General features: G+C 71.8%; 51 protein-coding genes, 1 tRNA gene and 1 pseudogene (1 of these 53 only partly in view). 19 read left to right on the top strand and 34 right to left on the bottom strand.

Annotation, left to right across the window (positions count from 1 at the left end; translation table 11 throughout):
* On the bottom strand, positions 1 to 364 hold the 5' portion of the coding sequence (locus FLV34_RS29795; protein ID WP_142649264.1) for a response regulator transcription factor. 299 nt of this gene lie to the left of the window's left edge; 364 of the gene's 663 nt are visible here — the first part of the coding sequence; its start codon is at positions 362 to 364; its stop codon lies off the left edge, out of view.
* Positions 361 to 1,512 (bottom strand): sensor histidine kinase, encoded by a 1,152-nt coding sequence (locus FLV34_RS29790; protein WP_260617368.1) that lies wholly within the window; start codon positions 1,510 to 1,512, stop codon positions 361 to 363. Before FLV34_RS29790 ends, FLV34_RS29795 begins: the two co-directional genes overlap by 4 nt.
* A gap of 218 nt (positions 1,513 to 1,730) precedes the next feature.
* Here FLV34_RS29790 and ggt point away from each other — a divergent pair, with 218 nt between their 5' ends.
* Entirely contained in the window at positions 1,731 to 3,497 is a 1,767-nt protein-coding gene (gene ggt, locus FLV34_RS29785) for a gamma-glutamyltransferase (RefSeq protein ID WP_147944671.1), read from the top strand.
* Positions 3,498 to 3,608: 111 nt separating this feature from the next.
* Here the strand turns inward: ggt and FLV34_RS29780 are convergent, their stop codons facing one another.
* Complete coding sequence (locus tag FLV34_RS29780; protein WP_142649266.1) at positions 3,609 to 5,072, bottom strand: NAD(P)/FAD-dependent oxidoreductase; 1,464 nt, start codon at positions 5,070 to 5,072, stop codon at positions 3,609 to 3,611.
* A gap of 174 nt (positions 5,073 to 5,246) precedes the next feature.
* On the bottom strand, positions 5,247 to 5,420 hold the full coding sequence (locus FLV34_RS40815; protein WP_168066169.1) for a hypothetical protein: 174 nt from the start codon (positions 5,418 to 5,420) through the stop codon (positions 5,247 to 5,249).
* Between the two features lie 447 nt (positions 5,421 to 5,867).
* On the opposite strand from FLV34_RS40815, the gene FLV34_RS29775 reads away from it, so the two are divergent.
* Both FLV34_RS29775 and FLV34_RS29770 read left to right on the top strand, forming a co-directional pair.
* Complete coding sequence (locus FLV34_RS29775; RefSeq protein WP_147944670.1) at positions 5,868 to 6,791, top strand: SURF1 family protein; 924 nt, start codon at positions 5,868 to 5,870, stop codon at positions 6,789 to 6,791.
* Between the two features lie 77 nt (positions 6,792 to 6,868).
* Positions 6,869 to 7,180, top strand: coding sequence for a DUF3817 domain-containing protein (locus tag FLV34_RS29770; RefSeq protein WP_147944669.1), 312 nt, complete (start codon positions 6,869 to 6,871; stop codon positions 7,178 to 7,180).
* Between the two features lie 81 nt (positions 7,181 to 7,261).
* On the opposite strand, the gene FLV34_RS29765 is transcribed toward FLV34_RS29770, so the two are convergent.
* Entirely contained in the window at positions 7,262 to 7,456 is a 195-nt protein-coding gene (locus tag FLV34_RS29765; protein ID WP_142649269.1) for a hypothetical protein, read from the bottom strand.
* A gap of 594 nt (positions 7,457 to 8,050) precedes the next feature.
* Positions 8,051 to 8,644, bottom strand: a complete 594-nt coding sequence (locus tag FLV34_RS29760) for a hemerythrin domain-containing protein (RefSeq protein ID WP_240971675.1) — start codon at positions 8,642 to 8,644, stop codon at positions 8,051 to 8,053.
* A gap of 202 nt (positions 8,645 to 8,846) precedes the next feature.
* Here FLV34_RS29760 and FLV34_RS29755 point away from each other — a divergent pair, with 202 nt between their 5' ends.
* The 3 genes from FLV34_RS29755 to FLV34_RS29740 are packed head-to-tail and all read left to right on the top strand — an operon-like array spanning position 8,847 to position 15,248.
* A complete protein-coding gene (locus tag FLV34_RS29755) occupies positions 8,847 to 9,536 on the top strand; it encodes a response regulator transcription factor (RefSeq protein ID WP_142649270.1) in 690 nt (229 codons plus the stop codon).
* A gap of 25 nt (positions 9,537 to 9,561) precedes the next feature.
* Positions 9,562 to 13,677, top strand: coding sequence for a DUF4153 domain-containing protein (locus FLV34_RS42775; protein ID WP_261985955.1), 4,116 nt, complete (start codon positions 9,562 to 9,564; stop codon positions 13,675 to 13,677).
* Between the two features lie 26 nt (positions 13,678 to 13,703).
* On the top strand, positions 13,704 to 15,248 hold the full coding sequence (locus FLV34_RS29740; protein ID WP_147944668.1) for an amidohydrolase family protein: 1,545 nt from the start codon (positions 13,704 to 13,706) through the stop codon (positions 15,246 to 15,248).
* 125 nt (positions 15,249 to 15,373) lie between these two features.
* Here FLV34_RS29740 and FLV34_RS29735 read toward each other — a convergent pair whose 3' ends face one another.
* On the bottom strand, positions 15,374 to 16,063 hold the full coding sequence (locus FLV34_RS29735; RefSeq protein WP_147944667.1) for a tetratricopeptide repeat protein: 690 nt from the start codon (positions 16,061 to 16,063) through the stop codon (positions 15,374 to 15,376).
* A gap of 104 nt (positions 16,064 to 16,167) precedes the next feature.
* On the opposite strand from FLV34_RS29735, the gene FLV34_RS29730 reads away from it, so the two are divergent.
* The 3 genes from FLV34_RS29730 to FLV34_RS29720 are packed head-to-tail and all read left to right on the top strand — an operon-like array spanning position 16,168 to position 19,008.
* Complete coding sequence (locus FLV34_RS29730) at positions 16,168 to 17,409, top strand: alanine racemase (protein ID WP_147944666.1); 1,242 nt, start codon at positions 16,168 to 16,170, stop codon at positions 17,407 to 17,409.
* Positions 17,410 to 17,422: 13 nt separating this feature from the next.
* Positions 17,423 to 17,809: a Rid family detoxifying hydrolase gene (locus FLV34_RS29725; protein ID WP_142649274.1), complete on the top strand. Its 387-nt coding sequence runs from the start codon at positions 17,423 to 17,425 to the stop codon at positions 17,807 to 17,809.
* 2 nt (positions 17,810 to 17,811) lie between these two features.
* Entirely contained in the window at positions 17,812 to 19,008 is a 1,197-nt protein-coding gene (locus tag FLV34_RS29720) for a hypothetical protein (RefSeq protein ID WP_142649275.1), read from the top strand.
* Positions 19,009 to 19,027: 19 nt separating this feature from the next.
* On the opposite strand, the gene hydA is transcribed toward FLV34_RS29720, so the two are convergent.
* The 14 genes from hydA to FLV34_RS29650 are packed head-to-tail and all read right to left on the bottom strand — an operon-like array spanning position 19,028 to position 35,575.
* Positions 19,028 to 20,494: a dihydropyrimidinase gene (gene hydA, locus FLV34_RS29715; protein ID WP_147944682.1), complete on the bottom strand. Its 1,467-nt coding sequence runs from the start codon at positions 20,492 to 20,494 to the stop codon at positions 19,028 to 19,030.
* A 59-nt stretch (positions 20,495 to 20,553) separates the two neighbouring features.
* The gene (locus tag FLV34_RS29710) at positions 20,554 to 20,943 is read right to left on the bottom strand and encodes a gamma-glutamylcyclotransferase (protein ID WP_147944665.1); all 390 of its coding nucleotides are present in this window, start codon (positions 20,941 to 20,943) and stop codon (positions 20,554 to 20,556) included.
* 47 nt (positions 20,944 to 20,990) lie between these two features.
* Positions 20,991 to 21,827, bottom strand: coding sequence for an ATP-binding cassette domain-containing protein (locus FLV34_RS29705; RefSeq protein ID WP_142649277.1), 837 nt, complete (start codon positions 21,825 to 21,827; stop codon positions 20,991 to 20,993).
* On the bottom strand, positions 21,824 to 22,708 hold the full coding sequence (locus tag FLV34_RS29700) for an ABC transporter ATP-binding protein (protein WP_142649278.1): 885 nt from the start codon (positions 22,706 to 22,708) through the stop codon (positions 21,824 to 21,826). The genes FLV34_RS29705 and FLV34_RS29700 overlap by 4 nt, the downstream gene beginning before the upstream one ends.
* A complete protein-coding gene (locus FLV34_RS29695; protein WP_222709668.1) occupies positions 22,705 to 23,628 on the bottom strand; it encodes an ABC transporter permease in 924 nt (307 codons plus the stop codon). Before FLV34_RS29695 ends, FLV34_RS29700 begins: the two co-directional genes overlap by 4 nt.
* On the bottom strand, positions 23,625 to 24,704 hold the full coding sequence (locus FLV34_RS29690) for an ABC transporter permease (protein WP_142649279.1): 1,080 nt from the start codon (positions 24,702 to 24,704) through the stop codon (positions 23,625 to 23,627). The genes FLV34_RS29695 and FLV34_RS29690 overlap by 4 nt, the downstream gene beginning before the upstream one ends.
* Before the next feature lie 42 nt (positions 24,705 to 24,746).
* Complete coding sequence (locus tag FLV34_RS29685; protein WP_147944664.1) at positions 24,747 to 26,375, bottom strand: ABC transporter substrate-binding protein; 1,629 nt, start codon at positions 26,373 to 26,375, stop codon at positions 24,747 to 24,749.
* Between the two features lie 7 nt (positions 26,376 to 26,382).
* Complete coding sequence (locus FLV34_RS29680; RefSeq protein ID WP_142649281.1) at positions 26,383 to 28,131, bottom strand: hydantoinase B/oxoprolinase family protein; 1,749 nt, start codon at positions 28,129 to 28,131, stop codon at positions 26,383 to 26,385.
* Positions 28,128 to 30,224 (bottom strand): hydantoinase/oxoprolinase family protein, encoded by a 2,097-nt coding sequence (locus FLV34_RS29675; protein ID WP_142649282.1) that lies wholly within the window; start codon positions 30,222 to 30,224, stop codon positions 28,128 to 28,130. The genes FLV34_RS29680 and FLV34_RS29675 overlap by 4 nt, the downstream gene beginning before the upstream one ends.
* 58 nt (positions 30,225 to 30,282) lie before the next feature.
* Complete coding sequence (locus tag FLV34_RS29670; protein ID WP_142649283.1) at positions 30,283 to 31,614, bottom strand: amidohydrolase family protein; 1,332 nt, start codon at positions 31,612 to 31,614, stop codon at positions 30,283 to 30,285.
* On the bottom strand, positions 31,608 to 32,822 hold the full coding sequence (locus FLV34_RS29665) for an FAD-binding oxidoreductase (protein WP_147944663.1): 1,215 nt from the start codon (positions 32,820 to 32,822) through the stop codon (positions 31,608 to 31,610). Before FLV34_RS29665 ends, FLV34_RS29670 begins: the two co-directional genes overlap by 7 nt.
* Positions 32,819 to 34,330 (bottom strand): FAD-dependent oxidoreductase, encoded by a 1,512-nt coding sequence (locus FLV34_RS29660; protein ID WP_142649285.1) that lies wholly within the window; start codon positions 34,328 to 34,330, stop codon positions 32,819 to 32,821. Before FLV34_RS29660 ends, FLV34_RS29665 begins: the two co-directional genes overlap by 4 nt.
* Positions 34,320 to 34,613 (bottom strand): (2Fe-2S)-binding protein, encoded by a 294-nt coding sequence (locus FLV34_RS29655; protein ID WP_147944662.1) that lies wholly within the window; start codon positions 34,611 to 34,613, stop codon positions 34,320 to 34,322. The genes FLV34_RS29660 and FLV34_RS29655 overlap by 11 nt, the downstream gene beginning before the upstream one ends.
* Positions 34,610 to 35,575: a dihydrodipicolinate synthase family protein gene (locus tag FLV34_RS29650; RefSeq protein WP_142649287.1), complete on the bottom strand. Its 966-nt coding sequence runs from the start codon at positions 35,573 to 35,575 to the stop codon at positions 34,610 to 34,612. Before FLV34_RS29650 ends, FLV34_RS29655 begins: the two co-directional genes overlap by 4 nt.
* Positions 35,576 to 35,773: 198 nt before the next feature.
* On the opposite strand from FLV34_RS29650, the gene FLV34_RS29645 reads away from it, so the two are divergent.
* Positions 35,774 to 36,805: a LacI family DNA-binding transcriptional regulator gene (locus FLV34_RS29645; RefSeq protein ID WP_222709667.1), complete on the top strand. Its 1,032-nt coding sequence runs from the start codon at positions 35,774 to 35,776 to the stop codon at positions 36,803 to 36,805.
* An 87-nt stretch (positions 36,806 to 36,892) separates the two neighbouring features.
* On the opposite strand, the gene FLV34_RS29640 is transcribed toward FLV34_RS29645, so the two are convergent.
* The 6 genes from FLV34_RS29640 to FLV34_RS29615 form a co-directional block, all read right to left on the bottom strand.
* Positions 36,893 to 37,888: a LacI family DNA-binding transcriptional regulator gene (locus FLV34_RS29640; protein WP_142649288.1), complete on the bottom strand. Its 996-nt coding sequence runs from the start codon at positions 37,886 to 37,888 to the stop codon at positions 36,893 to 36,895.
* A gap of 79 nt (positions 37,889 to 37,967) precedes the next feature.
* Complete coding sequence (locus FLV34_RS29635) at positions 37,968 to 39,356, bottom strand: GH1 family beta-glucosidase (RefSeq protein WP_261985954.1); 1,389 nt, start codon at positions 39,354 to 39,356, stop codon at positions 37,968 to 37,970.
* The gene (locus FLV34_RS29630) at positions 39,353 to 40,177 is read right to left on the bottom strand and encodes a carbohydrate ABC transporter permease (protein WP_142649289.1); all 825 of its coding nucleotides are present in this window, start codon (positions 40,175 to 40,177) and stop codon (positions 39,353 to 39,355) included. The genes FLV34_RS29635 and FLV34_RS29630 overlap by 4 nt, the downstream gene beginning before the upstream one ends.
* Positions 40,170 to 41,192, bottom strand: coding sequence for a carbohydrate ABC transporter permease (locus FLV34_RS29625; RefSeq protein ID WP_142649290.1), 1,023 nt, complete (start codon positions 41,190 to 41,192; stop codon positions 40,170 to 40,172). The genes FLV34_RS29630 and FLV34_RS29625 overlap by 8 nt, the downstream gene beginning before the upstream one ends.
* 123 nt (positions 41,193 to 41,315) lie before the next feature.
* On the bottom strand, positions 41,316 to 42,617 hold the full coding sequence (locus FLV34_RS29620; RefSeq protein WP_147944660.1) for an ABC transporter substrate-binding protein: 1,302 nt from the start codon (positions 42,615 to 42,617) through the stop codon (positions 41,316 to 41,318).
* 278 nt (positions 42,618 to 42,895) lie between these two features.
* On the bottom strand, positions 42,896 to 43,843 hold the full coding sequence (locus FLV34_RS29615) for an AraC family transcriptional regulator (RefSeq protein WP_142649292.1): 948 nt from the start codon (positions 43,841 to 43,843) through the stop codon (positions 42,896 to 42,898).
* A gap of 152 nt (positions 43,844 to 43,995) precedes the next feature.
* Here FLV34_RS29615 and FLV34_RS29610 point away from each other — a divergent pair, with 152 nt between their 5' ends.
* From FLV34_RS29610 to FLV34_RS29595, 4 genes are all read left to right on the top strand, one after another.
* Positions 43,996 to 44,511 carry an anthrone oxygenase family protein gene (locus tag FLV34_RS29610; protein ID WP_147944659.1) on the top strand — a complete coding sequence of 172 codons (516 nt, stop codon included), beginning with the start codon at positions 43,996 to 43,998 and terminating at the stop codon, positions 44,509 to 44,511.
* A gap of 24 nt (positions 44,512 to 44,535) precedes the next feature.
* Positions 44,536 to 45,072: a PadR family transcriptional regulator gene (locus FLV34_RS29605; RefSeq protein WP_142649294.1), complete on the top strand. Its 537-nt coding sequence runs from the start codon at positions 44,536 to 44,538 to the stop codon at positions 45,070 to 45,072.
* Positions 45,069 to 46,448 carry a DHA2 family efflux MFS transporter permease subunit gene (locus FLV34_RS29600; protein ID WP_142649295.1) on the top strand — a complete coding sequence of 460 codons (1,380 nt, stop codon included), beginning with the start codon at positions 45,069 to 45,071 and terminating at the stop codon, positions 46,446 to 46,448. The genes FLV34_RS29605 and FLV34_RS29600 overlap by 4 nt, the downstream gene beginning before the upstream one ends.
* 307 nt (positions 46,449 to 46,755) lie before the next feature.
* On the top strand, positions 46,756 to 48,150 hold the full coding sequence (locus FLV34_RS29595) for a glycoside hydrolase family 16 protein (protein WP_142649296.1): 1,395 nt from the start codon (positions 46,756 to 46,758) through the stop codon (positions 48,148 to 48,150).
* Positions 48,151 to 48,214: 64 nt separating this feature from the next.
* Here FLV34_RS29595 and FLV34_RS29590 read toward each other — a convergent pair whose 3' ends face one another.
* Positions 48,215 to 48,802, bottom strand: a complete 588-nt coding sequence (locus FLV34_RS29590) for a DUF5666 domain-containing protein (RefSeq protein WP_147944658.1) — start codon at positions 48,800 to 48,802, stop codon at positions 48,215 to 48,217.
* Between the two features lie 250 nt (positions 48,803 to 49,052).
* Positions 49,053 to 49,646 carry a TetR/AcrR family transcriptional regulator gene (locus FLV34_RS29585; protein ID WP_142649298.1) on the bottom strand — a complete coding sequence of 198 codons (594 nt, stop codon included), beginning with the start codon at positions 49,644 to 49,646 and terminating at the stop codon, positions 49,053 to 49,055.
* 83 nt (positions 49,647 to 49,729) lie between these two features.
* Here FLV34_RS29585 and FLV34_RS29580 point away from each other — a divergent pair, with 83 nt between their 5' ends.
* The gene (locus FLV34_RS29580; protein ID WP_142649299.1) at positions 49,730 to 50,437 is read left to right on the top strand and encodes an alpha/beta fold hydrolase; all 708 of its coding nucleotides are present in this window, start codon (positions 49,730 to 49,732) and stop codon (positions 50,435 to 50,437) included.
* Positions 50,438 to 50,466: 29 nt separating this feature from the next.
* Here FLV34_RS29580 and FLV34_RS29575 read toward each other — a convergent pair whose 3' ends face one another.
* A complete protein-coding gene (locus tag FLV34_RS29575) occupies positions 50,467 to 50,856 on the bottom strand; it encodes a response regulator transcription factor (RefSeq protein WP_261985953.1) in 390 nt (129 codons plus the stop codon).
* A 128-nt stretch (positions 50,857 to 50,984) separates the two neighbouring features.
* Here FLV34_RS29575 and FLV34_RS29570 point away from each other — a divergent pair.
* From FLV34_RS29570 to FLV34_RS29560, 3 genes are all read left to right on the top strand, one after another.
* Positions 50,985 to 51,059 (top strand) — tRNA-Arg (locus FLV34_RS29570).
* Between the two features lie 351 nt (positions 51,060 to 51,410).
* Positions 51,411 to 51,722, top strand: a complete 312-nt coding sequence (locus FLV34_RS29565; RefSeq protein ID WP_142649300.1) for a hypothetical protein — start codon at positions 51,411 to 51,413, stop codon at positions 51,720 to 51,722.
* Positions 51,723 to 51,724: 2 nt separating this feature from the next.
* Entirely contained in the window at positions 51,725 to 52,906 is a 1,182-nt protein-coding gene (locus FLV34_RS29560; protein WP_147944657.1) for a hypothetical protein, read from the top strand.
* A 120-nt stretch (positions 52,907 to 53,026) separates the two neighbouring features.
* On the opposite strand, the gene FLV34_RS29555 is transcribed toward FLV34_RS29560, so the two are convergent.
* The 3 genes and pseudogenes from FLV34_RS29555 to FLV34_RS29550 form a co-directional block, all read right to left on the bottom strand.
* On the bottom strand, positions 53,027 to 53,899 hold the full coding sequence (locus FLV34_RS29555; protein ID WP_147944656.1) for a hypothetical protein: 873 nt from the start codon (positions 53,897 to 53,899) through the stop codon (positions 53,027 to 53,029).
* 61 nt (positions 53,900 to 53,960) lie between these two features.
* Complete coding sequence (locus tag FLV34_RS43460; protein WP_328710914.1) at positions 53,961 to 54,626, bottom strand: HEAT repeat domain-containing protein; 666 nt, start codon at positions 54,624 to 54,626, stop codon at positions 53,961 to 53,963.
* A 795-nt stretch (positions 54,627 to 55,421) separates the two neighbouring features.
* Positions 55,422 to 55,730, bottom strand: a pseudogene (locus FLV34_RS29550) (ADP-ribosylation/crystallin J1); the annotation flags it as partial.
* A gap of 168 nt (positions 55,731 to 55,898) precedes the next feature.
* On the opposite strand from FLV34_RS29550, the gene FLV34_RS29545 reads away from it, so the two are divergent.
* A complete protein-coding gene (locus tag FLV34_RS29545; RefSeq protein WP_147944655.1) occupies positions 55,899 to 56,237 on the top strand; it encodes an Imm51 family immunity protein in 339 nt (112 codons plus the stop codon).
* Positions 56,238 to 56,391: 154 nt separating this feature from the next.
* Here the strand turns inward: FLV34_RS29545 and FLV34_RS29540 are convergent.
* Positions 56,392 to 56,625, bottom strand: a 234-nt coding sequence (locus FLV34_RS29540; RefSeq protein WP_147944654.1) for an RICIN domain-containing protein, incomplete at its 5' end; no start/stop codon positions are given.

Below are 56,625 nucleotides of genomic sequence, written 5' to 3'. Positions count from 1 at the left end.
AGGCCACCACCCGCACGGCCTGGATCAGCTCGGCAGGCTCGGTGTCCTTGACCAGGAAGCCGCTCGCGCCGCCGCGCAGGGCCTCGAAGACGTACTCGTCCAGCTCGAACGTGGTGAGCATGACGATCTTCACGTCGGAGAGGGCGGGGTCGTCGCCGATGCGGCGGGTGGCCGTCAGGCCGTCGGTGCCGGGCATGCGGATGTCCATCAGCACCACGTCGGGACGCAGCTCGCGGCTGAGCCGGACGGCCTGCTCGCCGTCGCCCGCCTCGCCGACGACGGTCATGCCCTCCTGGGCGTCGAGCAGGGCCCGGAACCCGGCCCGCACCAGCGCCTGGTCGTCGGCGAGCAGGACGCGTATCACTTCGGCTCCTTCTGGTCGGCGGATGGGGGAAGGGGGAGACGGGCCTCGACGCGGAAGCCGCCGCCGGGCCGGGGGCCCGCCGCGAGCGACCCGCCGAGCGCCGCGGCCCGTTCGCGCATGCCGGGGATGCCGTTGCCGCCGCCGAGGCCCGCCTCGGCCCGCGCCGTCCCCGCGCCGTCGTCCTCGATCACCACGGTCAGCTCCTCCGGCGCGTACGCCACGCGTACGGTCACCCGCGAGCCGGGCGCGTGCCGCGAGACGTTGGTCAACGACTCCTGCACGATCCGGTAGCCGGCCCGGTCGATGCCGGCGGGCAGCGGACGCTCCTGCCCGGTGACCTCCAGATCGACCGGCAGGCCGCTGCGCTCGATGAGGTCGGCCAGGTTGGCCATCCCCGCCGTGGGGGAGCGCGGCGCGCCCTCCCTGAGCAGGCTCAGCACGCCGCGCATCTCGGTCAGCACGTCCTTGGACGCCTGCTTGATCGTGGCCAGGGCGGTGCGGGCCTGCTCGGGGTGGTCGTCCAGGATGTGCAGGGCGGTGGACGCCTGCACGTGGATCAGCGAGATGTTGTGGGCGAGCACGTCGTGCAGCTCCTGGGCCATGGTGAGCCGTTCCTCGCTCGCCTGCCGCCGGGCCGCCTCCCGCGCCATCCGCTGACGTTCGGCGAGGCGCTCGCGGCGCATCCGGTAGAACTCCGCGACGGTGAGCGTGAGCAGCAGGTAGGCCGCGACCGCGGTGTGGTGGAAGAGGCTCGCCCGATGGGGGATGAGCCAGGTGGCGTAGGCGACCACGAACAGGAAGAACGCCCCTGCCGACAGCCACGCCGCGCGGCGGTGCCCCGACACCACCGCGTTGCAGATCACGATGATCGGGCTGAGGAACACCGGTCCGTACGCGAAGTCGGACAGCATGTAGACCGAGGTGGCCGTGAGCGTGACGACCAGCACGGCGACCGGGGCGCGGCGGCGCAGCGCGATCGCGATCGGCCCGACCAGCAGCAGCCCGAAGCCCCACCAGGTCAGCGGCACCCGTCCGAGATCCGGGTTTCGCAACTGCCCATACTGGGCGCCGATCGACAGGAACACCTGAAGGATCCCCACGATGATCGGCAGAACGGGATCGATGCGGTGAAACACGGCGGAGCGCACACCCGCACGCTAGGCCATCACCCCTGGTCACCGCATCCGCCCCGCGCGGCAGTCCGCCGTACGCCGCAAGGAGTAGCGGGCTTCCCTCCGCCGCAGGCCGGGCCGCTCCGGCTGGACCCGCGTCCTGCAGGCGTCCGAAAGCGGACATTCCCGCAGCCTTTTTGACTGTCGTGAGTCATGCTGGAGTGATCGGTCACGTCTGATGGAGGTGCCGGGGCATGAGAAGCGTCGTCGTCGCGTCGCTGGGACTGGTCACGTTCGCGGGCTTCCTCGCGCCGCCCGTCCACGCTTCACCGGCCGCGAAAGAGGTCAAACGGCCGGTCGCGGAGGGGTACGGCGGGGCGGTGGCCACCGTGGACCTCGACGCGAGCAAGGCCGCGCTCTCGGTGCTGCGCCAGGGTGGCAACGCGATGGACGCGGCGGTGGCGGGCGCCGCGGCGCTGGGCGTGACCGAGCCCTACTCTGCGGGGCTGGCCGGGGGCGGCTTCATCGTCTACTACGACGCGCGCAAGCGGAAGGTGACCACGATCGACGGGCGCGAGGCCGCGCCGAGGGCGATGACCTCGACGGCGTTCGAGGGCATCCCGTTCGACGAGGCCGTCACGAGCGGGCTGTCGGTCGGCGTCCCTGGCAGCGTGGCGCAGTGGGACCTGGCGCTGCGCCGTTACGGCACGATGTCGCTGCGCCAGGTGCTGCGCCCCGCGATCGAGATCGCCGAGAAGGGCTTCGTCGTCGACCAGACGTTCCACGACCAGACGGAGCAGAACGCCGCCCGCTTCGCCGACTTCACCTCGACCGCCTCGCTCTACCTGCCGGGCGGGCAGCCGCCGCCGGTCGGCTCGGTCTTCCGCAACCGCGACCTCGCGCGCACCTACCGTGAGCTGGGCGTCCGCGGCCCCGACTGGCTGTACGGCGGCGAGCTCGGCCGCGAGATCGTCGCCACCGTGAAGAAGCCGCCGGTGCGCAAGGGAGCCACCCGGAACGTCAGGACCGGCCTGATGGAGGTCTCCGACCTCAGGGCCTACCGGGCGCTCGAACGGCCGCCCACCAAGGTCACGTACAAGGGCCTCGACGTGTACGGCATGGCGCCGCCGTCGTCCGGCGGATCCACGGTGGGGGAGGCGCTGAAGATCCTTGAGGCACTCCCGAAGGTCGGCCTGCACGAATACCTGGAGGCGTCCCGGCTCGCCTTCGCCGACCGCAACGCCTACGTCGGCGACCCGGCGTACGTGAACGTGCCGCTGGACCGGCTGCTGTCCGACGGCTTCGCCAAGGAGCGCGCCTGCCTGATCGGCCCGCGGGCGATGGCCCACCCCGCCGCGCCCGGTTCGCCCGACGGCTCCTACGGACCATGCCCCTCGGGGGCTGCGGAAGGTTCGGTCCCGGAGGAGAAGAAGGAGGGGCCGGAGACCACCCATCTCGTGGTGACCGACCGCTGGGGCGACGTGGCCGCCTACAACATCACGATCGAGCAGACCGGCGGCAGCGGGATCGTGGTGCCGGGCCGCGGCATCCTGCTCAACAACGAGCTGACCGACTTCACCTTCGGCCCGGCGCCGGGCGACCCCAACCTGCCCGCTCCCGGCAAGCGCCCGAGGTCGTCGATGGCCCCGACCATCGTGCTCAAGAACGGAAAGCCGCTGCTCGCCGTCGGCTCGCCCGGCGGTTCGACGATCATCACGACCGTGCTGCAGATCCTGCTGAACCGGCTCGACTTCGGCATGTCGCTCCCGGAGGCCGTGGCCGCTCCGCGCGCCTCGCAGCGCAACACCGCCGCCACCCAGGCCGAGCCCGCGTTCGCCGACCGGTACGGCGCGGAGCTGACCGCGCTCGGTCACACGCTGACGGACGTCCCCGGCCCGCCGGTGGGTGAGATCGGCGCGGCGACCGGCCTGGAGTTCCTGCGCGACGGCCGCGTCCAGGCGGTCGCCGAGCCGGGCAGGCGCGGCGGAGGCAGCGCCCTCGTGGTCAGCCCGCGGCGCTGAGCCGGGTCAGCGCGGGGCCGGGTCAGCGCGGGGCCGGGTCAGCGCCGGGCCGGGTCAGCACGGTCAGCGCTGGGCCGGGTCGGCACGGGGCCGGGTCGGTACGGGGCCTGGTCAGCACCTTGCGCCGATGAGCTCGTAGGCCTCCGGCTTCACCTTCCGGGTGCGTGCCCAGTATTCGAAGGTGAAGCCTGGCCACAGCGCGCGGTTCCTGCCGTGCTCGTCGAGATACCAGCTCGTGCAGCCGCCCTCGTTCCACACCAGCCGATCGAGCCGCCGCTGGAGGCGGTCGTTGAAGGCCCGCTGCGCCGCCGGCCGTACGTCGAGGGCTCTGGCCTTGGTCTTCGACAGCAGCCGCAGGCAGTCCATGACATAGCGCACCTGTGACTCGATCATGAAGACCACCGAGGAGTGCCCGAGACCGGTGTTGGGGCCGAGCAGGAAGAACAGGTTGGGGAAACCCGTGGTCGTGATCCCGTAGTAGGCCTCGACGCCGTCACTCCACGCGTCCTGGATCTTGACGCCGTTCCTGCCGACGATGTGCTGCTCGTTGAGCGCGTCGACCACCTTGAAGCCGGTGCCCCACACGATCATGTCGACCTCGTGCTCGCGCCCCGCGGCGTCCACGATCGACCGCTGCCTGATCTCGGTGATGCTGTCGGTGACCAGCTCGACGTTGTCCCTGGTCAGCGCGGGATAGTAGTCGTTGGACAGCAGGATCCGCTTGCAGCCGATGGTGTAGTCGGGCGTCAGCTTCGCGCGCAGCCCGGGGTCGGGCACCTGCCGGGCCAGATGGCGCTCGGCCATGGCCTGGTGGACCTTCATCAGCCGAGGGTCGATCGTGAAGCCCACGGCCCGGGTCTCCAGCAGCCAATAGACGGCGTCGCGCAGCAGCCGGGCGCCGCCGGGCGCCTCCATGGCCCGCTTCAGCCGTCCGTCGATCGGCAGGTCGGGCTTGGGCTGGATCCACGGCGGGGTGCGCTGGAAGACGGTGAGCCGGCTCGCCTGCTCCGCGAGGACCGGGACGAACTGGACCGCCGACGCGCCGGTGCCGACGACCGCGACGCGCTTGCCGGCCGGGTCCGCGGAGTGGTCCCACCGGGCGGAGTGGAAGGCCGTGCCGGTGAAGCGCTCACGGCCGGGGATCTCGGGGTACGACGGCACGTGCAGGGCCCCGACGCCGGAGACGACGGCGTTGGTCTCGAAGGTCTCCCCGTCGCCTGTCGACACCCGCCACAGGGCCCGCTCGTCGTCGTACTCCAGCCCGCAGACCTCCTTGCCGAACCGCAGGTGGGGCTCCAGGCCGTACTTCCGGGCGCAGGCCCGCAGGTAGTCCCAGATCTCCTCCTGTGGAGAGAACAGCCGCGACCAGCCGGGGTTGAGCTCGAACGAGAAGGAGTACAGCGGCGAGGGGACGTCGCAGGCGCAGCCGGGATAGCTGTTGTCCCGCCAGGTGCCGCCGAGCTCGCCCGCCTTCTCCAGGATCACGAAGTCGTGATAGCCGGCTTCCTTGAGCTTGATGGCCATGCACAGCCCGGCGAACCCGGAACCGATGATCGTGACGCCCGGACTGGGCATGCGACCTCCCCGTCCTATTAGAAGATTTGTCCAATCTATTCCCGGGGGTGGGCCGGGTCCAGGGTCCGGCGCGTACGGCCCGAGCGGCAGGGGAGCGACGTGTCGTCGTGGACGCGTCGGCGGGCATGACAAAGCCGCCGACGGGCGCGGACGTCGGCGGCTGGTACAGGTATGTCAGCGCACCAGGAGGTACGCCACCACGGCGAGGATCACAACGAGCGCCGCACCGACGGCGATCCAAATCGGCAGGCGCGACGGCTGCTCCTTCGAGGCCTCCACGTCCTGCTGCTGCGCGAACGCCCGGAAAGCCTGCGTGTTTCCGGCCGGGTCGATCTGAGGGTCGGACATGGGCAAGACTCTAGCGACACATGGTGTGTCGTGGCCGCGATTTGTCGGATTTTGCCCTCTCCTGGTGGTCACTTGAGGAAGGGCAGAACTCATGCTCCGGCGGAGGCGGGAAACGGCGGCGTACCGGCCTACGGGCGGGGTGGCACCCGCGCCGCGCCGACTGCCGCCGCGCGAACCCGTGCGGGCCGCCGCGTGGAAGGCGCATGACCCGGTGCCGCCGTGCCGAGACGTCACCGGGCTGACCCATCCGGGCCGCCGGGTGGAACCCGCATGAACCCCTGCCGAGTTCGTCGTGACGTCACCGGGCTGACCCGTGCGGGCCGCCGCGTGGAAGGCGCATGACCCCGTGCTGCGGTGCCGAGACGTCACCGCCCCGGCCGGGCGCCGGCGTCCTTCTGGGCCGGAGCGAATACCGGACCGGTGCGGGCGGCGGATAGCGTTGTATTCATGCTCCGCACCCTCCTGGCTCCCCGGCTGGTGGCCCTGCACCTGCTGGTCATCGGGGTGCTCGTGTCCTTCACCTTCCTCGGCCGCTGGCAGCTCGGCGTCTTCGAGGCGTCGGGCGCCCCGAAGCGGGCCCCCGACCCCGCGCCCGTGGCCGTCACCGAGCTGGCTCAGGTGGGGCAGCACGTGAACGGCACCGCGATCAGCCGCAGGGTGACCGCCACGGGGACCTACGACGCCGCGCACCAGTTGCTGGTGGCCGACCGGGTCGCCGACGTGGCCGCCCCCGGCGGCCGGGCGGCCCAGGGGGACGGTTTCTGGCTGCTCACGCCACTGCGGCTCGCGGACGGCACGGTCGTCCCCGTCGTACGCGGCTGGGTCGCCAGGGCGGACGCCCCCGCCGCGGCCGTGCCCGAGGGCACCGTGACCGTGACCGGGCGGCTACGGCCGGCCGAGCAGACCGACGACGTCATGCGCAGCGGCAACCTGCCGGCCGGTCAGGTCGCGACGGTGTCGACGGCGGAGCTGATCAACCTGTGGCCGGACGCGCAGGTGCGGGACGGTTTCGTCGTCGCGACCGCGCAGGAGCCGCCGACCCGCGTCACGCCGGTGGCCGTGTCGCCGCCGACCCTTGGCAGTGGGTTCAACTGGCGCAACCTGGCCTATGCCCTCCAGTGGTGGATCTTCGCGCTGTTCGCCGTCTACATGTGGTTCCACTTCGTCCGTGACGCCCTGCGCGGGCGGCGGGAACGCGAACAGGAACCAGAGCGGGCGCCGGGTGAACCGGGGCCGTTAGAGCCGCAGCCGTCCGAGTCTCAGTTATCAGAGCCGCAGTCATCCGGGCTCCAGCCGCCCGAGCCCCGGTCGCCCGAGCCCCGGTCGCCCGGGCCCCAGCCGTCCGAGCCCGCCGCGCACGTGGAGGCCTGAGCGGCCCTGGAGCCGGGACCACCGGGTGGCCCGGATATCGTGGTGTGACCGTTTCCCCAGCAGAGGTAATGATCGACGTGGAATCTGCGCTCAATTTCTACCGCGTCATGGCCTACATCGTCGGCGTGATGCTGCTCGTGCTGTGTGCCGCCATGGTCGTCGAGTACGGGTTCGACAGCGACACGATGGTCGCGGTCGTCGGGCCGATCCACGGCTTCCTCTACATGATCTATCTGGTGGCCGCGATCAACCTGGGCCTGATCAAGGCCCGCTGGTCGGTCGGCTATCTGCTGCTGGTGCTCATCGCGGGCACGATCCCGTTCCTGTCCTTCGTGATGGAGCGCAGCGTCACCGAGCGGGCGCGCAGGAGGATCGCCACCGCTTCGTGAGCGAAGTGGAACGGCCGGGTCGCGAAACGCGACCCGGCCGTACCTTTTGTTGTGTCGTGTCTGTGGTTGTGCTCGGGGGCCTCAGCGGCCGATCTGACGGCGGCGGATGCGCCGCAGCCGCGCCCGCTGCGACTCGTCCAGCATGAAGTAGGCGACGACCGGCGCACCCAGCGCGCCGATGGTGATCAGCCAGGCGAGGAGCGACGGCACCGGAAGGATGAAGACCAGCACGGCCACCACCGCCGCGCCCACGTAGTACTTGCCCAGTGGCGACATCGTCAGGCCTTTCGTGTCGGGTCTCGCGCGGGGCGAAGTCCCGCGTCGCCTGGAGAACGTCCGGAGCCCCGGCCGAGTTCCGCGAACGCCCGCGGGAAGCCGGCGCCGATCCCGCCCGATCCCGCTCGATCCGCGTCTGACCCGCCCGACCCCGCGCTGCCCCCGGGGCCTGACCCCGCTCGATCCGCGCCTGACCCCGGGGCCTACCCCCTCCCGATCCCGCGCTGACCCCCCGGGCCTGACCCCGCTCGATCCGCGCCTGACCCCGGCCCGACCCGGGACCTACCCCGCCCGACCCCGGGGCCTACCCCCTCCTGATCCCGCGCTGACCCGGCCCTATACCAGCCTGATCCCCGGCCTGATCCCGGCCTGATTCCGGTTTGGTCCCAGCCGGTGCGCGTCCACGCAGCGGCGCCGCGGTGCCGGGGAGACGAGTGATCGTCTCCCGTCCGGCTCCGCGGCGCCGCGCACACTGCCCGGTCGTCCGGCATGGGCCGCGCTCCCGATTCGACGGGACGGAGTCCGTTCCCGTACTGCGGCCCGGCCGGAGGCCCTTGATCGGGGACTCCCGGCTGGAGACCCCTGACCGGAGACTCAGCCTTCGCCGGACTCCGACTTGCCCATCGCCTTGCGGATCAGGTCACGGGCACGATCCATGATCGCGACCGGTGGACCAAGCAGGACGTTCTCCATCGCCGACTCGACCCCGGGGTGCGGGTGGGTGGGAGCCATCGCCTCGGCCGCCTTGACCCCCACGGCCATCGCCTTGCGCTCGGCCTCGGACGTGCTCGCCTTGAGCTCGGAGAACTCGTAGCGCTCCTCGGCGGCGGCGTGGGCGAACACGGCGGCCCGCAGCCTCTCCAGCTCCTGGGAGAACTCCGCCGTCGTCACGTCCATGTCGTCGAGGCGGCTGAGCATCTCCTTCGCCTCTTCCTCCTCCTGGAGGCGGTTGTCCACGATCGTGTCGCCGTCGACCAGCTTGCGCCGTGCATACGGGTGGACGATCTCCTCCTCCGCCGTCTCGTGGACGGCGAGCAGGCGAACCAGGCGGCTGAACGCCTCCTTGCGCTCCTCCCCCTGGCCTCTGTCGACCTCGTCGAACAGCTCCCGGATGAGGACGTGCTGCTGTGTCAGGAGATCGATCACGTCGTTCTCCCGCATGGTCTCCGGCCTTGACTGGCGGTCCATTAGCGCCTCCTTTCTGGTCATATCCGGGCTACCCGTAACCTGAGGGCGAAACCCCTGACCAGTGGATTCGGCTCATCGAAGCGATGCTGCGGCCCGCAGCCCTTGTTGTGGCGGGCACGGGCGGCCCGTCATGCACGGGATGCGCGGGATCTGCACATTTCCGGACGGAGACTCTGCACAGAGGGCATCTACGCTTCCCTCCATGGCTACCCCTCAGCAACGCCGCATCCTCGTGGTCGAGGACGACGCCACCATCGCGAACGCCGTACGGCTCCGGCTCGTGGCGGAGGGTTTCGACGTACGCGTCGCGAGTGACGGCGAGGGGGCGCTCGCGGCCTATGCGAAGGCGGAGCCGGACCTCGTCGTCCTCGACCGGCTGCTGCCGGGCCTGGACGGGCTCGAAGTGTGCCGCAGGATGCAGGCCGCCCGCCCGGTGCCGGTGCTCATGCTGACCGCGCTCGGCGAGGAGACGGATGTCCTTGTCGGCCTGGGCGTGGGGGCCGACGACTACATCACCAAACCGTTCAGCATGCGGGAGCTCGTCGCGCGGATCCACGCCCTGCTGCGGCGGGTGGAGCGGGCCAGCCTGCTGGCCCACGAGGACGCGGTGATCCGGGTCGGCGACGTCGAGATCAACACGGCCGAGCGCCGCGTGTTCGTCCGCGGGGCCGAGGCCCAGCTCACCCGGACCGAGTTCGACCTGCTGCGGCGTCTCGCCGAGCGGCCCGGTCAGGTCTTCGAACGCGAACGGCTGCTGTCGGACATCTGGGGCTTCTCCGAGGCAGCCGCGACCCGGACCGTGGACAGCCACGTCCGCGCGCTGCGCCGCAAGCTCGGCCCGGAGGTCGTCCGCACCGTCCACGGCGTGGGATACGCGCTCGTCCGTCCATGACGTTTCAGCAGGGAGAGCCAGGCAATTGAGGCCGCTCGACTTCCTCGGCCGGATCAAGGTCAAGCTCGGCATCGTGATCGTGCTCGCCGTGGTCGCGGCGTTCGTCGTCAACGAGGTCGGCATCAACTCCGGCATGTCCCGGGACCTGCGGATCGCGATCGCCGTCGTGCTCGCGATGATCATGGTGCAGCTCCTCGCCCACGGCATGACCCGGCCGCTGCGCGAGATGGCCGCGGCCGCGCAGACGATCGCCAAGGGCCGCTACGGCCTGCGCGTCAGCGCGACCTCCCGCGACGAGGTGGGAGAGCTGGCGCGGGCCTTCAACGCCATGGCGTCCGACCTCGCCGAGGTCGATCGCCAGCGGCGTGAACTGGTGGCCAACGTCAGCCACGAGCTGCGTACGCCGATCACCGGCCTGCAGGCCGTGCTGGAGAACATCGTGGACGGCGTCACGCCGCCCGACCTCGACACCCTGGGTACGGCCCTCGCCCAGACGCAGCGGCTCGGCCGCCTGGTGGCCCAGCTTCTCGACCTGTCGCGGCTCGACTCGGGGGCCCGGCTGATCGAGCCGGAGGAGCTGGACCTGGCGTCGTTGTGCCGTCAGGCCGTCTCTGAGGCGACTCTCGCGCGTGACGACGTCACGGTGGTGAGCGCGGTCAGGCCGGGGACGGTGCTGTCCGCCGACGCGGCCCTGCTCGCTCAGGTGCTGGCCAACCTGCTCGACAACGCCGTACGGCACAGCCCGCCCGGCGGCATGGTCCGGGTGGAGGCGCGGCCGGCCGGGGCGAACCTGGAGATCAGCGTGACCGACGACGGTCCCGGCATCCCGCAGGCGGAGCGGGCCCGGGTGTTCGAGCGCTTCTCGCGGCTCGACGCCGGACGGGCCGCCGACGCGGGCGGGGCGGGGCTGGGGCTCGCCATCGCCAAGGAGATCGTCGAGTTACACGGCGGGTCGATCTCGGTGTCCGACCCGATCCCGGTCACCAGGCGGACCGGGAGGATCGAGGGGACCGAGTTGAGAGGCGGGGGCACGGCCCCTGGGTGCCGGATGGTCGTCGTGCTGCCGCATCGCTCGGAGCCCGCTGCGGCGGAGAGCACGGACGGACTCGTCCGCGCCGGAAGGGGAGACATGGACGTCCGCATGCCGGGCGCGGGCCGCGCCGAAGGCAGGCCCGGCGAGCAGGGCCCATTCGGAGGCGAGACCGATCTGATCGATGGCACTCTCGCCCCCGCAGTGAGCGCGGAGAAGACCGCTGATGAGGTCGTGCGCGTAGCGGAGGCACGGGGCGAGGACGCACTGGTGGGGCGGACGCGGCGAGAGGACGCACTGGTGGGGGAGGCGCGGGGCGAGGATGCGGGGGCGTCCTCGCCCGCGAGCCAGGCCGGGGATGAGCGAGCAGAGGCCGGGCACGGGGAGGGATCGGAGCCCCCCAGCCCGGATTCCCGCACTCTGGAGCCCCACAGCGTGGAGCCTCACAGCCTGGAGCCCCTCCGGCCGGCATTCCTTCACGAGGTCTCGGCTTCATCGCAGACCGAGACTCCGACAGGCGGCCACCCCCAGAGCGGGGACCACGGCGGCTTTCCGGACAGCGCCGGTGCCCTGGGCGACAGCGGGGACCGCAGTGAGTCGTTGCGGTCTGGCTTCGTTCATGCGCGGGCGGGTCAGCCGGGTGCGGCGGCGCAGGACGTGGGTGTGCGCGAGGGGGGTGCGCAGGACGCCGGGGTTCTGGGCGATGGCGAGGAGCGCAGTGAGTCGTTGCGGTCTGGCCTCGTTCATGCGCGGGCGGGTCAGCCGGGTGCGGCGGCGGAGGACATGGGCGCGCACGACGGGGGCGCGCACCCCGAAGGTCCGCAGGGCGTAGGTGTGCAGGGCGTGGGTGTGCAGGGCGTGGGTGCGCAGGATGGGGGTGTAGCCTCACGGCCGCTCGCCGCACACGTACCCGCGTCACCCATGCCCGCGTCACACGCGCCTGTCTCGCACATGCTCGCCTCGGACGTGTCCTCCCCACATGCGCCCGCGTCGCATATGGCCTCGCATATGCCCGCACCGCATGTGCCCGCACCGCATGTGCCCGCCTCGCGGCCTGGCGCCGTCCATGACCCCGCTGGGCAGCTGGCGCGGGCGGCGCTGGGGGCGGGCCTTGGCATGATCGCCGGATTCCTCACCGGGATGGTCGTCTCGGTCATCCTCGGCTTGGGCGTCGTGGTGGTGCTGCTGTTCGCCATCGGCGGTGCGATCGCGGGAGCGACACGCGGGTCGTCATCGGCTCATCGAGCCGCGCCGCCGCCCTGGCAGGGCGCAGCGCCAACACTCGGGCCAACGCTCGGGCCAACGCCCGGGCCAACGCCTGCGCCGCCACCCGGACCGTCATCCGCGTCGTCACCGGTGCTGTCGCCCACGCCATCACCTGGGCCGACACCTGGGCCGACACTTGGGCCGACAGATGCGCCGTCACCTGGGCCGGTCGCTCGTATGAGCGCCGCCCAGGCCGCGGCACGGGGTGTGAGCGCCTCCCCGTCGCCCGCCCCAGGCGCGCAGAACCCGGGCACGCAGAACCCAGGCACGCAGAACCCGGGCACGCTGGGGCTGGGCACGCCCGGACCACAGGGGCCGGGGCGATACCCGCCGCCGCCCGCGTACGTGCCGCCGCCGCTGTTCCCGCGGCCGGAACTGCCGGACGCGCCCCGGTGGCTGCTGCCGGCCGCCGCGGCGACGGGCCTGGTGGCCGCCGTCTCCCTGCCGGACGCGGCGCCCGGGCTGGGCTTCGCGCTGACGGCGGTCGCGATGGGCGCCGCGGCGTTCCCCGCGGTGCTGCCGCTCCGTCGTGGCCGGATCACGCCGTGGACGGTGGCCTTCGGCCTCCTGGCGTACGCGCTGGTCTCCGTGGTGCTCTTCCGCGACGCCGACTGGCTGGTCGGGCCGGTGCTGCTGGCCGCGTTCGGAGTCGGGTCGCTCGCGGTGTCGGGCGGCGGACGGGGCTGGCTCGCGGTGATCAAGGGTGGGGTCTCGGTCGTGTTCGCGCTGCTGCCGCAGCCGTGGTTCCTGAGCGGGCCGATCCGGAGGCTGACCCGGCGCAGGATGCTGCCCACGCTGGTCAGCGCCCTCGTGACCATCGTCCTGCTGGCCGTCTTCGGCCTGCTGTTCGCCTCGGCCGACGCCGTCTTCTCGGCCTTCCTCAGCGACCTGCTGCGTACCCCTGACTGGGTCAGGAGCCTGCCCTACCGGGCCTTCGTGTTCTGCGTGTTCGCGGCGCTGGCCGCGGCGGCGGTGCTGGTGGGCCTGCGGCCGGTGGCCGAGCCCGCCGCGCCCGACCTGCGGATGTCCATCGGCCGCCAGGTGTGGATGATCCCGCTGATCGGGCTGAACCTGCTGTTCGCGGCGTTCGTGACGGTGCAGATCACGGTGTTGTTCGGCGGGAGCCGCAGGGTGCTGACGACTGCGGGGCTCACCTACGCGCAGTATGCGAGGTCGGGCTTCTTCGAACTCGTCACGGTCAGCCTCTTCGTGCTCGGCATCGTGGCGGCCGCGGTCGCCCTGCTGCGCCGCGAGAGCCGGGCCGACCGCTGGCTGCTGGCCGTGCTGCTCGGCCTGCTGTGCGCGTTCACCCTCGTCATCCTCGCCTCGGCGCTGCACCGGCTCGGCCTCTACACCGACGCGTACGGCCTGTCGCGGCTGCGGGCCTCGGTGGAGGCGACGATCTGGTGGCTCGGCGCGGTGTTCGTGCTGGTCCTGGTGGTGGGGGCGGTCCGCCTGGCCGGCGGCGGCACGTCGTGGTTCTTCCGTGCGCTCGTGCTGCTCACCGGGGTGTCGCTGTTCGTGTTCGCGGTGTGGGACCCCGACGCGCGGGTGGCAGAGACCCAGCTGACGGTCCGGGGCGTGGAGCGGCTCGACCACGACTATCTGAGCGAGCTGGGGGCGGAGGCCGTGCCGATCCTCGACCGCCTGCCGGAGCCGGACCGCAGCTGCGTGCTGAGCGAAGTGGTGGCGGCCGACGAGCTGTGGAAGCCGGACCCCTGGAACGGCTGGAACCTCGCCCGCGCCCGCGCCCGCGAGGTGCTGGAGCGCAGGCCCGTCGTGCCGCCCGTCTCGCGGTCGCGCGACTGCCCCGGCCCTTCGCGCATGCCCGGTCCGTACGACTGATCCGTACGGCTGATCTAATCGGAGACGTGAGCTTCGATGTTGTGATCACGGGTGGCCGCGTCGTGGACGGCACCGGAGCCCCCGCGTTCCGCGCCGACGTCGGTGTGCGCGGGGGCCGGGTCGAGGCGGTGGGCCGCCTCGGCCAGGCGGAGGCGGCGGGGCGGATCGACGCGGCGGGCAGGCTCGTGCTGCCGGGCCTGGTCGACTGCCACGCGCACGGCGACGCGGCCGTGTTCTACCCGCTCGTGCAGCAGGCCGCGCTGCGGCAGGGGGTCACGACGTTCGTGCTGGGGCAGGACGGGCTGTCGTTCGCCCCGGCGACCCCCCCGGCCCCCTTCGCGTACGCGAGCCGCTACTTCGCGGCGGTCAACGGTCCCCACCCGCACGTGGACGGGCCGGTGAGCGTCGCCGGTCTGCTCGCCGGATATGACGGCGCGACCCCGCTCAACACCGTCTATCTGCTGCCGCACGCGACGATCCGGTTCGACGCGATGGGCCCGGCGGAGCGCGCCGCGGACGCGGACGAGCTGCGCGCCATGCTCCGCGCGGTCGAGACGGGCCTGGCCGAAGGGGCGGCCGGGCTGTCGTCGGGCCTGGAGTACGCCCCCGGCCGCTACGCCGACGCCGCCGAGCTGGCGGCGCTGTGCGCGCCGCTGGGCGACCTGCCGTACGTGACCCACATGCGCGCGTACGGCGCGTCCGCGGCGGTGGGGATGACGGAGGTCGTGGAGATCGCCCGGCGGTCCGGCGCGGCCGTGCACGTCTCGCATCTCCACGGCCCGGCCTCCACCCTGCTGCCGCTGGTCGAGGACGCCCGGCGGCAGGACGTCGACCTGACCTTCGACACCTACCCCTACCTGCGGGCCAGCACGATCCTGGCGATGGTGACGCTGCCGCCGTGGGTGCCCGCCGCCGACCCCGACCGCGCCGTGGCCATGTTGTCCGCGGAACGCGACCGCCTCGCCCGGGAGTGGGCGGGACGCGACGACCTGTGGCCGCGCATCACGCTCTCGCACGCCCCCGGGTTCGAGTGGGCCGAGGGGATGACCCTGCCCGCCGCCGCGGCGGAGTTCGGCGCCGATCCCGCGGAGTTCTGCCGGATGCTGCTGGTGGAGACCCGGCTGCAGGCGGGTTGCGTGCAGGCCCGCCCCGACGAGGGCCCGGCGGGGGAGGAGTCGGTGCGCGCCGTCATGCGCGACCCCGGCCACACGGGCGGCTCCGACGGCATCTACGTGGGCGGCCATCCGCACCCGCGCGGCTTCGGGGCGTTCGCCCGCTATCTCGGCCGGCACGTACGCGAGCTCGGCGACCTCACCTGGGAACAGGCCGCCGTGCACCTGGCCTCGCACCCGGCGCGCCGCTTCCGGCTGCCCGACCGCGGTCTCGTACGGCGTGGCCAGGCCGCGGATCTGATCGTCGTCGACCCGGCGACGGTGGCCGACACCGCGACCTACGACCAGCCCCGCTCGCTCGCCGTGGGCGTGGACGACGTGCTCGTCGGCGGTGTGCCGGTGCTGCGCGGCGGCGAGCTCACCGGCGCCACCCCCGGCCGGGCGCTGCGCCCCGCCTGAACGAGCGGCCCGGACCTGCTCGGCCGGGACCCGGCGCAGCGTGACGGCGAAGTCGTCCACCGGCCCGCCACCGGGCGCGTCGATCAGCCGCTGCCGGTCGTCGGCGTGCCCAGGTCGGGGGATGATCACAGGTTCGTGCGTGCCTGTTCCACGTGCCGCGCGATGCCCAGGGCTCCGCTCGTCTCCGCCAGGACGGCCGCCTCGTCGAGCAGCCGCAGGGCGTCGTCACGGCGGCCCTCCGCGGCGGCGATGTAGGCCAGCCCGACCAGGTTGGCGGCGACCCCCGGATGGAAGCCGAGCTCCCGGCGCAGCCGGACCGACTCCTCCAGCCGTTCGCGCGCCGCCTCCAGCCGTCCCGCCTTGTGATCGGCGATGCCCAGGTGGCGCAGCGCGTAGGACATGGTCAGCTTGTCACCGGCCCCCGCCGCCAGCTCATGCGACCGCCGCAACGCGGGCCCGGCCGCCTCGTCGTCGTGCCGTACGACCTGGTGGAAGCAGCCGATCCAGAAGAGCGCCTCGCCCTCGCCGCGCGTGTCGCCGAGCCGCCGGAAGAGATCGGCCGCCCGCTCGAAGAGTTCGAGCTCGCGGGGGTCCTCCTCGTGGTGTTCGAGGAACCGCGCGTGGACGATCCGGCCGCGGGCCAGCGCGAGCCCGGCCTCGGCGGCGGCGATGTCCCGTCCCGGTCCCCGCGTGGTCAGGTCGGCCTCCACCGCGTCCAGCTCGCGGTCGGCCTCGGCGAGAGCCGAGGCGTCGCCGCCGAAGACCGCCTGTTCATAGAGGGCAAGGGCCCGCTCGAGTCGCACGTCGCCGCTCATGGCCACCCCATCCCGATCATGGTGTGAGGGCGCGAGTCTACCCCCGAGACGGTGGTCCAGTACGATCCACAAGGTGGTCTGAACCGGACAACAAGGGGGGCGGCGTGGGTTTCACGGACGGCCTCCCGACGCGGCCCGCGGAGCCGGGGCTCCCGGAGATCGTCGTCGACGCGCGCACCCGCGGTTTCCTGTGGCCGGGCGAGCCGATCGGCGGACGGGAGTTCGCCGCGGCCCGGCACTCCCTGTTCGACGGCGCGTTCACCTGGCCGGTGATGACGGCCCGGCGCTCGGCCCTCGACCACAACATCGCGACGCTGGCGCGCTTCGCCGACCATCACGGGCTGGCCTTCGCGCCGCACGCCAAGACCACGATGTCGCCGCAGCTCGTGCGGGCCCAGCTCGACGCCGGGGCGTGGGGGGTCACCACCGCCACGCCGGGCCAGGTGCTCGTCCACCGTTCCTTCGGCGTGCCGCGCGTGCTGCTGGCCAACGAGATCTTCGACCGCGGCGCGCTGCGCTGGCTGGCCGGCGAGATCGGGCGCTTCGACTTCCTCTGCTTCGCCGACTCGATCGAGGGCGTGCGCGTGCTCGACGAGATGGCCGGCGACGTCCCGTTCCGCGTGCTGGTCGAGCTGGGCCACCCGGGCGGCCGCACCGGCTGCCGCGACCACGACGAGCTGCTGGCGGTGGCCCGCGCGGTGCGGGAGGCCCGGGGGACCGAGCTGGCCGGGGTGGCCGGATATGAGGGGACCCACGACGAGGCCGCCGGGGTGCGCGGGTTCCTGCGCGAGCTGGCCCTCGCGGCACGGACGCTCGCGCCGCAGGTGGCAGGGCCCATCGTGGTCTCCGCCGGGGGCAGCTCGTGGTTCGACCTGGTGGCCGAGGAGCTCGCGCCGCTGACCAAGGAGCCGGGCGCGACCGTGGTGCTGCGCAGCGGCGCCTACATCGCCCACGACGACGGCTACTACCGGGAGCACACGCCCTACAACCGGCTGGAGGGCGAGCTGCGGCCCGCGCTGGAGGTCTGGGCCCAGGTGCTGTCCGTGCCCGAGCCGGGTCTCGTGCTGGTCGGCATGGGCAAGCGGGACGTCCCCCACGACATCCACCTGCCGTTCCCCCGGGCCGTACGGCGGGGTGGCCGGGGTCCGGCCGAGCCGTTGACCGGGGTGACGGTCGTCAAGGTGCAGGACCAGCACGCCTATCTCGACGGCGACGCCGGGCTGCGCCCGGGAGACCTGGTGTCGTTCGGGCTGTCGCACCCGTGCACTGCCTTCGACAAATGGCGGGTCATCCCCGTGGTGGACGACGACGACGTCGTGATTGATTTGATCAACACGTGTTTCTGATGGAGCGGTGACAATGGCTGGCAAGCAGGAGATCCGTACGACGGCAGGGGCCGCGCCGGTCGGCGCGTACTCCCAGGGTCTCGTGGTGGGCGACTTCCTCTACACCTCCGGCATGGGGCCGCTCGACCCCGCGACCGGCGAGGTCGTGGGCGAGGACGTGGCCGCCCAGACCCACCGCACCATGCGCAACCTCGGGGCGGTGCTGGAGGCCCACGGCCTGACGTTCGACGACGTGGTGAAGGCGACGGTCCACCTGCAGAACCTCAAGGAGGACTTCGCCGCGTTCAACGAGGTCTACCAGTCCTACTTCACCCGGCCCTACCCGGTGCGCACCACGGTGGGCTCCGATCTCATGGACATCCTCGTCGAGATCGACTTCGTGGCGTACGCGGGCCGCTGACGATGGACAGCGCCCTGTACGTCTTCGTCGAGGACCTGCCCGCCGAGGGCGCGCGGGGGCTGCTCGACCGGGCCTCGGCGTACGGCGTGCGAGGCATCGCGGTGGCCGCGGCCTATCACCAGGCCAGGGACGTGACCCCGCACGGCGCGTCGCGCCTGACGCTGCGCCGCGACGGCGTCCACTTCCCGCCACCGGAGGACCTGTTCGACGGGCTGCGCCTGGCCCCGCCCGTGCAGCCCGGGGCGCAGGACCGGCCGCTCGACGAGCTGCGCCGCGCCTGCGAGGACCGGGGGATGCGGCTGCACGGCTGGACCGTGTTCCTGAACAACGCCACCCTCGGCCTGGCCCACCCCGACATCACGGTGGAGAACTGCTTCGGCGACCACGGCTCCCCGGCCGACCTGTGCCCCTCGCACCCCGACGTCCGGGCGTACGCGGTGGCGCTGGCCCGCGCCGTCGCCCGGCAGGGCGTGGACACGGTCGTCGCGGAGTCGCTGCACTTCGGGCCGTTCGCCTACGAGCGGTGCTTCGTGGCGCTCGGCCCGATGGACGCCTTCCTGTTCGGCCTGTGCTTCTGCGCCCACTGCATGCGCCGGGCCGCCGACCTCGGGGTGAACGCCGAGGTCGCCAGGCAGGAGTGCGCCAGGATCGTCGGGGGCGTGCTGGACGGCGATCCTCCCGCGGAGGGCGAGGTCACGCGGGCCGCGCTGACGGCGTACGCGGGCCCGGAGGCGGTGGCGTACGCACGGGCCCGCTCCGAGAGCGTCACCTCGCTGGTGGGCGAGGTCGCGGCGGCGGTGACGGCCGAGGGCGCGCGGCTGACGTTCCTGGACGGCACGGGCGCGGTCAAGGGCTACGCCCACGGGCTGCCCTCCGCCGGCCTGGCCGCGCACGACTCCTGGCAGCTCGGGATCGACCTGGTGGCGCTCGGCGACCTGGTCCCGTCGTTCGCGGTGCTCGGCTATGCCAGGGACCCGGCCCGGGTGGCCGACGACGTGGCGGCATACCGGCGCTCGGTCGGCAAGAACCCCGAGCTGCGGGTCGTGCTGCGCCCCGGCGCCCCGGACACCGACTCCGCCGACCGGCTCGCCGCCAAGGTGCGCGCGGCCCGTACGGCGGGGGCCGGGGCCGCCGACTTCTACGCCTACGGCCTGGCGCCCTTCGAGGCGCTCGGCCGCATCACCGAGGCGCTCGCCTGAACGCTCCGCACCGGCCCCGTCAGGTGCTCAAGGCGCTCGGCCGTCGAAGGCTCACCGGCGCGACAGGGTCGTGCAGGCGGCGGGCGGGCAGGTGACGTCCATGCGGGGTGGCATCGGTCAACCGGCCGTCATGCACGACGACCCGGCCCCCGACCATCACCGTCTCCGGGCGTCCCGTCACCCGCATGCCCTCGTAGGGGGTGTAGTCGGTGGCCATGTGCAGGTCGCCGGAAGTGATCGTCCACTCTGTCGTGGGGTCCCAGATGGCGATGTCGGCGTCGGCGCCCGGCAGCAGGGTGCCCTTGCGGGGATAGAGGCCGTTGGCGCGGGCGGGGTTGGCGGCGGTCAGTTCCACGAAACGCGTCGCGGGCAGGCCCATGCCGGCGACGTACGCGGAGAACACGACGGGCAGACGCGTCTCCACACCCGGCAGGCCGTTCGGCATCACCCGTACGTCGCCGCTGCGCGACCGCTTCTGCGCCGTGTCGTAACAGCAGTGGTCGCTGCCGATCGTGGTGATCTCTCCGGTGAACAGGTGCCGCCCGAGACGGCTCACGGCGTCGCGGGGCCGGAGCGGCGGGCAGCAGACGAACCGCTCCGGATGCTCCCCCTCGTACATCGTCTCGTCGAGCACGAGGTGGTGCGCCACCGACTCGGTGTAGGCGCGCAGGCCGCGCCGCCGCGCCGCCGCGACCAGCTCGACCGCCTCGGCGGTGGACTGGTGCACGAAGTAGACGGGAGCGCGCTGCGACTCGGCGATGGCGAGGATCTCGGCCACCGACGCCGTCTCGGCCAGTTCGGGGCGCGTGCCGGCCATGTCGGCGGCGCCGATTCGCCCATCGGCCGCGCAGTGGGCCTGGGTGTCCTCGATGATGTGGTTGGCCTCACAGTGGATCACCACCATGCCGCCGAGGTCGCGCAGGGTGGCCATGGTGCGCAGAATCGTGTCCGCGTCGGCCATGGTCTCGTTGCGGTACGTCGTGAACATCTTCACCGTGACGACGCCGTCGGCGACGAGCGCGCCGAGCTGGTCGGGGATGGTGTCGTCCCACTCGGTCACGCACGCGTGCAGGGCGCTGTCGCACAGGCCCTGCTCCGCCTTGGCGCGCTGCGCGTAGGCGGCGTCCGCGGGAGCCTGACCCGGGCGGGGGATCGCGAAGTCCACGATGGTGGTCGTGCCGCCGAAGACGGCCGCGGTCGTGCACTGCAGGTAGTCGTCGAGCGAGGTGAAGTCGCCGGAGGTGAAACCGACGTGGCAGTGGGGGTCGACGCCTCCCGGCATGACCAGACGCCCGGTCGCGTCGATCTCTTCCGGGGTGCCTGGTGCGGGGGCCCCGGGCTCGGCCAGCGCGAGCACCCGGCCCTCCGCCACGAACACGTCGGCCGGGCCGGACCATCCGGCCTCCACCACCGTCCCCCCGCGCACGACCAGGTCGACGGGCGCGTGCCCGCCGTCCGCGCCTGCTCCGGAACGTCCCGGGAACATCGAGGTCACCGTCTCATCTCCCTGATCATCTCGCCGTCGTCCTCGCGGCTCCGGCCTGGTCACGCGGTGCGGCCGGTGAGGTAGGCCCGCCAGCCGCCGGCGTCGCTGATGTCGATGACGCCGGGGGCGCCGAGCGCCTCGGCACGCATGCGCATCGACAGCGTGCCGCTGCCGTCGTCCAGTTCGATCACGCCGAGCTCCAGCTCCGGCGGCTCACCGGGGAGCAGGCGGTCGCGCAGGATCTCGTAGCTGACCTCGTACAGCTCGCCGGGGACGCTGCGTCCACCGGACGCCACCGGGTGCAGGCCCGGGAACTCGTCGCGGACGGAGTAGAAGCGGTAGCGGGGCGCGGTGGACGCGGGGCCCAGGAACACGGCCTCGCTCAGCGCGGGGCTGAGGCTGCCCCCCGACATCGCCTGGCCGTTCACGAACATGCGCAGCGGTTCCACTGCCTGTTCTCCCTTCTGCGGATGCGGGACGTAAGCCTTCGGAGGGGTCACGGCGCCGCCCGGTTCCCCCGGGCCCGGGCGCGTTCGGCGACGGGGTCCGGGATGGGGACGGCGTCCAGGAGCGCGCGGGTGTAGGGGTGGCGGGGTGAGCCGAAGATCTCACTCCGCGTGCCGATCTCGACCAGCGCGCCGTGCTCCATCACGGCCACCCGGTCGCACAGGTAGTGCACGACCGCCAGGTCGTGCGCGATGAACAGGATCGACAGGCCCAGACGCTCCCTGAGATCGCGGAACAGGTTGAGCACCTGGGCCTGCACGGAGACGTCCAGCGACGAGACGGGTTCGTCGCAGATCAGGAGCCGGGGGCCGACCGCGATCGCGCGCGCGATGGCGATGCGCTGCCGTTGCCCTCCGGAGAACGAGCGGGGGTGGCGGTCCAGATGCGCGGCCGACATGCCGACGGTCTCCAGCAGTTCGACGACGCGGTCGCGCCGCCGCCGCCGGTCCCGCTCCAGCCCGTGCACGAGGAGGGGCTCCCCGACGAGTGCCTCGACGGTCATGCGGGGGTTCAGCGACGAGTACGGGTCCTGGAACACCATCTGCATGTCCCGGCGCAGGTCGCGAAGCTCCCGCCGCCCCGCCCCCGGCACGTCGCGACCGGCGAGCAGCACCCGCCCGGAGTCGGGCCGCACCAGCCGGGCGACGCACCGCGCCGTGGTGGACTTGCCGGAACCGGACTCGCCGACGAGTCCCAGCACCTCGCCCGGAGCCAGGTCGAACGAGACCTCGTCGACGACGCGCCGCCCGCCGAAGCTCTTGACCAGCTTCTCGACCACGAGCAGCGGCGCGGCGGAGCCGTTCGGGTCGTGTGGCGAACGCGTCATCGTCCGTCCTCCCTCCGGTGTGCGCCGTCGGCCGGAGCGCCGGAGGCGTCGACGACGGCGAGGGGGCGCGCCGGGTCGTCGCCGATGCGGGGCACGGCGGCGAGCAGGGCGCGGGTGTAGGGGTGGCGAGGGCGGGCGTAGATGTCGTCGACGGGTCCCGTCTCGACCGCCTCCCCGTGGCGCATCACCACGACCCGGTCGGCGAACCCGGCCACGATGCCCAGATCGTGGGTGATCAGCAGCACCGACATGCCGCGCTCGTCGGCCAGCTCCCTGAGCAGTGCCAGCACCTGTGCCTGGACGCGCACGTCGAGCGCCGTGGTGGGCTCGTCGGCGATGAGCAACTCGGGTTCGGCGATGACGGCGATGGCGATCACCACACGCTGCCGCATGCCTCCGGAGAACTCGTGCGGGTAGTCGTCGAAGCGGCGCTCCGCGTCCCGCACGCCGAGCCGCGACAGCAGGTCGACGCCGCGCCGCCGGGCGACCCGCTTGGACACGCCCCGGATGACCAGCGGCTGGATGATCTGCCAGCCGATGGTCATGACCGGATTGAGCGCGGCCAGCGGATCCTGGAAGACGAGGCCGACCCGGGCGCCGCGCACCTGGCGCATCCGGCGAGGCGGCAGGGTGAGCAGGTCGGTGCCGTCCAGTTCGATCCGTCCGGAGAGCCGCGCGTCCGCGTCGAGCCGCAGGACGGACCGGGCGGTGACCGACTTGCCCGATCCTGACTCGCCCACGAGGGCGACCTTCTCCCGCCGCGCCACGTCGAGGTCGACCCCGTGCACCACTTCGACCGGCCCGTCAGGGGCGGGGAAGCTCACCCGCAGGTCGCGTATGGCCAGCAACGGAGTGTCCAGGGCGGCCTTGGCGTGCTTCATCGGGCCTTCCCTTCACGGATCGTCGGGTCGTTGCGCACGCGGAGCCAGTCGCCGACCAGGTTGAACGCGATCGCGGTGATCATGATCGCGAGACCGGGGAAGACGACGGCCCACCAGCCGTTGGTCAGGTTGTTGGCGGCGGCCGCGATCATCGCGCCCCACTCGGCGGACGGCACCTGCGCGCCCACGCCGACGAAGGACAGGCCGGAGATGACCAGCATCACCGCGGCGACGTCCAGCGTCGTCTGCACGTACAGGGTGTCGAGCGCGTTCGGCAGGATGTGGCGGAACACCAGGCGGGCCCGGGTGACCCCGATCATGCGGGCGGCGTCCACATATTCGGCGTCTCGCACCTCCCGCACCAGCGTGCGGACAAGGCGTGCGTAGCCCGGCCACCACGTCGCGGCCAGGGCGATCACCGCCGAGTCGAGTCCCTGGCCCAGCGCGGCGGCCAGGCCGAGCGCCAGGATGATCGCGGGCAGGGACAGGCCGATGTCGCAGATGCGCATGAGCACCTCGTCGACTACCCGGCCCCCGAGCGCGGCGACCGTGCCCACCAGAGTCCCGATCAACGTCGCGGCGATGATCACCACTACGGTGGCGAGCAGCGTCACCCGGGCGCCGTACAGCACGCGGCTCAGGATGTCGCGGCCGTTGGCGTCGGTGCCGAACCAGTGCTCCGCGGAGGGAGCCCGGAGCGCGCTGCCGAGATCGACGGCGTAGGGGTCGTGCGGCGCCAGCAGCGGCCCGACGACGGCGATCACCACCATCAGCGCCGCGACGGCGATCGCCACACGCTCCAGCACCGGTGAGCGCGGTGCGCGGCGCGCGGCGCGGGTCCACCGTCCTCCGGAGAGGCGGGCGGCGACGCCCGCGGGCGCTTCGCTGTATGCCATGTTCTGCCCGTTCTGCCCGCTCATGGGGTGCCTCCCACAGTCGCGACGGGCTCGGCGCCGGCGACGGGGCCCGGGCCGGCGGGCGCGGATCCCCCGCCGGTCTGCCGGAGCCGCGGGTTGAGCCAGAGCTGGACGAGATCGACCGCGATGTTCGCCGCCACGAACACCACGCCGATCACCAGGACGGTGCCGATCACCGCGTACAGGTCGTTCTGCAGCACGGCGTTGACCGCGTACGCCCCGACGCCGGTGCGCCCGAAGATCGACTCGACCAGCACCGTGGAGCCCAGCATCCAGCCGAGCTGCATGCCGAGGATGGTGCTGGCCGGCACCAGCGCGTTGCGCAGCCCGTGCCGCACCACGACCCGGAACTCCGACGCGCCGGTGGCCCGGGCCAGCGTGATGTAGTCGGAGTCGAGCGCCCCGATCATCGAGGAGCGCACCGTGCGCGCGACCACGGCGATGAACGACGCGGCCAGTGTCACCGCGGGCAGCACCAGATGGGCCACCGCGTCGCCGAACGCCGGGAGATCGCCGCCGAGCAGGGCGTCGACCGTGGTCATCCCGGTGATCTCGGAGACCTCCCGGCCGAAGGCGAGCTGGCCGGTCAGGGGCAGCAGCCGCAGCCGTGCCGACAGCACGAGCTGGAGCATGAGGCCCAGCCAGAAGACCGGCACGGCGGCGCCCAGCATGGCGACGACGCGGGCCGCGAGATCGGCCGCCCGGCCGCGCCGGTAGGCGGCGTAGACGCCCAGCGGCACGGCCACGACGATGTTGATCGACATGGCGGCGAGCACCAGCTCCACCGACGACGGCAGGACCGCTGCGATGTCGTCGGTCACGGGACGCTGTGTGAACACCGAGGTGCCCAGGTCGCCGTGCAGCAGCCGGCCGATGTATCCGAGGAACTGGTCCCACAGCGGCCGGTCCAGCCCGAGCCGGACCCGGACCGCGGCCACCTGCTCGACGGTGGCGTTGCGCCCGGCCGCGGCGCGGGCGGGGTCGCCCGGCAGGACCTGCGTCATCAGGAACGTGACGACGGCCAGCCCGGCCAGCACCACGACGCTGGTGACGAGTCGTCTCAGCAGGAAACGGGCCACGTGGGCACCTCCCCTCTACGGTGATCCGCCGGCTCCGCCGGGTCAGCCGACCTTGATGCGGTAGACGTCCACGGTCTGGTGGTGCGAGGGGTCGTACCGGAAGCCGGTGACGCCCTTGCGGTAGACCGCGACGGTCTGCGGATTGGACAGGTTGATCGACGCGTAGTCGTCGGCGATGATGTGCTGCGCCTGCTTGTACAGCTCGCAGCGCTGACCCTCGTCGGTGAGCCGCTGCGCCTTCTCCACCAGTTCGTCGACCTTCGGGTTGTCGTAGCCCCCGTTGTTCTGACCCTTGTTGATGAACCTGGAGTCGAACATCAGGTACAGCACCGAGTCGGGGTCGGGGTACGGCGGGAAGGCGTAGATCATGCCGAGATCCGGCGTGGTCTTGTTGCTCTTCAGCATGTCCACGTACTGCGGGTAGGAGACCGCCTCGAGCTTCAGGTTCACGCCGATCTTGGAAAGCTCCGACTGCAGCAGCGTCGCCGCCTGCTCCATCTCCGCGGTGGCCTTGAGATAGGTCATGGTGAGCGACACGTTGCTCAGCCCCGCCCCGGCCAGGATGCTCCTGGCCTTGTCCAGGTCGTGACCGGGCTGGGTGACGGTGGAGTCGAAGCAGCTCATCGCGCTGGGCAGCACGCCGACGGCCTTCTTGCCCGCGCCCTTGAGGATGGCGGACACATGCTGGTCGTAGTCATAGGCGTAGGAGAGGGCCTCGCGCAGCGCCTTGTTCGCCACCGGCGAGTCCTTCATCTTGAAGAACACGTAGAGCTGCACGTTGGTGTCGGCCTTGTCGACCGTGAAGTTCGGGTCGCTCTCCATCGACGCCCAGTCGTTGGGGTCGATGTCCATCGCGATGTCGATGTCACCGCTGGTCAGGGCGCTCTTCTGCGTGGCCGCCTGGGCGAGGTAGCGGAACACCAGGTCCTTGGCCTGGGTGGTGAAGCCGCCCCAGTAGGCGTCGTGGCGGGTGAACCTGGCCTCCTGGTTGGGGCTGTAGGAGACCAGCTTGTACGGCCCCGATCCGGCGTCGTTGTTCGCCAGCCACTGCTGGCCGTCGTCGGAGCCGGCGTTGGCCTGGACCAGCGTGGAGTTGAGCAGGTAGACGCGGGTGAGTGCGGCCATGAACGGCGCGTACGCCTGCTTCAGCTTGATCGTCAGGTGGGTGTCGTCGGTGACGGTCGTGCTGTCGTAAGCCGTCACCAGCGACGCCACGCCGATGCCGAGCTTCTTGGCGCGGTCCAGGGTGAACTGCACGTCGGCGCTGGTCAGCTTGCTTCCGTCATGGAAGGTGATGTCGTCGCGCAGCGTCACGTCGATGGCGGTGCCGTCGCCGGAGACCTTCCACTCCTTGGCGGCGACCCCGGTGAGCCGGTTGTCGTCGTCGTACTTCACCAGGGTGTCGTAGGCGGGCCGGACGACCTCGTCGACGGTCGAGTTGTCGGCCTGGACCGGGTCGAAGGTGGCGGGCGGCTCGTTCTCGGCGATGACCAGCGTCTGCGCGCGGGCGGACGGAGCGCCGGAGGCGCCCGGCCCGCCGTCGGCGCCGCCGCCGCACGCCGCGAGGGCGAGCGCCCCCGCCAGTGCGACGGAGATCAGCCGCAGCGGACGAGCCGGGTTTCGAAACGGGCGGGCCTTCGGCCCGGAAACGGGGGGATGGGTGAGGTTCACGGGTCTTCTACCCTTCTTTCGTACGCCTGGAGACCTCGGTGGCGCGGGCGGTCCGGGCCGGGGTCGGCCGCCAGTCGCCCGGCCCGTTGACGATCACGCCGTACAGCCGTTCGGCGCTCTCGGCGGTGACGTAGCCGTCCAGCACATCGGCGACCACCGCCGCCGGGTCGCGGTCGAGCGGGTTGCCGTAGCCGCCCCCGCCGGCCGTGCGGTTGATGAAGCGGTCGCCCGCTTTCATGGCCGCGCGATACATGCCGACTCGCTTGGCCCGGTCGGTGCCCGGCCATAGCACCATCTCGCTCGGCTCGGGCTCGTGGCCGCCGTCCAGCGCCCACGGCCGGGTCTTGCTCTTCTTCTTCATCGACAGGACCTCGCCGTCGGCGAGGTAGCGGACCTGCCGCAGCACGCCCACGCCGCCCCGGAACTTCCCGGCGCCGCCGGAGTCGGGGATGAGCTCCAGCCGCTCGTGGAAGATCGTCGACTTGTGCTCGAGCACCTCGATCGGGGTGTTGCGCACCACGCTCTGGGACGGGTGCTGCTGGGCGTTGGCTCCGTCGTGGTCCCGGGTGGCGCCCCAGCCGATGCCCTCGTTGTTGCTGATCACGAAGTCGCGGCCGGTGCGCGGGTCGTGGCCGAGAGCCATGAACCCGGGCTCGTCACCGCCCGACGACGCCGGAATGGAGGCGATCACCCCGGCAAGCGCCTTGTGCAGCATCTCGAAGGCGACGATCGCGCTCCACTGGGTGAACGTCGCCGACGGGTAGACGGCGTGGAAGAAATTGCCCGGATCGGCTCTGACCTCAAGGTTGCGGAAGTGGCCGGCGTTGGTCGGCTCGTGCGGGCTGGTCAGCTCCTTCAATGTGGCCTTCGCCAGGCTCTCCGTGGAGCCGATCGGAAGGTTGACCGGCCCCAGAACCGCGCCGTCCGACCCGTTGAAGTCGACGATCATGCGGTCGCCGTCGATGGTGACCTTGACCTCCATGCGGATCAGGTCGTCGGTGATGCTGTCGTCGTCGCAGTACTCCACGGCGGTCCAGGTGCCGTCGGGCAGCGCGGCCACGCCCTTGCGGGACACTCGCTCGCCGTGCTCGATGATCTGCCGTACGGCCTGGTCGACGGTGTCCCCGCCGAACTTCTCCCACACCTGCGCGAGCCGGATCTCGCCCGTGCGCAGCGCCGCGAGCTGCGCGTGGAAGTCGCCGATGGTCAGGTCGGGCAGGCGAGAGTTGAACCGGACCAGCTCCAGGATGTCGTGCACGGGCTCGCCCCGGCTCACGATCTTCGTACCGGGGAAGATCAGGCCTTCCTGGTGCATGTCCGTGGAGTCGAGGACGTATCCCGGAGCCTTGGCGCCCAGGTCCATCCAGTGCGCCCGCACCGCGAGGTACGCCGCCGGGCCGTCCTTCCCGTCACGGAAGACCGGGGCGAACAGCATCGCGTCGTAGGAGTGCGCGCCGCTCCAGTAGGGGTAGTTGAGCAGGTAGACGTCGCCGGACGCCATGTTCTCCCGGCCGACGTACTCCACGCCCTTGCGGATCGCGTAGTCGTTCGCGCCGAGGAAGTGCGTGATCCCGGCGGCCTCCGCCATCAGTTCGAGCTCGCCGTTGTAGAGCGAGATGCCGAAGTCCAGCACCTCGTAGATGACCGGGTTGAAGGCCGCGCGGACCAGGGTGCGGCGCATCTGCTCGCCCACCGACACCAGGTAGTTGCGGATCACTTCGACCGTCGCGCCGTCCAGGCGTCCGGTGGTCGTCATCGGTCTTCCTCCTCGGGCGCGGGGGTGGCGGCGGTCACGATGAGCTGGCCGTACGGGTCCACGGCGAGGCGCTGGTCGCCGAAGATCACGGTGGTGGAGGTGCCCTCCTCGACGATGGCCGGGCCGTTCAGGGCGTGCCCGGGGCCGAGCGTCGCCCTGTCGTACACGGGGAAGGCGACGACCTCGCCGCTGGCCACGTCGAAGGCGGGGCGCTCGCCGGACGGGTCCGGCGTCGGCGTCTGCGCGGCCGGCAGCTCCGGCAGGCTCGGTTTGGCGAGCCGGCCCACCGCGCGCAGCCGCAGGGTGAGGATCTGCCCGGTGTCCGGCATGGCGTGGCCGTAGCGGGCCCGGTGCTGCTCGTTGAACCGGGCGAGCACGGTGGCCGCCGTGTCGCCGGGGAGCAGGTCGATGGGGAGCGTGTGCTCCTGGCCGTTGTAGCGGACGTCGAGCCGCCGCACCAGCAGCCGGTCCTCCGGCTTGACGCCCTGTGCGGACAGCACCTCGTCGCCCTGGGTCTCCAGCTCCGCGAACGCCGGCTCCAGCTCGCCCAGTGTCTCGTCCGTCAGCGGCCGCAGCACGGTGGTGGCGAACTCGTACTCCAGATCCGACATGAGCATTCCGAAGGCCGAGAACGCCGCCGGCACCTGTGGCACGATCACCTCGGCGATGCCCATCTCCCGGGCCAGCATCGGGCCGATCAGCGGCCCGGCGCCGCCGAAGGCGAGCAGCGCGAACTCGCGCGGGTCCAGCGCGCGCTCGACGGTGATCTCGCGGAGCGCGCCCACCGTGCGCGCCAGCAGCACCCGGAAGACGCTGGCCGCCGCCTCGGTCACGGTCACGCCGAGCGGCGCGGCCAGCTTCGTGGCGATCGCGTCGCGCGCGGCGTCGGCGTCGATCCGCATGTCCCCGCCGAGGAACGCCTCCGGGGCCAGGTAGCCGAGGGTCAGCGCGGCGTCGGTGAGGGTCGGCTCGGTGCCGCCCGCGCCGTACGCCACGGGGCCCGGCACCGCGCCCGCGCTGTGGGGGCCCACCTTGAGCAGGCCCTCGTCGATCCAGGCGATGGACCCACCGCCCGCGCCCACCGTGCGGATGTCGAAGATGGGGATGAGCAGCGGGAACCCGTCGATGGACGCCTCGTGGACCTCGCCCGGCGTGCCGTTCTCGATCACGCAGCAGTCGACGCTCGTGCCGCCCACGTCGAACGAGATGAGTTTCCTGCCGTTCAGCTCGCGGGACAGATAGGACGCGCCGACGACGCCCCCGGCCGGGCCGGACAGCACCGTCATGAGCGGCGCCCGGCGGGCCAGCTCCGCGGTCATCGCGCCGCCGCCCGACCGCATGATGTGCAGCGGACGGGTCAGCCCGGCCGCCTCGAGCCGCGTCTCCAGAGTGCCGATGTAGTCGCTGAGCACCGGACGGATGTAGGCGTCCAGGGTGACCGTGCTGGTCCGTTCGTACTCGCGGTACTCGCGGGTGATGTCGGTGGACACCGACACCGACACGTCCGGATACGCCTCCCGGAGGATCCGGGCGGTTCGCCGCTCGTGCTCGGGGTTGGCGTAGGAGTGCAGGTAGCACACGGCGATCGACCGCAGGCCCTGCTCCTCGACCAGGATCCGGCCCGCCTCGCGCACCGCGTCCTCGTCCAGGTCCTCGACGACCTGGCCCTGCGCGTCGATCCTGCCGGGGACGCCGAGACGGCGGCGACGCGGGACGAGCGGCGGCGGCGGAGCGTAGGAGAAGTCGTACATGGAATGCCCGGGCACGTTGGCGCGGGCGATCTCCAGCAGGTCGCGGAAGCCCTCGTTGGTGATGATCCCGACATCCGCGCCGCGGCGCTGCAGGATCGCGTTCAGACCCAGCGTGGTGCCGTGCACGAACGCCTCGACCTCGGTGAGCGCCGCGCCGGGGGCGTCGTCGCCGGCGGGCATCAGGCCGCCCACGGCGTCGAGCACGCCCCGGGCCGGGGCGTCGGGGGTAGTGGGGGCCTTGTGCAGCCGTAGCGTGCCGTTCGCCTCGTCGAAGGCGAGCGCGTCGACGAACGTGCCGCCGATGTCCACGGCGAGCCGAACACGGCCGGCGGGGGAACTCATGCCTGACTCCTTCTGTCCAGGGGAACGTGGCTGGGGCGCCGGTCGCGACGCCGGGGGTTCATGAGGCGCCGCCGGTCGTGCCGTCGTCTGGGCCGGCCGCCGGCAGGTCGTCGCGGACGACGCGTCCGGCCTGCATGACCAGCGGGATCCGGCGCAGCGCGGAGACATCGGCCAGCGGGTCGGCCTCCGTGACGATGAGGTCGGCGACGTGGCCCTCCTCGACCGCTCCCACCTCGCCCGCCAGGCCGACCAGGCGGGCCGCGTCGAGGGTCCCCGACCGCACGGCCTGGGCCGGGGACAGCCCGGCCTCGGCCAGGAACTCCATCTCCCGTACGGCCACCACCGTGTCCTCGATGGGCTCGCCCGGCGGGTAGTCGGTCCCGGCCAGGAAGGTGATCCCCGGAGCCTCCGGGTCCGCCGGATCGGCCACGCCCGCCGCGATCGCCCGGCGGATGCTGGCGAGGTGGCCGGGCCCGGTCTCCATCGCCTTCTCGATCTGCCAGGGGGTGAACTCGTGCTCGGCCATCCAGTCGGGGCAGCGGGTGACGCACAGCGTCGGCGTCAGGAACACCCGCCGCGCCGCCATCTCCTTGGCCGTTGCGTCGTCGAGGTCGTAGGCGTGCTCATAGCTGCGCACTCCGGCCGCCATCGCCTCCCTGATGGCGGCCCCGGCCCCCGCGTGCGCGACCACGTACGTGCCGTGCTCGTCGGCGGCCCGCACCACGGCGCGCATCTCCTCCACCGTCATCTGCGCGCCCGCGAACGATTCGCCCTGATGGGCGATGCCGCCGGTAATGAAGATCTTGATGTGGTCGGCTCCGGCGTCCAGTTCCTCCCGCGCGGCCCGGAGGAAGGCGTCGTGCCCGTCGGCGTAAGAACAACCGCCGCCCTTGCCGTGACCACCCGTGGTGGAGATCGCCCGGCCCGCACCGACGATACGCGGCGCGTCCACCCAGCCCTCCCGGGCCGCCGTACGGACCAGCAGGTCGGCCCGCGACTGCTCGTGCACGCAGCGGATGGTGGTGACACCCGCCCACAGCGCGTCCTGGGCGCGGGACAGCGCCCGGAGGGCGGTCAGCCCGGGGTTTTCGGCCTCGTCGTTGGCCGAGAAGGGATAGACGACCGACAGATGGGTGTGCACGGAGATCAGGCCCGGCATCAGATAGCGGCCGTTCAGCGCGATCTCCGTGGCGCCGGGCGGCGGCGCCTCGGCGGTGATCCGCTCGATCCGGCCCTCGGTGACCGCCACGTTCGTGTCGCGCCGCACCCGGCCGTTCCGCACGTCCACGACGTGCCCGCCGGTCAGCCACACGGTGCCGGAAGCGGGCCGCCCCTTGGTCTGGCCGGCCGTCGCCGCGACCAGGTTTCTCCTCGGAAGCGTTGTCAGCACTGGGTGTTCCTCTCTTCCTGGTGGTCGGCCTGGTGGTCGGCCTGGTGGTCGGCGTGGTCCATGAGACGGCCGGGACCGAGGTCGGCGATGTCCACAGGTGGTGGCTTGCTCTCCGCGAGACAACGGAGCGTCTCCCCCCACAGGGGGGCGAAGGTGAAGGCATAGGTCCCGCCGGCGACGAGAAAACCGGGCAGCCCGGGAACTTCGCCGATCAGCGGCATCTCGTCGGGTGTGGCCGCGAGCGGCCCGGCCCACATGCGGAGCAACCGCAGGTCCGCGAGGAACGGCAGCACCCGCGCGGCGAGCCGGACGTTGCCGTGCAGGCTGGCCAGGCTCGGCAGGCTCCGGCCCTCCAGGTCGAGAGTCCGGGCGGGCCAGCCGCCGCCGATGAGCAGGTTACCCGCCGCCACCTGTTTGACCGACAGGCCCTCACCGATGTGTTGCACCAGGTGAGGCAGGATGGGCGGCAGCCGCACCGTGGAGTGCATCTGGATCGCGACCGGCGACATCCGCAGCGCGGCCCCGGCCATGGCGGCCACCCGGCCCAGCCAGGGCCCGGCGGTGTCGACGACCACCGGGGTGTCCACGACAAGCCCGCCGTCCCGCCCCGCGGTGACCCGCCAGCCCTCGCGGTGGCGGTCGATGCGCCGGACGGGGGAGTACGGATGCGTCCGCGCGCCGCTCCGCGCGGCGGAGGAGAGGTAGGCCGGGGTCACCTTCAGCGGGTTGGCGTAGCCGTCGAGAGCGCACCAGGTGGCGGCGATCACGGTGGGGCCGAGCTGGGGGAGCGCTGCCCTCGCGGCGTCGCCGTCGAGGACCTCGGTCGGGATGCCCGCGCCGGTCTCCCACGCGTGCTTCTCGACCAGTTCGGCGTGCTGCCCGGGGGTCTCGGCCACGGTGAAGCCACCGCTGCGGCGCAACTCGACCGAGGCGCCCAGCTCCTCCTCCAGCGTTTCCCATCGCTCGCTCGCGGCTCGCTGCAGCGGCAGGAAGCGCGCGTTGTCGAGCGGCACCTCCTGCCCGGGCCGCTGTGAGTGCACGGCCTGGATGTGCAGGTTGCCGGCCGTGGTCCCGGACCCCTCGCGCCCGGGGGCGCCGCGTTCGAGGATCACGACCCGGTGCCCGGCCCGGGCCAGGTGATGAGCCGCGGCGGCGCCGAGCACGCCGGCTCCCACGATCACCGCGTCCGCGGTCAGCACGCCGCTCATGGCCGTTCCTCCTGGGGGGTGGCGGGCCCGAGGGCGTCCGGAGAGGCCCCCGGGGTCGTCTTTGGGGTCGTCTCCGGGGTCGTCTCCGTGGCGAGCAACGCCCTGAGCGGGATCGGCCGGATCGGCGTGCGCGCCGGGAAGACGTTCGCATCGGTGGTCCGGCCGGCGACGGAGCGCACCAGCGCGGCCACGGCCACGCCGCACTCCCGGCCCTGGCACGGGCCCATGCCCGCGCGGGTGCGCGCCTTGACCGCGTTCACATCCACAGGGGCGGGGACTTCGGCCTCCCCGGCCACGGCCCGGATCTCACGCGCGGTCACGGCCTCGCAGCGGCAGATCATCGTGTCGCCGGGGAGCGGGGGGACCAGGGAGGACGTCAGCCGGGCCGGGCTCGGGAAGAGCCGCCCGGTGAGCTCGGTGAAGCGGGCCAGGCCGCGTAGCGCGGCGCCCGCCCGGAGCAGGTCGCGCCGCGCCGGGGGACGGCCCTCCCGGATGAGGATGTCGAAGGCCGCGAGCAGGCCGCGGGCGCGGGCGGTGGGCGCGCCGCCGATGCCGGCGGCCTCTCCGATCACGTAGACGCCGGGTCGCGAGGTTCGCCCGCGCGGGTCCGTGACCGGCGTGGCGTCGCCGGTCACGGCGTCGGTGCGCACGTCGCACCCGAGCATGCGGGCCAGATCGGTCTGGGGACGGAAGCCGTACCCGACGCAGAGCGCGTCGACGAGGAAGGTGCGTGCCGCCGCCGGGTCGCCGACGGCGGCGACCGTGACCGAGGAGACCCTGTCGGTCCCCTCGGCGCGGACCACGGAGTGGCCCTGCCAGATCGGCACCCGGGCGCGGGCCAGTCGCGTGACGTACCCGGCCAGCTCGCGCAGGCGTGCCGGGTGACGCAGCGCGCCGAGCGCCGCGGGCCGGGGCCGGTACGGCGTGCCGGCCTCGGCGACGCCGACGACGGTCACCCCGAGATCGACGAGGGAGCAGGCGACCGGAAGCAGGAACGGGCCCGATCCCGCCACAAGGACCCGCTCACCGATCGGCGTGTGCTCGCTCGCGGCGAGGTGCTGCGCGAAACCGGGGGTGGCGACCCCGGGAAGCTGCCAGCCGGGGAAGGGCAGGACCCGCTCGTAGGCGCCGGTCGCGATGATCAGGTAACGCCCGCGCAGCCGGACGGGACGTCCTTCCCCGTCCACCGCGAGAAGGGTGCGCCCGTCGTCGTCCACGCCCCAGACGGTGTGCCTCGTCCGGCACTCGGCCCCTGCCGCGCGCACCCGTTCGACGAGCGCGCCGCCTTCGGGCCGGTGGTCTCCCCACCGCTCGGCGACCGCGGGCGCGGGCCTGCGGTAGTACTGCCCGCCGAGCTCGGGCTGCTCGTCGACGAGGGTCACGGTGAGCCCGGCCGCCGCGAGCCGCTCGGCCGCGCTGAGCCCGGCCGGCCCGCCGCCCACGATCAGGACGTCCCTGGTCACCGTCTCGGGGGCGCCGGATGGCTCGTTCCAATGATCAGCGGTCACCGTCGTCGCCTCCGCCGGTGCCGACCCGCATACCGGGACGCACCCGGGTCAGGCAGGCACGCACTCCCGCCCGGTCGTCGATCGTCACCTCGCACTCCAGGCACACCCCCATCCCGCAGAAGGGCCCGCGGGGCTCCCCGCTGACGGGGTTGCGGCGCAGCGTCCAACGGCCGTCGCCGACGAGGGCGGCCGCGACGCTGACGCCGTCCACGACGGTGAGCGGACGCCCGTCCACCGTGATCGTCGCGGTCCGCGGAGGTGTGCCCGTCCCGGTCCGTGTCATCGCCGCGCCTCCGTTCCGTCCTCCGCCTCCAGGGCGCTCACCAGCCCGGACTCCCGCAGCACGGCGCCGATGGCGCTGATCACGTCGTCGTCGGCGATCTCCAGGAGCGGCGGCCGTACGTGCCCGCCGGGCTGGCCGAGGATCGCCATGGCCGCCTTGAGCTGGGAGATCGGCGAGGCGTAGACGCCGCTGTAGTCGGGGTTGATCAGCCGCGAGGAGAGCGCCGCGTACCGGTCGGCCCAGACGCGCGCGGTCTCGCGGTCGCCCTTGCGCACGGCCTCGTAGAAGGGGACGGCGAACGGTGCGCCGATGCCCCCGCCGTCGATGTTGCCGTCGCCGCCGATCTCCATCAGCACGGCGAGGCCGCGCCGGTGCAGGAAGCTGCCGAAGACGCGGACGCGGTCGGCGACGGCCTCGACCGTCCCCAGCATCCGCAGCCAGTCGCCGGTGCTGTCCTTGATGGCCACCACCCGATCGAGATCGGCGAGGCGCTCCGCCAGCCCGGGGTGCGCCGAGATGTCGACGGCGACTCCGCGCGGCCAGTTGTAGACCATGAACGGCAGCTCCGTCGCCGTGCTGACCTCGGCGTAGAAGGCGTGGATCTCGGCCGCTCCGAGGTGCGCGTACGGCGGCGGCGTGGCGAGCACGCCGTCGGCCCCGGCGGCTTCGGCGTGCCGTGCGAGCTCGGCGGCCTCGGCGGCGGTGTAGGCGGTGACCCCGACGACCACGGGGATCCGGCCGGACAGCTCGGACGCCGCGATCTCGGCGACACGCCTGCGCTCCGCGGGGCTCTGGCTGAACCACTCGCCGGTGCTCCCGTTGACCAGCACGCCGTGCACGCCCTGACGGACGTAGAGCCGCAGCAGCGCGCGCAGCGCGTCCTCGTCCAGCTCACCGGAGGAGGTGAAGGGAGTGGGAGCGGCCGGCCAGTAACCGTGCCAGTCGACGTCGTCGCGATCCATGAAACGTCCCCGGTGTGTCCACTCGTGACCCCTGCTGTGGGATCGGTTGCACTACGTTCCATCAAGACTACGGTTTTGGTCAAGACCCGAAATGAGGTTTTAACCCAGAAGGTTTTCTCGGGAAACGTGCGATCGGCGGCGTTCCGGTTTGGCACAATGGTCATCGCATGGGATCGATCCCAGGAACGGAGCACTCTATTGATCACCTTGAAGGACGTCGCGGCCGAGGCCGGGGTGTCCAGGAGCACGGCTTCGCGTGCCTTGAGCGGCAGTCCGCTGATCTCGCCGCAGACGCGGACCGCCGTGGTCGAGGCGGCGCGCAGGCTGGGTTACGAGCCCAACCGGATCGCCAGCGCCCTGCGGTCGAAGCAGTCGCACCTCATCGGCATCGTCCTCAACAACCTGATCAACGCTTCGTTCCACACGATCGTCGAGGTGGTGCAGCGCCGGGCGGCCACGGAGGGTTACCAGGTGATGCTGTGCATCACCGACAGCGACGCCGGGCGCGAGGAGTCGTTCCTGCGCGTGCTCGCCTCCCACGGCGTCGACGGACTCATCGTGATCGGCACGGGCAAGAACGCCGCCACGTCCAACACCCTGCTGTCGAACGGGGTGGGGGTGGTGAACGTCATCCGCGCGGCCGCCGACAGCGCGGCCCCGTCAGTGCTCGCCTCCGATAGGGAGGGCGCGTACGAGGCCACGCGCCACCTGCTCGACCTCGGCCACGAACGCATCGGCTTCATCGGCGGCGTGCTCACGACCAACTCCGGACGGGAACGGTTCGCCGGCTATGAGCAGGCGCTTGTCGAGCGGGGGATCGCGGTCGACGAGGGGCTCGTCGAGCGAGGCCCGTTCGACCCGGGCTTCGGCACCGAGGCGGTCGTCCGGTTGCTGGATCGCGAGCCTCGGATGACGGCGCTGTTCGCGGCGAACCACGAGGCGGTGTTCGGCGTCCTCCCGGCGCTGGTCAACGCCGGGGTTCGCCTTCCCGACGACCTGTCGCTGATCTGTCACGAGGACATGCCCTGGCTGCGCTGCTGGCAGCCGGCGATCACGGTGGTCGACAACGGCGCCCGGGAGCTCGGTGAGCTCGCCATGGACCTGTTGCTGCAGCAGATCGAGCGCGGCGACGGCCCGGCGTCGGATTCCGCGAACGGACGCGCGGGCCGCACCTACCGCGTCGGGGCCCAGCTCGTCAGGCGGGAGTCGTGCGCCCCCGTCGTCTCGTGAGCTCAGGCGTCTCGTGGGCTCAGGCGTCTCGTGGGCTCAGGCGTCTCGTGGGCTCAGGCGTCTCGTGGGCTCAGGCGTCTTGTGGGCTCAGGCGGACTCGCGGACGACGAGCTCGGTGGGGAGGATCACCGGGTCGGCCGGGCCGCCCTTGAACAGGCCGAGCAGCAGCCGGACCATCGCGGCGGCCTGTTCGATGACCGGCTGCCTGATCGTGGTCAGCGGGGGCTCGGTGTAGCGGGCCGCCTCGATGTCGTCGAACCCGACCACGGCCACGTCGTCGGGCACCCGGCGGCCCGCCTGGCGCAGGGTCTGCAGCGCCCCGATGGCCATGAGGTCGTTGGCGACGAAGACGGCGTCGAGGTCCGGGTCGTCCTGCAGCAGGTGGCGCATGGCGACGGCGCCGGACTCACGGGTGAAGTCGCCGACGGCGACGATCGACCGCCGGTCGGACTCGCGCAGCGCGTCGCGATAACCCTTGAGCCGGTCCTGACCGCCGATCATGTCCTGCGGCCCGGCGATCGTGGCGATGCGCCGCCGTCCGCCGTCCAGCAGGTGGCGCACCGCCTTCTCCGCGCCGCCCACGTTGTCGTTGTCCACGTACGGCAGGGGCACCGGCACGGGCGGCCTGCCGTACGAGACGACGGGGACGCCCATCCGCGCGACGGCCGAGGGCAGCGGGTCGGCGCCGTGCATCGAGATCAGCATGACCCCGTCGACGTGGCCGCTGGCGATGTAGCGCTCGATCCTCGCGTGGCTCTGGGCCGAGCCGCCGAGCATGAGCACGACCTGCTTGTCGGCGGCCTCGAGCTCCACGCTGGCCGAGCGGATGACCGTGGAGAACATCGGGTCCTCCGAGAAGACCCTGGTCGGCGGCTCCGACACGACCAGCGCGATCGAGTCGGTCCGCTGGGTGACGAGGCTGCGCGCCGCCGAGTTGGGGACGTATCCCAGCTCGTCGACGGCGCGCATCACCGCATCCCTGATCTGCGGTGTCACCGTCATCTGCCCGTTGACGACCCGGGAGACGGTGGCGCGGGACACTCCCGCCCGCGCCGCTACCGCCTCCAGAGTGGGTCGTTTCATGCAGTCCCCCTTCGCCGTGCCCGGCGAGTCACGCCGCGCCGCGCGCGGTCCGGGGGCCGCTCACGACGGGCAGTGGTCGTCAGGCACTCCCCAGCCCGTTGCGTTCGATGACGTCTCGATACCACAGCGCGCTGTCCTTGGGAACGCGTCGCTGGGTCTCGAAGTCGATGTACACGATGCCGAACCTCTTGTGATAGCCGTAGGCCCACTCGAAGTTGTCCAGGAGCGACCATACGAGATAACCCCTCAGGTCCGCACCGGCGGAGATCGCGGCGTGTGCCGCCCGCAGGTGGCCGTCGAGGTAGCCGATCCGGTCGTCGTCGTGCACCTCGTCACCCGTGAGGTGGTCGTCGAAGGCCGCGCCGTTCTCCGTGACGAGCAGCCCGACCTCGGGATAGTCGCGCGACAGCCGTACGAGCAGGGTGTTGAGGCCGGACGGCTCGATGGGCCAGTCCATCGCGGTCGTCGGGCCGGTCGGCGGCTCGAACCGGATGCCCTCGGTGCCGGGGAAGGCGGGGTTCGCCGGCTCGCCGGGCGCGGCCGACACGAAGGACGGGTTGTAGTAGTTGATGCCGAGCAGGTCGATCGGCTGGTGGACGACGGCCAGGTCGCCGTCCCGGATGTGGCCGAGGCCGCCGTGGCGGGCGGCGATCTCCAGCACCTCCTCCGGGTAGCGCCCCCGCAGCGCCGGGTCGAGGAACTGCCGGTTCAGCAGCGCGTCCACGAATGCGGCCTCCTCGTGGCCGTCCGTCTGGATCACGGGAGAGAGGTTGAGGGTGAGCGCGATCTCGGCGGCCCCGGCCGCGCGCAGGGCCCGCGCCGCCAGGCCGTGAGCGGGCAGCAGGTGGTGTGCGGCGCGGAACGCGGCGGCCGGGTCGCGCCTGCCTGGGGCGTGGACGCCGGAGCAGTAACCGAGGAAGGCGGCCACCCACGGCTCGTTCAGCGTCGTCCAGGTGCGGACGCGGTCGCCGAGCCGCTCGTGCACGACGGCGGCGAAGTCGGCGAAGCGCTGCGCCGTGTCCCGCGTTGCCCAGCCGCCGGCGTCCTCCAGCGCCTGCGGCAAATCCCAGTGATACAGCGTCGGGTACGGCCTGATGCCGTGGGCGAGCAGCTCGTCCACGAGGCGGTCGTAGAAGCCGAGACCCGCGGCGTTGACCTGCCCCGCCCCGGTGGGCAGGACGCGCGGCCAGGCCACCGAGAACCGGTAGGCCGCCAGGCCCAGACCGGCCATGAGCCGTACGTCCTCGGCATAGCGGTGATAGTGGTCGCAGGCGACGTCGCCGGTGTGGCCGTCGGCGACGTTGCCCGGGACCCTGGAGAAGGTGTCCCAGATCGAGGGGCCCCTGCCGTCCTCGGCGGCGGCGCCCTCGATCTGGTAGGCCGCGGTGGCGGCGCCCCAGACGAAGCCGTCAGGGAAGATCATCGTCGACGATCCGGTCCCCCGAGTGGCCGTGGTCGTCGCCGTCATCCCTTCACAGCTCCCTGCATGATCCCTCCGATGATCTGTTTGCCGAGCAGGACGAAGACGAGCACCAGCGGCAGGGTCGCCACCGCCGTGCCCGTGAGGCCGAGCGTGAAGTCGCGCACGTAGCCGCTGGCGAGCTGCGACAGCGCCACCTGCACGGTCGGATTGTCGGGTGTGAGCACCACCAGCGGCCAGAAGTAGTCGTTCCACGCCGTCATGAACGTGAGCATGCCGAGCACCGCCGCGGCCGGCCGGGCGGCCGGGATCACGACGTGCCAGAACAGCCGGGCCGTGCTGCACCCGTCGATACGGCCCGCCTCCAGCAACTCGGTCGGCAGCGCGCGGCTCAGATACTGCGTCATGAAGAACACGCCGAACGCGTTGACCAGCGCGGGGACGATCACGGCGTACATCGTGCCGGTCCACTCCAGCTTGATCATCAGCATGTAGAGCGGGATGATGCCGAGCTGCGCCGGGACCATCATCGTCACGACCGTCATCAGCAGCAGCATGTTGCGGCCGCGGAAGCGCAGCTTGGCGAACGCGAAGCCGGCCAGGGTCGAGAAGAACATCACCGACACGGTGATCGTCCCCGCGACGACGAACGAGTTGAGCAGCGCCAGCGCGAACGGCGCGGTGTCGAAGACCCGCCGCACGTTGGCGAAGAAGTTGCCGCCCGGCAGCAGCGGCGGCGGCACCTCGGCCAGCGCCGCGTTGTCGTGCGAGGCGACGACCACGCTCCAGTAGACGGGGAACGCCGAGAAGAACGCCACCGCCACCAGGGTCAGATAGGTGAGCGGACGAGCGCGCAGCGACCTAAGCATCGAGTCCTCCACGCATGCGCCGTACGACGAGATAGTTGACGCCCACGACCACGACCACGAGCAGGAACATCACCCAGGCCGCCGCCGAGGCGTAGCCGAACTCGAAGCTGCGGAAGCCCTTCTCGTACAGGTAGAGGGCCAGGGTCTGGAACTGGCGGTCGGTGCCGCCCGTGACCGCCGCGCCGTTGCTGACCTGCGCGCCGAACAGCAGCGGCTCGGCGATGATCTGCATCGACCCGATCGTGGTGACGATGACCGTGAAGACGACGGTCGGCCGGATCATCGGGAGCGTGATGCCCCACAGCTGCCTGAGGCTGGACGCGCCGTCGAGGGTCGCCGCCTCGTAGATCTCCCTGGGCACGGCCTGCATGGCGGCGAGGTAGATGAGCGCGTTGTAGCCGGTCCACCGCCACATGATCATGACGGCGATGGCGACGTGCGAGGAGGCCACGCCCGCCTGCCAGTCGATCCGGCCGGCCCCGAGCCAGTCGAGCACCATGTTGACCAGCCCGAAGTCGCGCCCGAAGAGCTGGCTGAAGATGACGACCACGGCCACGACGCTGGTCACGTTGGGCAGCAGGAGCGTGATGCGAAACAGCGTCTGTGCCCGCAGCGGCCGGTTCAGCAGGTGCGCCAGCACGAGCGCGAGCAGCAGCTGGGGCACGGCGGACAGCACGCCGATCGACAGCGTGTTGAACGCCGCGTTCCAGAAGTAGCCGTCGGCGAACAGCGCCGCGTAGTTGTCCAGGCCGACGAAGGGGTTGTCGCTGCTCAGCAGGTTCCAGTCGTGCAGCGACACCCAGGCCGTGTAGACGAGCGGGAAGACGCCGAAGGCCGCGAAGAGCAGGAAGAACGGCGCGACGTACGCGTACGGCGAGACGTGCAGATCGAGCCGGTGCAGCGTGGAGCCCCGGCCCGACGCCGCTCGCGCGCGCGCCGGGGCGGGCGAGGCGGCCGGTGGGCCGCCGGGGGAGGGCGCCGCGGTCCGCAGGGACCCGCCCGGGGGTGATGCCATGGGAGATCCTCCTCTGGACGGGGCCCCGGCGCCGACAACCCGAGCGGATCGGATCGCCTGAGCCGATCGCCGGTCGCTGAGCCGGTCGCTGATCCGGTCGACTGGGGCCCCGCCTGCGACGGACTACTTGATGCCTTCCACGTCCTTGAGGACCTGGGCCCACGCCTCGTCGGGCGACTGCTTGCCCTGCTCGACCCGGCCGATGCCGTTGCCGATGGCCGTACGCACGTCGCCCTCGCGGGGGCCGAGGTGCTGCGGCTTGAGGTTCTTCGCGGCGTCGGAGTAGATCCTGCCGACGGGGGCGTCGTTGAAGAAGTCCTTCGTGAAGTTCTGGATGTCCGGCTGGTCGTACAGCGACGGGATCGACGGGAAGTTGCCGATCGCCTTGAACACCGCGGCCTGGTTCTGCGCCGAGGTCAGGAAGTCGATCAGCTCGGCGGCCTCCTTGGGGTGCTTGCTCTGCTTCGGCACCGTGAGATGGGAGCCGCCCGAGTTGCCCGCGCCGCCGGGCACGGTGGCGATGTCCCACTTGCCGGCCGCGTTCTTGGCCTGGTCCTGGATGTACGCCGTCATCCAGGCGGGGCAGATCACGGTCGCGAACGAGCCCTTGGCGAAGCCGGTGTTCCACTCCGGCGTGAACGCGCCGATCTCGGCGGACAGGCCGGCGTCGATCATCTGGACCGACAGGTCCCACGCCTTCTTCACGTCGGGGTTGGTGGCGACGACCACGTTGTCCTGCGCGTCGTACACGCCGACAGGGGCCTGGGCGATGATGGCCCGGAAGATCTCGCCGGGGCCGTCGAAGAACTTCGCGTCCTTGGGCGCCTTGGCGGCGAACTTCCTGCCGGTCTCGATGTACTGCTCCCAGGTGGGCCACAGGGCCGACACCTCGTCGCGCTCGCTCGGCAGCCCGGCCTTCTCGAACAGGTCGGTGCGGTAGCACATGGCCAGGCCGCCGACGTCGGTGCCGAGGCCGACGAGCGCGCCGTTGGGGGCGAGGCCCTGCTGCCACTTCCAGTCGAGATACTCGCCCTGCCGCTTGTCGAGGCCGTATTGCCGCAGGTCGTGGAACTTGTCCGGCTGCGAGGTGAACTGGCTGATGTAGCCCACCTCGATCGCCTCGACGTCGGCGGCGCCCGCGCCGGTGGCCAGGTGCGCGGCGAGGTTCGTGTGGTGGTCGGCGTACGCCGCCTGGCGCTCCTCGATCTCGACGTTCGGGTGAGTCTTCCTGAACTCCTCGTAGAGCGGCTTGAAGCCGAAGTCGCCGAAGAGCCCGACGCTGAGCTTGATCTTCTCCGTGGACTGGCCGCCGCTGGTCGTGGAGCCGGACCCGCCCCCGCCGCACGCCGTGAGCGTGAGCAGGGAGGCGGCGAGCATGGGGGCGACGAACCGGACCATCCGGCGGCCCGCGTGGGGAGTGCCCATGAACCCTCCTTGGGTTCCCGCATTTAATTGATCATGAAGAGAGCGCTCTCGCACAAGATTGGGAGTCGCTCGTGAGGGCGTCAAGGGCTGGATCAGTAACGATTCCCGTTATCTGAGGATGGTGTTACACCTGGTGGAAGCGCTCCCATGGCTATCGGCGCAGGAAGACGGCCGTCCGGTGCCGGGCATGCTCCCCGGGATGGATGAGAAAGCGTTCTCTCGCTTGGGGCGTTGCTGGAGGGATGTCCGTGCGAATCGGCGGGTGTGGCCGCGCGGCTTCAGCCGGCCGGGCGGGTCAGGGTCTCCCGATAGCGCTGCGGGCTCACGCCGTGTTCCCGCTTGAAGGCCGCGCTGAGCGCGAACGCCGTACCGTAGCCGACCCGCCGCGCCACGGCCTCCAGCGTCGCGTCCGTCTCGCGCAGCAGGTCGGCCGCCTGCGCCAGCCGCAGCCCGGTCAGATAGGCCATCGGCGGCTCGCCGACCAGCTTCGCGAACCGCTGCGCCAGCGCGGCGCGGGAGACGCCCGCCCGGCCCGCCAGCTCGGCGACCGTCCAGGGATGCGCCGGGTCGGCGTGCAGCATCCGCAGCGCCGGTCCCACCACCGGGTCGCCGTGCGCCCGATACCACCCCGGCGCCTGGGCGTCCGGCCGGGAGAACCACGTGCGCAGCACGGCGATCAGCAGCAGGTCGAGCAGGCGGTCGAGCACCACCTCCTGGCCCGGCTCGTCCTTGCCGATCTCCTTGCCGAGCAGCGTGACGAGGGAGCCGTCCCACGAGTCGCCGCGCAGCACCAGCAGCGTGGGCAGCGCGGCCAGCAGCCGCCGGGTGACCGCGCCGCGCATCTGGTAGGCGCCGACGAGCAGCACGGCCGACCCGTCCGGGTCGTTGCCCCAGGTGCGCGTGCCCAGGTCCATCTCCCCCGACAGGGCGCGGCCGTCCGGGGTGGTGCACACCTGCCCGGGGTGGATCACCACCTGCGGCGTGGTCGCCGGGTCGTCGGCGACCGTGTAGTGACCGGGGCCGCGTACGACCGCCACGTCGCCGGGCCCCACCCGTACGGACCGGTCGTCGTCGGGCATGATCCACGCCTGGTCGCGCACCATCGCGACCAGGCACAGCGGCGCCTCGTCCTGGATTCGCAGTGACCAGGGCGGGCTCAGGGTCGCCCGCAGCAGGAAGGCTCCCCGCGCCCGGGGGCCGTCGAGGAGATCGGCCAGCGCGTCCATGGCCAGATCGTAGACGGCCGCATATGCGGTCGAGCGTCTCGGCGATGTCGCCGGGAGCGGCCCGCCGGTTGACTGATCGCCATGACTACGACAGCGCACAATCCGCTCATCTCCACCGCCGGTGTCCGCGCCCGGGCCGTGGCGGAGGCGTCATGACATACCTTCTGGCCGCCGTCGCGGCGGGCCTGTCCATGCTGATGACCGCCGGGATGGCGGGCACGTTCTTCGGGTTCTCGGTCGGGGTCATGCCGGGCCTGAACGCCGCGCCGGCCTCCTCGGCGATCGACGCGATGAACGCCGTCAACATCAAGATCCAGAACCCGGTGTTCCTGGCGGCGTTCCTCCTCGCCCCGGTGGCCGCGGCGGGGGCGGGCGGCCTGCTGCTGGCCCCCCCTCGCTCCGGCGCGGCCTGGCCGTTCTTCGCGGCGGCCGCGGTGTACGTCGTCGGCGTGCTCCTGGTCACGGGCGCCGTGAACGTGCCGATGAACAACGCCCTGGCCGCCGCCGCGGCCCACGGCGACCCGGCGGAGGCCGCCGCCCGGATCTGGGCGGACTACTCGGCCCGGTGGACCACGTGGAACACCTGGCGAGCCGTGGCCGGCGGGGTGAGCCTGCTGCTCATGGCCTATGGCGCCCACCGCTGGGGCGGCGGGAGCCTCGACGGTTAACATAACCTAGGTTAATTTGGACGGGTGTACTCCGACATCGTGATCCTCCGAGGGCTGCTCAACACGCCGAAGCACGGCTACGAGATCAAGAAGTACATCGAACGCGTCACCGGCGGCCTGCTCAACAACAACACGCTCTATCCCGCCCTGCGGCGCTTCGAGCAGCGCGGTGAGATCGAGAAGGTGGCGGAGGAGACCGCCCCGGGCCGTCCGCCGAGGACCGTCTATCGGATCACCGACAAGGGGCGTGAGCGGCTGCGGGCGCTGCTGGGCACGGCCGACACGACGCTCCTGACGAAGGACGAGGAGTTCCAGGTCAGGGTGGGCCTGTTCGACCTGCTGCCCGAGCTCGACCGCCGCAGGATCATCGAGGTGCGCCGGGAGTGCGTGGAGCACTCGCTGGCGGCGCAGGAGGAGATGGCCGCGGCGGCCGGACACGAGCCGTGGGGCCTGCGCGTCCTCCGCTTCAACATCGAGCGCCACCGGCTCGAACTGGCCTGGCTGGACGAGCTGGAGGCGGCGCTCCCGCAGCGGTCGCCGTCGCCGGGGGAGTCGGCATGACGACGGGCGCCGGGGCCGGCGGGCCCACCCGCCTGATGTCGCTCGGGCTCGTCGCGGGCCCGATCCTGTCGATGGTCGACTCGTCGGTGGTCAACCTCGCGGTGCCCGACCTGACCCGCGAGCTCGGCCGGCCTCTGGACGTCGTGCAGTGGGCCGTGAGCGGCTACCTGCTCGCCCTGGCGGTCGGCCTTGGCCTGACGTCCTACCTGGCCAGAAGGTTCGGGCTGGTTCCGACGTACATCGGCAGCCTGGTCCTGTTCACGCTCGCGTCCGCCGCGTGCGCGCTGAGCCCCGACGCCGGCACGCTGATCTGCTGCAGGGCACTGCAGGGCCTGGGCGGCGCGCCGCTCGTCCCGCTGGCGATCGGCCTGCTCATCGGGGAGGGCGGAGCCGCGACGGGCGCGCGCGGCAGGGTGCCGCTCGCCGCGGGTCTCGCGTTCTTCGCGGCGCCCGCCCTCGGCGTCTCCCTGGGCGGCCTGCTGATCGGCGCGTACGGCTGGCGCTCGATCTTCCTGATCAACCTGCCGATCGGGCTGCTCGCCCTGCCCGGCGCGTTCGCGGCCTATCGGGCGGGTCTCGGCGTGCGGGGCGACCGCGCCGTACGGCCGGACCTGCCGGGGCTGGTCCTGCTGGCGACCGGACTCGGGCTGGCGACCTATGGAGTCGAACGGGTGGCGGCCCACGGCTGGGCCACCCCGTCATGGCCGGCCGGTCTGGCGCTCCTGGCCGCCTACGTGCTGTGGGCCCGCCGCCGCCCGCGGGCCGCCCTGGCGCTCGACCTGGTGCGGGACGGGGCGCGGGCGGCGACCCTCGCGCTGTGCGCGGTGTCGAGTGTCGTGCTGTTCGCCGTGCTGTTCCTCGCGCCGCTCTATCTCCAGACGATCCAGCACCACTCCAGCCTCGTCACCGGGCTCGCGCTCCTGCCGCAGGGCCTGGCCATGGGACTGTCCGCCCCGCTCGGCCAGAGGGTGGCCGAGCGGCGGTCGGTGCGGTTCGCGGTGGTGCTCGGGATGGTGCTCCTGACGGTGATGACCGGGCTGATGGCGCTGTTCACGCCGGACACGCCCGTGTGGCTCACCACGCTCGTCCTGTGCGGACGCGGCCTGGCCATCGGGTTCACGAGCCAGCCGCTGGTGATCTCGCTGCTGGGCGGCCTGGCGCCGGAACGCGTCCCCGACGCCAACACGCTGTTCAGCGTGGCGCAGCGGCTCGCGGGATCGTTCGGGATCGCCCTGCTCGTCACGTTCTTCACCACCCGCGGCGCGGCGACGGGCTCGCCGCTCACGGGCTTCCACGAGACCGCCCTGGTCCTGGCCGCGACCGCGCTGCTGGGCACGCTGGGCGCGACCAGGCTCCGCCTGCCGCAGGTCTCTTGACATCGATGGCGGGGTGCCTCCGGGTCCTCGCAGGAAGTGAATTGGAGAGCGCTCTCTCATCGCCGCCTACACCGGGTGTCGTGTGCTGAGAACGCTCTCTTGGATTTCACAGATCCTCTTGACGGGCGTGAGATTCAGAGGGGACAGTGTCGCTCAAGCGGTCCGCGATCGCGGTGCGCGGGCCCTCACGACCCTCTCCGGACACCGCCGTCCGGCCCCGCGGACGTTCGCCGTCTCCGCTGCGTGAGGCCACCCGCAACCCCCCAATCCCCCCGCCGCGACGACCGGACCGAGGAGAGAGGTACTCATGCGTGTGCTCCACTCCCCATGGCGGCGCTCGGCGCTGGCGCTGCTCGCCGTGGCCGCCGCGGTCCTGGCCCTCGCCGTACGGCCCGCCGACGCGTCGGTGCCCGCGACGCCGTCCGGCTGGTCGCTCGTCTGGTCGGATGACTTCAACGGCGCGGCCGGAACGCTTCCGTCGTCCACCAACTGGATCATCGACACCGGTCACTCGTACCCCGGAGGCCCGGGCAACTGGGGCACCGGCGAGATCCAGAACTACACGGCCGACCCGGCCAACGTCAGCCTGGACGGCTCCGGCAACCTGCGCATCACGCCGATCGGCAGCGGCCAGAACTGGACCTCCGCCCGGATCGAGACCCGCCGTACGGACTTCAAGCCGGAGGCCGGGCGGATCCTGCGGATCGAGGGCCGCATCCAGATGCCGAACGTGACGGGCAATGCCGCCCTCGGCTACTGGCCGGCCTTCTGGGCGCTGGGCTCGCCCTACCGCGGCAACTACCAGAACTGGCCGGCCATCGGCGAGTTCGACATCATGGAGAACGTCAACGGCATCAACTCGGTCTGGGGCGTGCTGCACTGCGGCGTGAACCCCGGCGGGGCGTGCGGCGAGACCAACGGCATCGGCGCCAGCCGGGCCTGCCCGGGCTCGACCTGCCAGTCGGCCTTCCACACCTACCGCTTCGAGTGGGACCGCAGCGTCACCCCCAACCAGCTCCGGTGGTACGTGGACGGCCAGCAGTTCCACAGCATCAGCCAGAGCCAGCTCGACGCCACGACGTGGTCGAACATGACCTCCCACTCCGGCTACTTCCTCCTGCTCAACGTCGCCATGGGCGGCGGCTTCCCCAACGGCGTCGCCGGGTTCTCCACGCCCACGTCCGCCACCGTGTCCGGACGGCCGATGGTGGTCGACTACGTGGCCGTGTGGCAGAGCGGCGCGACCAGCAGCCCGCCGCCGAGCTCGCCCCCGCCGACCGGCGGTGGCGTGGACGCGCGCTCTATCATCCAGGCGGAGAACTACCAGGCGCAGAGCGGCACGCAGCTTGAGGCGACCCAGGACACCGGCGGCGGGCAGAACGTCGCCTACATCTCCAACGGCGACTGGCTGCGCTTCGACGGAGTGAACTTCGGCTCGACGGCGGCGCGGCAGTTCAAGGCCAGGGTCGCCTCCGGCGCGGCGGCCGGCGTGAGCGGCCTCGTACAGGTCAGGCTCGACAGCCCGACGGCGACCCCGATCGGCGACTTCGCCGTCGCCAACACCGGCGGCTGGCAGAGCTGGACGACCGTGCCGGCCAACATCGCGCCGACGACCGGCACCCACACCGTCTACATCACCTTCAGCAGCGGCCAGCCGGCCGACTTCGTCAACCTCAACTGGTTCACGTTCGCCACGTCCTGACCCGTCACGCCGTCACGCCCAGGGCGGGGGCCGCTACCGGTCCCCGCCCACGGCCGGGCGTACGTCACTCGGTGGGCTCGACCGTCTCCGGCGACGGCGACTCCTCAGGCGTGCCGGTCTCGCCCGGCGTGGCGGGCGCCGTCGGCGTCTGCGGGGGCTGCTCCGGGGGCGCGGTGCCTCCGCCGTGCCCCGGCAGGGCCGGGCGGCTGGCGTCCGCGACGATGATCGCCCGCGGGCTGTCGCCGGTCGTGCCGATGACCCACACCTGGTCGCCCTGCTGGATCCCCTGCAGGCCCTTTGAGTCCGCGACGACCCTGGTCGACTCGTCGACCGTGTAGGTGCGGCCGTCCACCGTCACGGCGCCGCTCCGCACCGACTCCACCGCGCCGGTCTGGCTGGTGAAGGTCTGGTAGTCGCCGGCCCGGCTGCGCTGGCCGGCCGGTCCGAGATGGAGCAGCGCGAGCTCGGTCATGCCGAACTGCTCGGGACCCGACCGGAGCTGTCCCCCCTGGGCGTACGGCGTCTGGTCCTGCCCCGGTGCGCTCGCGGCGGCGAGGCCGGCTCCGGTGGCGACGGTGAGCGCCGCGGCGATTCCGAGCAGAAGCCGGGGCCGTCTGCGATGAGGTTTCGGCGGCTTGCTGGAGATGGTCATCGGTGTGCTCCCTCCACCCCGCGCCGGAGCACGACACGACCCGGTGCACATGGCACGGTGCGGCCTGGCGTGGGCGGCGCGGCTGGAATGTGCGCGCATGACGTGAGCGGACGCGACCGTGGCGCGGAACGTCCGCGGGAAGGACGCGCCGGGCGTACGCGGACGCGCATGGAGCGCGCGGCACCGCGAACCCGTCGCGGAGGGCCCGCCAGTGGCATTCCCGGCCGGGCCGTCAGGTCGATCCGTCCGGTCAGCCGCCGGCCCGCGCCGGTCGGCCCGCCTTCGGATCCCCTGGCCGCCCTACCCCATCGAGTACGGCGTTCACCACCCGCTCGGTAAAGCCATCGTCCAGAGGCAATTGCCGGAATACCACCCGCAGCCAGACCGCGCCGGCGAGCAAATCCATGATCATCATCGGGTCGGCGGAGTCGCCGAGCTCGCCGCGTTCCCGTGCCCGTTCGAAGATCGGCTGCTCCCTGGCGAACCGGTCGGCGAAGAAGCCCTTGGCCGCCTCCGCCAGCTCGGGGCTGTTGACGGCCGCGCCGAGCGCCGCGACGGCGATGTCCGCCGCCGGGGGAGTGGTCAGCAGCCAGGCCAGGCCGTCCAGCAGCGCCTGCAGGTCGCCCCGCAGGCTCCCGGTGTCGGGCACGTCGAAGTCGAGCGTCCGCGCCTCGACCAGCGCCGCGCCGAGCAGCGCGGCCTTCGACGGCCACCACCGGTAGATGGTCGTCTTGTTGACCCCCGACCGTTCGGCCACGCCCTCGATCGTCAGGCCCTCGTAGCCCTTCTCCGCCAGCAGGCTCAGTGCGGCGTTGAGGATGTCGTCCTTCTTACGTGGGGCCATGCGGGGGAGCTTACTGCAACGCACCGTTGTGTTTTAATGACATATGCAACGCAACGTTGCGTTGTGATTGGAGGAGGTGCGTCATGAGCCTGCCGGTGGTCTTCATTCACGGCATCCGGTTGAGCGGCACGATGTGGTCCCCGGTCAGGGCGCTGCTGCGGGCTCCGTCCGCCGCGCCCGACCTGCCCGGCCACGGCCGCCGCCGCGGCCTGCCGTACGACACGGAGGCGGCCTGCGACGTCGTCGCGGAGACGATCGCCGACATGGGCGGGCGGGCCCTCGTCGTAGGGCTGTCCCTCGGCGGCTACGTGGGCATCGCCACCGCGGCCCGGCATCCCGGCCTGGTCGCCGGCCTGGTCGCGATGGGCTGCACGGCCCGGCCGGACGGGCCCATGGCGGACGTCTACCGGTTCGCCGGGCGCCTGGCCGCCCGCAATCCCAGGCTCGCCGACCGGGTGAGCCGCTTCGCGCTGCGCCGGATGCTGCCCGGGGCCGCCGGCGAAGCCATGATCGAGGGCGGGCTGAGCAGCGAGGTCGTGGCGTCCGTCGTCGCGGCGGTCACGGCGGAAGACCCCCTCGCCTCGCTGGCCGCCTATCCGGGCCGGGTCTGGCTGGTGAACGGCGCCCGCGATCACTTCCGGGTCGACGAACTGGCGTTCCTGCGGGCCTGCGCCGACGGCAGCCTCTTCCACATCCAGGGCCGAGGCCATCTCACCGTGCTCGCCAACCCCGCCCGGCTGGCCCGCTTCATCGACAAGGCGGCCGAGGACGTGTCCGTCCGCGCGGCCTGATCACGCCCGTGCCGTACGCCCGGCCCCGCTCAGATCGCGCCGGGGCTCTTGGCCAGGTCCCGTACGATCTGGATCAGCTCGGCCGGGTCGAACGGCTTGGTGAGATAGGCGTCGACGCCGATGTCGTAACCCCGCCTGCGGTCGTCCTCCTGGGCACGAGCGGTGATGAGCATGACCTTGATGTGCCGGGTGCTCGGGTCCTCCCGCAGCCGCGTGGCCGTCTCCCAGCCATCAAGGCGCGGCATCATCACGTCGAGCGTGATCACATCGGGATCCACGTCATGGACGCGGTCCAAGCAGTCCTGCCCGTCGTACGCGGTCTCGACCTCGAACCCCTCCAGGGTCAGGTTGACCGCTATGAGCTGCCGGATGACCTCGTCGTCATCCACGACCAGCACGCGTCCCAGAAGCTCGCCCACGGCGGCAAAGCTAGCCAATGAGACGGGGCGGGCGCGCGGTTTTCGCTGATCTACATCCCCGCGCTCCCTGCGGGCCGTAATGATGTCACGAGGGGCCTTCAAGTCCTGGTAGCCTTATCAGCGGTTGAGCCCCCTTAGCTCAGGGGATAGAGCACCGGCCTCCGGAGCCGGGTGCGCAGGTTCGAATCCTGCAGGGGGCACCAGACCTTGACCAGCGGATCAAGCCGCTGACCAGGGCGAAGAACACAGGAACGGGCGGGCCTCCAGTCTCACGGAGTCCCGCCCGTTCTCGTTGGCGCTCGCTGGTTGTGGACCAGTTGTGGACCGGCTCTCACGGGGTCAACGCGGCCTCGATGCGGAGGTTGTTCTGCTCCTGGCGGCCGTCGAGGCACTTGGCGTAGCGCTTCAGGAGCACCTACACGCTGTTCCCCACGTGAGCGGCCCGCCTCGGACGCATCCACTCCGGCGTTGAGCCAGGCCGTCCCCGCCGTACCTGGCCTGAAGGTCTGCGGACGCGATCATCGCGATGGCCGCCGGAGGTTACGCTTGGCGCTGTGGCGGAGTTGAGTGGGGCGCAGTTGGATGCGCTGGTCGAGCAGGCCACCGTGGATGCCTATGACGACGATGAGCAGCTCTCCGCGCTCCACGTCATGATCGAGGACAATCTCGTGACGCCGTTCCGGACGACCGTCCTGGGTGTGGAGGTCACCGTCAAGAAGGTCAGGTTGCGCGAGGGGAGCGGGATCGTCGCGATCTGCGTACGGGGGCGGCACCAGCAGACGATCGGCATCCTCGATCTTCCGCTGCCGGATCCGCCGCCCCAGGGTTCTGAGTGGATAGAGGCCTACCGGCACAGGTGCCGCTGACGATGAGTGAATACCAGTACTACGAGTTCCTCGCGGTCGACCGCCCGCTGGACGCCCGGCAGCAGGCCGAGGTCCGTGCCCTGTCCACGCGGGCCCGCATCACCGCCACCGGCTTCACCAATGAGTACCACTGGGGCGCCTTCCGCGGTGATCCGCGTCGGATGATGGAGCGCTACTACGACGCCCACCTGTACGTGGCCAACTGGGGCACGCATCGGATGATGCTCCGGTTGCCGCGGGCCGTCCTGGGGTTGGACGCGGTCGAACGGTACTGCGTCGATGGCGGTGTAGAGGCGTGGGTCTTCGGCAAGCACCTCATCCTCGACTTCACCAGTGAGGACGAGGGAGGTGACTGGATCGACGGGGCCGAGGACTCGCTGCCGGCGATCATCGGGGTCCGGGCCGAGCTCGCCGCCGGTGACCTGCGCCCCCTCTACCTGGCCTGGCTGTCGGCGTTCGGTGCGTGGGAACGCGATGAGGATGCCTTCGACTACGGGTTCGAAGACGAGCTCGAACCGCCGGTGCCGGCAGGTCTGGGCTCGCTCAGCGCACCGCAGCGGGCGCTGGCCGACTTCCTGCGTCTCGATGCCGACCTGCTCGCGGTCGCGGCCGAGGCGAGCCCATCTCTTGCGACCGATCGTGATGACCCGCGAGAGCTGGCCACCTGGATCGAGAACCTGCCGGTCAAGGAGAAGGACCGCTTGCTGGTGCGGGTCGTGCGGGACGAGACCGCACAGGTACGGATGGAGCTGCTGCGCCGGTTTCGCGGCGCACCGAAGGCCGGGGCGGAGAGCGGAGACGGTGGCCGCACCGTGGCCGAACTGCTGGATGGCGCGGCCGAACGGCGCGCGGAGCGAGAGCGGCAGGCCAAGGCACGGCGGGCGGGGGAGGAGGCCCGCCGTGAGCGGGAGCGGGCCGCGGCCCGGGAGGAGCGGCTGGCGGCGCTGGCCCGTGACGAGGACACGGCCTGGGAACGCGTCGACAAGTTGATCTTCACTCGGAAGCCGGGCGAATACGACGCGGCCGTCGACCTTCTGGTGGATCTGCGGACTCTGGCTGAGCGTGTCGCTCGGCTGGAGGAGTTCACGCGGCGGCTCACGTCGCTGCGCCGGGAACACTCGCGTAAGCCCAGCCTCATGGAGCGTCTCGATCGAGCGGGGCTCGTCGACCGGGTCAGGTCCTGAGAGGTTCAGCCCGCACCGGAGACGGAGAGCACCCTCGGACCTACGTGGTTCGGGGGTTTCTTCGTGTACGGGGGTTGGTAGTCGCGGGTGGAATCGATGGTCGGCTCGCGGAGCGGACGTCTAGTCTGGACGGCCGTCGGTCAGGTGGATGCGACGGAGCCCCGGGCTGAAGGCGGCGACGTGATCGGCGGTGCCGTGGTGCTCTTTCGAGGGCGTGAAGCGGCCTTCGCTGACCGCGACGTCGTATGCGCCGCCGAACGGGTACTCGGTCAGGATCCCGGACACCTCGTGCTGGCCTGCCCAGGCGAGTCCGGTGTCCAGCGTCTCGAACACGCCGGAGGCGTATCGGGCGTCGTAACCGTGGAAGATCCAGACGACTGGCCTGCGCGGACTGCGCTGGTCGGCGGTGGGCCTGCGGCGCAGGCCCTCGGGCGTGAACGAGAAGGCGTCGGGGAAGGGGCCCGGCCGATGACGTACGGCGAGCAGCACCGGTTCGGGGTGCACACCCCGCAAACGGGCTGCGAAGGCGTTCCACAGGTGCAGGCAGATCAGGTCGTCGTCGTGATCGGCGGTCGTGTAGGCGAGGGTCTTGGGGAAGTACGGGTTTGTACCGCCGATCCACAGCGACGGGGGCCCGAACGTCTCGATGACCTCCGACAGCGTGCGGTCCTGCGTCACCCACCCGCCGATGTCGCCGCGCAACCGCTGGAACTCCGCCGCCGACAGCGCCCGATCCAGCTCCAGCCAGCCGAGACGATGAGCGATCTCGGCGTAGACGGAGGCCGTGGCCTCCCGCAGGGCGTCGGCGGGCAGGATGTCGCTGTAAGCGCCCATGACGCCCGTCGCGGTGGATGCGTGGCTTTCGTCTAGCCGATCGCACTCCGCCTGCCACCGCTCCAGGCTCCCGTCCACGGCGGCCATCGCCTCCAGCAGAAGGAGTTCGGGTATCTCATCCCTGCCGAACATGCCGGGGCGGCGAAGCACGTGGTTCACCTGATTCAGGTGATGTCGGCGCGCCTCATCCACAGGGGAATCCATTGCTCATCGCATCCGATCATGACACGCCACCGCGAGGTGCCTCAAAGCGTTCGAGGATCCAGCGGAGCTGATGCACCTGCTGGGCGCCGATCAGCGGCTCGGCTGCGTCGACCAACCGGCCGAGGAGGAGTGTCATCTCCTTGGTCGGCGCGTTGTAGGCGGTCGCGGCGCCGCGGCGTGCCCAGTCGTTCAGGTCGGCGTGTGCCCGGTGGCCGAGCTCCACGTCGCGGGTGACCAGTAGGTGGAGGTCGACGTGAACACGGGTCCAGGTGTCCTTTGCCCGGAGCTGCTCATAGGCCCCCAGCCGAACATGCGGCGGTGATTCGGCGGCCAGCAGTTCCCACAGCCGTACGGCCGGCACGGCGGCGGGCTCGCCGCGCAACGCCTGCTTGACCGCGCGGACGACCACTGGGGCAGGATCGGCGAGCATTCCGGCGATCCTGACGGGGGATCCGCCCAGGCGGCGGACGGCGCGTACGGCCGCCGCCCGCATCCGGGGACTCGGGTGCTCCAGGAAAGGCAGGAGTATGTCCACATCCTGACGCGTGCCGCATTCGCCGAGGCCGGCGACCAGCGCACGAGCCCGGCCGGCCGGTGGGTCGTCAGCCAGGGCGTTCCGGTAGATCGCGGCGGGATCGCGGCCCGCGCGGCGGACCGCCCACTGCGCGGTGGCGCGCGTCATCGCCGATCGATGCGTCAGATGGGCCTCACCGGCTTCAGGGCGGCCGAGCTTCACCAGGGCGGTGAGCGCCTCGATCCCGACCTTCGCGCTTCCCTCCCTCAGCAACCTTTCCAGCACGTCGAGGCGCCGATCTCGGACGGCGTCGGCCACGAGCCGTTCCGCGCACAGGAGCCGGCAGACCACATCCCGTTCGTTCAGGGCGGCACGCATGACCTCTTCGTGCCGGGAACGGCCGGATTCCAGCCACAACCGGTACGCCAGACGCCGCACCCCGATGTCCTGGTGCGTACGGGCCGACGCCGGCACGCCGTCCGAGGCCGCCCGCAGCGCCTCCGCGACGGCCTCCACGGCATGCCCACCACGCGCCCACGATCCGATCGCAGTGGCGACACTCGCCGCCGCCAGCAACGCCGATGTCTCCGCCGACTTCAAAGCGGCGGTCAGCGACATGCGTGCGCGCTCACGCACCTGCGGCACCCAATCGGCGGTCCGCAGCACCAGGACGGGCAGCAGCAACCCGTCCGCAGCCGTGGCCAGGCCCGCGACCGCCGACTCCCTTTGGTGGCCGTCCCACGAACAGCCGGCCACCAGGGACGACAGCCGCTCGTCCTCCGGCAGCCGGGCCTTCGTCGCATGCCCGCCGTACGTCACCGCCGTCGTACGCAGTGCCCGGTCGAGCCCGATCCAGGTCTTCGCCCCGGCCACCGACAACATCGCCAGAACCTCGTCCGCCGGCTCCCGCCCGGCGGCGGCTGCGGCGACCCGCGTCGCCAGCCGGCCATACCCGGGAGCGTGGAACTCCCGGACCACGTGGATGGTCCCCGCCAGATGAGCGTTGAACTCCTCCAGCTCCTCCGCCGGAACCCACAGCTCCAGGATGGTCCGGCCGCCCGCCTGCCGCACCGGATAGCGGCGTGCGAAGTCGGCGTCGACCTCGAAACGTGTGACGAAACCGGCCCCCGACGCCGGGACGTTCCAGTCACGAGCGATCTTGATCGCGTACGCCTCGTTCAGCACGGGATAGAAAATCGGCTGATCGGGCAGCCGAGGCGGCCAGGCCCGCCACCCCGAGGCATGCACCAGCGCCAGCTCCGCGGGTCCCACCGGGCGCCACAACCTCAGCGTGGCCCGCCGGCCCGTACGCGGTCCGCTCTGCTTGCCGTTCACGAGAACCGAGTCTCACGATCCCGCCGGGCTCTGGCCACTGAATAACGAGCGGGCATCGCTGCCGCATACCTTGCGACGTGAGATCGACAATGGCAGCATGCGCCGATGCACCCATTACGGCTGATCGAATCGGTCCCGGGAAAATACTCGCTGTTGCTGGACGCGGGAACCACTCAGGTTGACGACGTCATCGAGGAGCTCGGTCACACGCCGAACGGATATTTCTGGGAAGGTGTCGCGCAGCTGCTCGTCAGCACCGAGGCCCCCGCTTTGGAAGGCCGGTTCTCCTACGACCCCGAAGGCGGCATGTTCTGCGCGTACGGAGCGGACCGGAGCGCGCTGGAGGAATTGGGCACTCGTATGGCGGCCGTCGCGGCGGACGCCGACCGCATGCGGCGGCTCGTCACAGCCGCCGAGGCGGACGGGTTCGAGTTCGACGACTGACCCGCCCCGTCTGCCGGCTGCTCGATTCGGCGTACGACCCACGCCCATGCGCTGGGCCGAGCGGTCAGCGGCAGGGGAGGGAATCGCGGGCGTCGGCGGGGTGGGCCGCGGGCGGTGCGTGTACGACCGCCCGCGGCCTGGAGGGAACCTCACATCAGCTGTGCAGGCTCCACTGCTGGTTCGTGCCGCCGTTGCACGACCACAGAATGATCTTTGTGCCGTTGGCGGTGGCGGCGCCGTTGGCGTCCAGGCACAACCCGGACTGCACACCGGTGATGGTGCCGTTCGAGTTGAGGTTCCACTGCTGGTTGGTCTGGCCGTTGCAGTCCCAGATGATCACCTGGGTGCCGTTCGTGGTGCCCTGGTTGTACGCGTCCAGGCACTTGTT

Origin of the sequence: Microbispora sp. CSR-4, assembly GCF_008033685.1 — a bacterium.
Taxonomy (GTDB): Bacteria; Actinomycetota; Actinomycetes; order Streptosporangiales; family Streptosporangiaceae; genus Microbispora.
Note: the sequence above shows the minus strand (reverse complement) of the source record. Positions and strands in the feature narration are given on the sequence as shown.

Coding starts and splice junctions, on each gene's coding strand:
- ggt (WP_147944671.1), top strand. CDS start 1,731: ATGAGAAGCGTCGTCGTCGCGTCGCTGGGACTGGTCACGTTCGCGGGC.
- FLV34_RS29780 (WP_142649266.1), bottom strand. CDS start 5,072: ATGCCCAGTCCGGGCGTCACGATCATCGGTTCCGGGTTCGCCGGGCTG.
- FLV34_RS40815 (WP_168066169.1), bottom strand. CDS start 5,420: ATGTCCGACCCTCAGATCGACCCGGCCGGAAACACGCAGGCTTTCCGG.
- FLV34_RS29775 (WP_147944670.1), top strand. CDS start 5,868: ATGCTCCGCACCCTCCTGGCTCCCCGGCTGGTGGCCCTGCACCTGCTG.
- FLV34_RS29765 (WP_142649269.1), bottom strand. CDS start 7,456: ATGTCGCCACTGGGCAAGTACTACGTGGGCGCGGCGGTGGTGGCCGTG.
- FLV34_RS29760 (WP_240971675.1), bottom strand. CDS start 8,644: ATGGACCGCCAGTCAAGGCCGGAGACCATGCGGGAGAACGACGTGATC.
- FLV34_RS29755 (WP_142649270.1), top strand. CDS start 8,847: ATGGCTACCCCTCAGCAACGCCGCATCCTCGTGGTCGAGGACGACGCC.
- FLV34_RS29735 (WP_147944667.1), bottom strand. CDS start 16,063: ATGAGCGGCGACGTGCGACTCGAGCGGGCCCTTGCCCTCTATGAACAG.
- FLV34_RS29725 (WP_142649274.1), top strand. CDS start 17,423: ATGGCTGGCAAGCAGGAGATCCGTACGACGGCAGGGGCCGCGCCGGTC.
- FLV34_RS29720 (WP_142649275.1), top strand. CDS start 17,812: ATGGACAGCGCCCTGTACGTCTTCGTCGAGGACCTGCCCGCCGAGGGC.
- hydA (WP_147944682.1), bottom strand. CDS start 20,494: ATGTTCCCGGGACGTTCCGGAGCAGGCGCGGACGGCGGGCACGCGCCC.
- FLV34_RS29705 (WP_142649277.1), bottom strand. CDS start 21,827: ATGACGCGTTCGCCACACGACCCGAACGGCTCCGCCGCGCCGCTGCTC.
- FLV34_RS29700 (WP_142649278.1), bottom strand. CDS start 22,708: ATGAAGCACGCCAAGGCCGCCCTGGACACTCCGTTGCTGGCCATACGC.
- FLV34_RS29695 (WP_222709668.1), bottom strand. CDS start 23,628: ATGAGCGGGCAGAACGGGCAGAACATGGCATACAGCGAAGCGCCCGCG.
- FLV34_RS29680 (WP_142649281.1), bottom strand. CDS start 28,131: ATGACGACCACCGGACGCCTGGACGGCGCGACGGTCGAAGTGATCCGC.
- FLV34_RS29675 (WP_142649282.1), bottom strand. CDS start 30,224: ATGAGTTCCCCCGCCGGCCGTGTTCGGCTCGCCGTGGACATCGGCGGC.
- FLV34_RS29665 (WP_147944663.1), bottom strand. CDS start 32,822: ATGAGCGGCGTGCTGACCGCGGACGCGGTGATCGTGGGAGCCGGCGTG.
- FLV34_RS29655 (WP_147944662.1), bottom strand. CDS start 34,613: ATGACACGGACCGGGACGGGCACACCTCCGCGGACCGCGACGATCACG.
- FLV34_RS29650 (WP_142649287.1), bottom strand. CDS start 35,575: ATGGATCGCGACGACGTCGACTGGCACGGTTACTGGCCGGCCGCTCCC.
- FLV34_RS29640 (WP_142649288.1), bottom strand. CDS start 37,888: ATGAAACGACCCACTCTGGAGGCGGTAGCGGCGCGGGCGGGAGTGTCC.
- FLV34_RS29635 (WP_261985954.1), bottom strand. CDS start 39,356: ATGACGGCGACGACCACGGCCACTCGGGGGACCGGATCGTCGACGATG.
- FLV34_RS29630 (WP_142649289.1), bottom strand. CDS start 40,177: ATGCTTAGGTCGCTGCGCGCTCGTCCGCTCACCTATCTGACCCTGGTG.
- FLV34_RS29625 (WP_142649290.1), bottom strand. CDS start 41,192: ATGGCATCACCCCCGGGCGGGTCCCTGCGGACCGCGGCGCCCTCCCCC.
- FLV34_RS29620 (WP_147944660.1), bottom strand. CDS start 42,617: ATGGGCACTCCCCACGCGGGCCGCCGGATGGTCCGGTTCGTCGCCCCC.
- FLV34_RS29615 (WP_142649292.1), bottom strand. CDS start 43,843: ATGGACGCGCTGGCCGATCTCCTCGACGGCCCCCGGGCGCGGGGAGCC.
- FLV34_RS29610 (WP_147944659.1), top strand. CDS start 43,996: ATGACATACCTTCTGGCCGCCGTCGCGGCGGGCCTGTCCATGCTGATG.
- FLV34_RS29600 (WP_142649295.1), top strand. CDS start 45,069: ATGACGACGGGCGCCGGGGCCGGCGGGCCCACCCGCCTGATGTCGCTC.
- FLV34_RS29595 (WP_142649296.1), top strand. CDS start 46,756: ATGCGTGTGCTCCACTCCCCATGGCGGCGCTCGGCGCTGGCGCTGCTC.
- FLV34_RS29590 (WP_147944658.1), bottom strand. CDS start 48,802: ATGACCATCTCCAGCAAGCCGCCGAAACCTCATCGCAGACGGCCCCGG.
- FLV34_RS29585 (WP_142649298.1), bottom strand. CDS start 49,646: ATGGCCCCACGTAAGAAGGACGACATCCTCAACGCCGCACTGAGCCTG.
- FLV34_RS29580 (WP_142649299.1), top strand. CDS start 49,730: ATGAGCCTGCCGGTGGTCTTCATTCACGGCATCCGGTTGAGCGGCACG.
- FLV34_RS29560 (WP_147944657.1), top strand. CDS start 51,725: ATGAGTGAATACCAGTACTACGAGTTCCTCGCGGTCGACCGCCCGCTG.
- FLV34_RS43460 (WP_328710914.1), bottom strand. CDS start 54,626: ATGACGCGCGCCACCGCGCAGTGGGCGGTCCGCCGCGCGGGCCGCGAT.
- FLV34_RS29545 (WP_147944655.1), top strand. CDS start 55,899: ATGCACCCATTACGGCTGATCGAATCGGTCCCGGGAAAATACTCGCTG.